The sequence below is a fragment of the Aliiroseovarius halocynthiae genome (assembly GCF_007004645.1).
In the GTDB taxonomy this organism is placed as follows: Bacteria; Pseudomonadota; Alphaproteobacteria; order Rhodobacterales; family Rhodobacteraceae; genus Aliiroseovarius; species Aliiroseovarius halocynthiae.
This window is the reverse complement of sequence record NZ_ML660024.1, coordinates 53,970-108,722: the sequence shown is the minus strand read 5'-3', so window position 1 is coordinate 108,722 and position 54,753 is coordinate 53,970. Positions and strand designations below refer to the sequence as shown.

56 protein-coding genes and 1 riboswitch (2 of these 57 running past the window's edge) are annotated in these 54,753 nt (G+C 59.0%); of the genes, 25 read left to right on the top strand and 31 right to left on the bottom strand.

The window, feature by feature from the left end; translation table 11 throughout:
* Positions 1-778, top strand: the 3' portion of a protein-coding gene (locus tag FIL88_RS13795) for an alpha/beta hydrolase (RefSeq protein WP_142854464.1). 767 nt of this gene lie to the left of the window's left edge; 778 of the gene's 1,545 nt are visible here — the last part of the coding sequence; its start codon lies off the left edge, out of view; its stop codon occupies positions 776-778.
* 101 nt (positions 779-879) lie between these two features.
* On the opposite strand, the gene FIL88_RS13790 is transcribed toward FIL88_RS13795, so the two are convergent.
* The 8 genes from FIL88_RS13790 to FIL88_RS13755 form a co-directional block, all read right to left on the bottom strand.
* Complete coding sequence (locus tag FIL88_RS13790) at positions 880-1,824, bottom strand: phosphotransferase enzyme family protein (protein WP_142854463.1); 945 nt, start codon at positions 1,822-1,824, stop codon at positions 880-882.
* The gene (locus tag FIL88_RS13785) at positions 1,821-3,098 is read right to left on the bottom strand and encodes an aspartate aminotransferase family protein (protein WP_142854462.1); all 1,278 of its coding nucleotides are present in this window, start codon (positions 3,096-3,098) and stop codon (positions 1,821-1,823) included. The genes FIL88_RS13790 and FIL88_RS13785 overlap by 4 nt, the downstream gene beginning before the upstream one ends.
* Positions 3,099-3,195: 97 nt before the next feature.
* Positions 3,196-3,615, bottom strand: a complete 420-nt coding sequence (arfB, locus tag FIL88_RS13780; protein WP_142854461.1) for an alternative ribosome rescue aminoacyl-tRNA hydrolase ArfB — start codon at positions 3,613-3,615, stop codon at positions 3,196-3,198.
* A 372-nt stretch (positions 3,616-3,987) separates the two neighbouring features.
* Positions 3,988-4,626, bottom strand: coding sequence for a queuosine precursor transporter (locus FIL88_RS13775; RefSeq protein ID WP_142854460.1), 639 nt, complete (start codon positions 4,624-4,626; stop codon positions 3,988-3,990).
* A gap of 117 nt (positions 4,627-4,743) precedes the next feature.
* A complete protein-coding gene (locus tag FIL88_RS13770; RefSeq protein WP_142854459.1) occupies positions 4,744-5,670 on the bottom strand; it encodes an esterase-like activity of phytase family protein in 927 nt (308 codons plus the stop codon).
* Positions 5,643-6,518, bottom strand: coding sequence for a penicillin-insensitive murein endopeptidase (mepA, locus tag FIL88_RS13765; RefSeq protein WP_142854458.1), 876 nt, complete (start codon positions 6,516-6,518; stop codon positions 5,643-5,645). The genes FIL88_RS13770 and mepA overlap by 28 nt, the downstream gene beginning before the upstream one ends.
* 9 nt (positions 6,519-6,527) lie before the next feature.
* On the bottom strand, positions 6,528-7,859 hold the full coding sequence (locus FIL88_RS13760; protein ID WP_142854457.1) for an MFS transporter: 1,332 nt from the start codon (positions 7,857-7,859) through the stop codon (positions 6,528-6,530).
* A 56-nt stretch (positions 7,860-7,915) separates the two neighbouring features.
* Positions 7,916-8,446, bottom strand: a complete 531-nt coding sequence (locus FIL88_RS13755) for a thioesterase family protein (protein WP_142854456.1) — start codon at positions 8,444-8,446, stop codon at positions 7,916-7,918.
* Between the two features lie 125 nt (positions 8,447-8,571).
* On the opposite strand from FIL88_RS13755, the gene FIL88_RS13750 reads away from it, so the two are divergent.
* Genes FIL88_RS13750 through yaaA form a run of 3 tightly spaced genes read left to right on the top strand, consistent with a single transcriptional unit; the run spans position 8,572 to position 11,728 of the window.
* Positions 8,572-8,862, top strand: coding sequence for a YggT family protein (locus tag FIL88_RS13750; protein WP_142854455.1), 291 nt, complete (start codon positions 8,572-8,574; stop codon positions 8,860-8,862).
* Positions 8,863-8,922: 60 nt separating this feature from the next.
* Positions 8,923-10,965: a DNA helicase RecQ gene (recQ, locus tag FIL88_RS13745; protein WP_142854454.1), complete on the top strand. Its 2,043-nt coding sequence runs from the start codon at positions 8,923-8,925 to the stop codon at positions 10,963-10,965.
* A gap of 1 nt (position 10,966) precedes the next feature.
* Positions 10,967-11,728 (top strand): peroxide stress protein YaaA, encoded by a 762-nt coding sequence (gene yaaA, locus FIL88_RS13740; protein WP_142854453.1) that lies wholly within the window; start codon positions 10,967-10,969, stop codon positions 11,726-11,728.
* Here yaaA and FIL88_RS13735 read toward each other — a convergent pair whose 3' ends face one another.
* Positions 11,729-13,933 (bottom strand): ATP-binding protein, encoded by a 2,205-nt coding sequence (locus FIL88_RS13735; protein WP_142854452.1) that lies wholly within the window; start codon positions 13,931-13,933, stop codon positions 11,729-11,731.
* A 138-nt stretch (positions 13,934-14,071) separates the two neighbouring features.
* Positions 14,072-14,806 carry a DUF1013 domain-containing protein gene (locus FIL88_RS13730; RefSeq protein WP_142854451.1) on the bottom strand — a complete coding sequence of 245 codons (735 nt, stop codon included), beginning with the start codon at positions 14,804-14,806 and terminating at the stop codon, positions 14,072-14,074.
* A gap of 147 nt (positions 14,807-14,953) precedes the next feature.
* Here FIL88_RS13730 and FIL88_RS13725 point away from each other — a divergent pair, with 147 nt between their 5' ends.
* Positions 14,954-15,595, top strand: coding sequence for a ribonuclease T2 family protein (locus FIL88_RS13725; RefSeq protein WP_142854450.1), 642 nt, complete (start codon positions 14,954-14,956; stop codon positions 15,593-15,595).
* A 331-nt stretch (positions 15,596-15,926) separates the two neighbouring features.
* Here FIL88_RS13725 and FIL88_RS13720 read toward each other — a convergent pair whose 3' ends face one another.
* From FIL88_RS13720 to FIL88_RS13710, 3 genes are read right to left on the bottom strand one after another with little or no spacing between them, the layout of a single operon-like run.
* On the bottom strand, positions 15,927-16,550 hold the full coding sequence (locus FIL88_RS13720) for a hypothetical protein (protein ID WP_142854449.1): 624 nt from the start codon (positions 16,548-16,550) through the stop codon (positions 15,927-15,929).
* A 5-nt stretch (positions 16,551-16,555) separates the two neighbouring features.
* A complete protein-coding gene (locus FIL88_RS13715) occupies positions 16,556-17,536 on the bottom strand; it encodes an NAD(P)H-quinone oxidoreductase (RefSeq protein WP_142854448.1) in 981 nt (326 codons plus the stop codon).
* Positions 17,533-18,216 carry a COQ9 family protein gene (locus FIL88_RS13710; protein ID WP_142854447.1) on the bottom strand — a complete coding sequence of 228 codons (684 nt, stop codon included), beginning with the start codon at positions 18,214-18,216 and terminating at the stop codon, positions 17,533-17,535. The genes FIL88_RS13715 and FIL88_RS13710 overlap by 4 nt, the downstream gene beginning before the upstream one ends.
* A 110-nt stretch (positions 18,217-18,326) precedes the next feature.
* On the opposite strand from FIL88_RS13710, the gene rpsU reads away from it, so the two are divergent.
* A complete protein-coding gene (gene rpsU / locus FIL88_RS13705) occupies positions 18,327-18,533 on the top strand; it encodes a 30S ribosomal protein S21 (protein ID WP_007255353.1) in 207 nt (68 codons plus the stop codon).
* A gap of 88 nt (positions 18,534-18,621) precedes the next feature.
* Here rpsU and FIL88_RS13700 read toward each other — a convergent pair whose 3' ends face one another.
* Genes FIL88_RS13700 through FIL88_RS13690 form a run of 3 tightly spaced genes read right to left on the bottom strand, consistent with a single transcriptional unit; the run spans position 18,622 to position 20,610 of the window.
* The gene (locus FIL88_RS13700; protein WP_142854446.1) at positions 18,622-19,536 is read right to left on the bottom strand and encodes an ornithine cyclodeaminase family protein; all 915 of its coding nucleotides are present in this window, start codon (positions 19,534-19,536) and stop codon (positions 18,622-18,624) included.
* Positions 19,533-20,162 carry an HAD family hydrolase gene (locus tag FIL88_RS13695; protein ID WP_142854445.1) on the bottom strand — a complete coding sequence of 210 codons (630 nt, stop codon included), beginning with the start codon at positions 20,160-20,162 and terminating at the stop codon, positions 19,533-19,535. Before FIL88_RS13695 ends, FIL88_RS13700 begins: the two co-directional genes overlap by 4 nt.
* Before the next feature lie 55 nt (positions 20,163-20,217).
* Positions 20,218-20,610, bottom strand: coding sequence for a response regulator (locus tag FIL88_RS13690; protein ID WP_142854444.1), 393 nt, complete (start codon positions 20,608-20,610; stop codon positions 20,218-20,220).
* Positions 20,611-20,765: 155 nt separating this feature from the next.
* Here FIL88_RS13690 and FIL88_RS13685 point away from each other — a divergent pair, with 155 nt between their 5' ends.
* The 4 genes from FIL88_RS13685 to FIL88_RS13670 are packed head-to-tail and all read left to right on the top strand — an operon-like array spanning position 20,766 to position 24,219.
* A complete protein-coding gene (locus FIL88_RS13685) occupies positions 20,766-21,137 on the top strand; it encodes a DUF1636 family protein (protein WP_142854443.1) in 372 nt (123 codons plus the stop codon).
* On the top strand, positions 21,134-22,075 hold the full coding sequence (locus tag FIL88_RS13680) for a threonine-phosphate decarboxylase (RefSeq protein WP_142854442.1): 942 nt from the start codon (positions 21,134-21,136) through the stop codon (positions 22,073-22,075). Before FIL88_RS13685 ends, FIL88_RS13680 begins: the two co-directional genes overlap by 4 nt.
* Positions 22,072-22,989 carry an adenosylcobinamide-phosphate synthase CbiB gene (gene cbiB / locus FIL88_RS13675; RefSeq protein WP_142854441.1) on the top strand — a complete coding sequence of 306 codons (918 nt, stop codon included), beginning with the start codon at positions 22,072-22,074 and terminating at the stop codon, positions 22,987-22,989. The genes FIL88_RS13680 and cbiB overlap by 4 nt, the downstream gene beginning before the upstream one ends.
* Before the next feature lie 48 nt (positions 22,990-23,037).
* Positions 23,038-24,219, top strand: a complete 1,182-nt coding sequence (locus FIL88_RS13670) for a lytic murein transglycosylase (protein WP_142854440.1) — start codon at positions 23,038-23,040, stop codon at positions 24,217-24,219.
* 39 nt (positions 24,220-24,258) lie between these two features.
* Here the strand turns inward: FIL88_RS13670 and FIL88_RS13665 are convergent, their stop codons facing one another.
* Both FIL88_RS13665 and smc read right to left on the bottom strand, forming a co-directional pair.
* Positions 24,259-24,726, bottom strand: coding sequence for a YbjN domain-containing protein (locus FIL88_RS13665; protein WP_142854439.1), 468 nt, complete (start codon positions 24,724-24,726; stop codon positions 24,259-24,261).
* Between the two features lie 70 nt (positions 24,727-24,796).
* Positions 24,797-28,252, bottom strand: a complete 3,456-nt coding sequence (smc, locus tag FIL88_RS13660) for a chromosome segregation protein SMC (RefSeq protein WP_142854438.1) — start codon at positions 28,250-28,252, stop codon at positions 24,797-24,799.
* A gap of 202 nt (positions 28,253-28,454) precedes the next feature.
* Positions 28,455-28,654, top strand: a riboswitch (cobalamin riboswitch).
* Between the two features lie 32 nt (positions 28,655-28,686).
* On the opposite strand from smc, the gene cobW reads away from it, so the two are divergent.
* Entirely contained in the window at positions 28,687-29,799 is a 1,113-nt protein-coding gene (gene cobW / locus FIL88_RS13655) for a cobalamin biosynthesis protein CobW (protein ID WP_142854437.1), read from the top strand.
* Positions 29,796-30,248, top strand: a complete 453-nt coding sequence (locus FIL88_RS13650; protein WP_142854436.1) for a GNAT family N-acetyltransferase — start codon at positions 29,796-29,798, stop codon at positions 30,246-30,248. The genes cobW and FIL88_RS13650 overlap by 4 nt, the downstream gene beginning before the upstream one ends.
* A 7-nt stretch (positions 30,249-30,255) precedes the next feature.
* On the opposite strand, the gene FIL88_RS16735 is transcribed toward FIL88_RS13650, so the two are convergent.
* The gene (locus tag FIL88_RS16735) at positions 30,256-30,420 is read right to left on the bottom strand and encodes a hypothetical protein (protein WP_185960949.1); all 165 of its coding nucleotides are present in this window, start codon (positions 30,418-30,420) and stop codon (positions 30,256-30,258) included.
* A 63-nt stretch (positions 30,421-30,483) separates the two neighbouring features.
* On the opposite strand from FIL88_RS16735, the gene cobN reads away from it, so the two are divergent.
* Together cobN and FIL88_RS13640 are read left to right on the top strand one after the other, a co-directional pair.
* Positions 30,484-34,176, top strand: a complete 3,693-nt coding sequence (gene cobN / locus FIL88_RS13645; protein WP_142854435.1) for a cobaltochelatase subunit CobN — start codon at positions 30,484-30,486, stop codon at positions 34,174-34,176.
* Complete coding sequence (locus FIL88_RS13640) at positions 34,173-34,778, top strand: nucleotidyltransferase family protein (RefSeq protein WP_142854434.1); 606 nt, start codon at positions 34,173-34,175, stop codon at positions 34,776-34,778. Before cobN ends, FIL88_RS13640 begins: the two co-directional genes overlap by 4 nt.
* On the opposite strand, the gene FIL88_RS13635 is transcribed toward FIL88_RS13640, so the two are convergent.
* A complete protein-coding gene (locus FIL88_RS13635; RefSeq protein WP_185960948.1) occupies positions 34,775-35,014 on the bottom strand; it encodes a hypothetical protein in 240 nt (79 codons plus the stop codon). The genes FIL88_RS13640 and FIL88_RS13635 overlap by 4 nt on opposite strands.
* Positions 35,015-35,250: 236 nt before the next feature.
* Between FIL88_RS13635 and FIL88_RS13630 the strand changes: the two genes are divergently transcribed.
* The 3 genes from FIL88_RS13630 (at position 35,251) to FIL88_RS13620 (ending at position 37,513) form a co-directional block, all read left to right on the top strand.
* Entirely contained in the window at positions 35,251-36,456 is a 1,206-nt protein-coding gene (locus FIL88_RS13630) for a TsoY family (seleno)protein (RefSeq protein WP_142854432.1), read from the top strand.
* Between the two features lie 113 nt (positions 36,457-36,569).
* On the top strand, positions 36,570-37,178 hold the full coding sequence (gene cobO, locus FIL88_RS13625; RefSeq protein ID WP_142854431.1) for a cob(I)yrinic acid a,c-diamide adenosyltransferase: 609 nt from the start codon (positions 36,570-36,572) through the stop codon (positions 37,176-37,178).
* 23 nt (positions 37,179-37,201) lie between these two features.
* Entirely contained in the window at positions 37,202-37,513 is a 312-nt protein-coding gene (locus FIL88_RS13620) for a YciI family protein (protein ID WP_142854430.1), read from the top strand.
* 182 nt (positions 37,514-37,695) lie between these two features.
* Here FIL88_RS13620 and FIL88_RS13615 read toward each other — a convergent pair whose 3' ends face one another.
* The gene (locus tag FIL88_RS13615) at positions 37,696-39,351 is read right to left on the bottom strand and encodes a thiamine pyrophosphate-binding protein (protein WP_142854504.1); all 1,656 of its coding nucleotides are present in this window, start codon (positions 39,349-39,351) and stop codon (positions 37,696-37,698) included.
* Positions 39,352-39,426: 75 nt separating this feature from the next.
* Between FIL88_RS13615 and FIL88_RS13610 the strand changes: the two genes are divergently transcribed.
* Entirely contained in the window at positions 39,427-39,963 is a 537-nt protein-coding gene (locus FIL88_RS13610) for an NADPH-dependent FMN reductase (protein ID WP_142854429.1), read from the top strand.
* Positions 39,964-40,067: 104 nt separating this feature from the next.
* On the opposite strand, the gene FIL88_RS13605 is transcribed toward FIL88_RS13610, so the two are convergent.
* Entirely contained in the window at positions 40,068-41,108 is a 1,041-nt protein-coding gene (locus FIL88_RS13605; RefSeq protein ID WP_142854428.1) for an NAD(P)/FAD-dependent oxidoreductase, read from the bottom strand.
* Between the two features lie 55 nt (positions 41,109-41,163).
* Here FIL88_RS13605 and mnmD point away from each other — a divergent pair, with 55 nt between their 5' ends.
* Both mnmD and FIL88_RS13595 read left to right on the top strand, forming a co-directional pair.
* Positions 41,164-41,841 (top strand): tRNA (5-methylaminomethyl-2-thiouridine)(34)-methyltransferase MnmC2, encoded by a 678-nt coding sequence (gene mnmD / locus FIL88_RS13600; protein ID WP_142854427.1) that lies wholly within the window; start codon positions 41,164-41,166, stop codon positions 41,839-41,841.
* A gap of 8 nt (positions 41,842-41,849) precedes the next feature.
* Complete coding sequence (locus tag FIL88_RS13595; RefSeq protein ID WP_142854426.1) at positions 41,850-42,713, top strand: DMT family transporter; 864 nt, start codon at positions 41,850-41,852, stop codon at positions 42,711-42,713.
* Here the strand turns inward: FIL88_RS13595 and FIL88_RS13590 are convergent.
* A complete protein-coding gene (locus FIL88_RS13590) occupies positions 42,703-44,664 on the bottom strand; it encodes a lytic transglycosylase domain-containing protein (RefSeq protein ID WP_142854425.1) in 1,962 nt (653 codons plus the stop codon). The genes FIL88_RS13595 and FIL88_RS13590 overlap by 11 nt on opposite strands.
* A gap of 146 nt (positions 44,665-44,810) precedes the next feature.
* Between FIL88_RS13590 and dapA the strand changes: the two genes are divergently transcribed.
* Positions 44,811-45,686 (top strand): 4-hydroxy-tetrahydrodipicolinate synthase, encoded by an 876-nt coding sequence (dapA, locus tag FIL88_RS13585; protein WP_142854424.1) that lies wholly within the window; start codon positions 44,811-44,813, stop codon positions 45,684-45,686.
* Positions 45,687-45,795: 109 nt separating this feature from the next.
* Positions 45,796-46,272 (top strand): SsrA-binding protein SmpB, encoded by a 477-nt coding sequence (gene smpB, locus FIL88_RS13580; protein WP_142854503.1) that lies wholly within the window; start codon positions 45,796-45,798, stop codon positions 46,270-46,272.
* A gap of 2 nt (positions 46,273-46,274) precedes the next feature.
* On the opposite strand, the gene FIL88_RS13575 is transcribed toward smpB, so the two are convergent.
* The 3 genes from FIL88_RS13575 to FIL88_RS13565 are packed head-to-tail and all read right to left on the bottom strand — an operon-like array spanning position 46,275 to position 49,539.
* Positions 46,275-48,035: a bifunctional molybdopterin-guanine dinucleotide biosynthesis adaptor protein MobB/molybdopterin molybdotransferase MoeA gene (locus FIL88_RS13575; protein ID WP_142854423.1), complete on the bottom strand. Its 1,761-nt coding sequence runs from the start codon at positions 48,033-48,035 to the stop codon at positions 46,275-46,277.
* Positions 48,032-48,652 (bottom strand): molybdenum cofactor guanylyltransferase MobA, encoded by a 621-nt coding sequence (mobA, locus tag FIL88_RS13570; protein WP_142854422.1) that lies wholly within the window; start codon positions 48,650-48,652, stop codon positions 48,032-48,034. Before mobA ends, FIL88_RS13575 begins: the two co-directional genes overlap by 4 nt.
* Positions 48,649-49,539: a formate dehydrogenase accessory sulfurtransferase FdhD gene (locus FIL88_RS13565; protein WP_407642369.1), complete on the bottom strand. Its 891-nt coding sequence runs from the start codon at positions 49,537-49,539 to the stop codon at positions 48,649-48,651. Before FIL88_RS13565 ends, mobA begins: the two co-directional genes overlap by 4 nt.
* A gap of 47 nt (positions 49,540-49,586) precedes the next feature.
* On the opposite strand from FIL88_RS13565, the gene FIL88_RS13560 reads away from it, so the two are divergent.
* Together FIL88_RS13560 and FIL88_RS13555 are read left to right on the top strand one after the other, a co-directional pair.
* Positions 49,587-50,297 (top strand): AzlC family ABC transporter permease, encoded by a 711-nt coding sequence (locus FIL88_RS13560; protein WP_142854420.1) that lies wholly within the window; start codon positions 49,587-49,589, stop codon positions 50,295-50,297.
* The gene (locus tag FIL88_RS13555) at positions 50,297-50,629 is read left to right on the top strand and encodes an AzlD domain-containing protein (protein WP_142854419.1); all 333 of its coding nucleotides are present in this window, start codon (positions 50,297-50,299) and stop codon (positions 50,627-50,629) included. Before FIL88_RS13560 ends, FIL88_RS13555 begins: the two co-directional genes overlap by 1 nt.
* Positions 50,630-50,637: 8 nt before the next feature.
* Here FIL88_RS13555 and FIL88_RS13550 read toward each other — a convergent pair whose 3' ends face one another.
* From FIL88_RS13550 to FIL88_RS13540, 3 genes are all read right to left on the bottom strand, one after another.
* Positions 50,638-51,234, bottom strand: coding sequence for a hypothetical protein (locus tag FIL88_RS13550; RefSeq protein ID WP_142854418.1), 597 nt, complete (start codon positions 51,232-51,234; stop codon positions 50,638-50,640).
* A gap of 37 nt (positions 51,235-51,271) precedes the next feature.
* Positions 51,272-51,406, bottom strand: coding sequence for an aa3-type cytochrome c oxidase subunit IV (locus tag FIL88_RS13545; RefSeq protein WP_142854417.1), 135 nt, complete (start codon positions 51,404-51,406; stop codon positions 51,272-51,274).
* A 94-nt stretch (positions 51,407-51,500) separates the two neighbouring features.
* A complete protein-coding gene (locus tag FIL88_RS13540; RefSeq protein WP_221931158.1) occupies positions 51,501-51,950 on the bottom strand; it encodes a DUF6173 family protein in 450 nt (149 codons plus the stop codon).
* Positions 51,951-52,113: 163 nt separating this feature from the next.
* Between FIL88_RS13540 and FIL88_RS13535 the strand changes: the two genes are divergently transcribed.
* Positions 52,114-53,061, top strand: a complete 948-nt coding sequence (locus FIL88_RS13535) for an NAD(P)-dependent oxidoreductase (RefSeq protein WP_142854416.1) — start codon at positions 52,114-52,116, stop codon at positions 53,059-53,061.
* A gap of 65 nt (positions 53,062-53,126) precedes the next feature.
* Here the strand turns inward: FIL88_RS13535 and FIL88_RS13530 are convergent, their stop codons facing one another.
* The gene (locus FIL88_RS13530; RefSeq protein WP_142854415.1) at positions 53,127-54,200 is read right to left on the bottom strand and encodes an MBL fold metallo-hydrolase; all 1,074 of its coding nucleotides are present in this window, start codon (positions 54,198-54,200) and stop codon (positions 53,127-53,129) included.
* Positions 54,197-54,753 carry the final stretch of an acyl-CoA dehydrogenase gene (locus FIL88_RS13525; RefSeq protein WP_142854414.1) on the bottom strand. The gene runs 1,165 nt beyond the window's last position, so only the last 557 of its 1,722 coding nucleotides appear in the window; its start codon lies off the right edge, out of view; its stop codon occupies positions 54,197-54,199. Before FIL88_RS13525 ends, FIL88_RS13530 begins: the two co-directional genes overlap by 4 nt.

The following is a 54,753-nucleotide window of genomic DNA, read 5'->3' as shown; positions in this document are numbered from 1 at the left end:
CTTAAGAATTGAAAACTACATTGAGCTAAACGATGCATTGTTCTGGTCGCATCTTGTCAGAACTGCTGAAAAAATGAAGGAAAAAGCACGACCTACGATCTTTGTGCATGGCTACAATACCACTTTCGAGGAAGGGGTGTTGCGAGCGGCACAGATCGGTCTCCATCTAGGAATCGGCCAAGGCATAGGCTTGTTTTCGTGGCCCTCCAAGGGCAAGCTTCTAGGATACCCCGCAGATGAAGCTTCGGTTGAACATAGCAAATATGCGCTTGCCGATTTCATCGAAAGCCATGTTCTTCATGTTGGCGACATTGGTGTCAATGTAATTGCTCACAGTATGGGGTGCCGATGCTTGCTTGGTGCGCTAGAGCAATTGGTTGCGAGGAAATCGACTGCACTCGAAAGTATTAGTCAAATCATTCTAGCGGCGGCAGATGTAGACACGAACTTAATGCCTCACCTTGCCCCGCACCTGGTGAAGCATGCCGATAGAACTACGTCTTATGTTTCCGACAAAGACAAAGCGTTGCAGCTTTCAACGTGGTTACATGAGTTTCCAAGGGTTGGAATTGCTCCACCCACATACGTGTTCATGGGTATGGATACTGTGGTCGTAAGCGATCTAGAGTTAGATGATTTTATCTCGCATGCTTATGTCTCAGACAATCGGATAGTTCTCACAGACATGTTCAATATTCTCAAGCATGGTCACGCCCCTGTTGACCGTCATGGGCTAGTTTCAGTTTCCGGCGACTACCATTGGAAAATTCGAGGATAAAGTTCACTTTGAATAGACCACCTTCAAAACCTTCAAAACCTTCAAAACCCGGCCCCGTCCCACGTTAGAAGGTTTAAACATGTCCGCTCGTCACGCGGCCCTCATCCCCCAAGGAAATTCCGGGCGGCGGTGACGGCTTTTTGGGTATAGCTGGCGACCTCGGGGCCGGTCGGGTCGTATCGCGGAACCGCCCAGCCCATCGAGGCAAAGCGGCGCATCATCAGGAACATGGGCAGCAGGTCTTCCGCCTCTTGGCTCAGCGCTCGATGCTCCCGATACCCTGCCAGCGCCGCCGTTTTGATCGCCTCATATGCGGGCTCGTCAACGTTCTGGGTCATCATCACTGCAAGGTCATACAGACGAAAGCCAAACCCTGCATCGTCAAAGTCGATCAGGGTTAGGGTGTCGTTGTCTGTGAATACATTCTCGCGCAGAGCATCCGCGTGGATCAACCCAAAATCCGCCCCATTTTCAAGGAAGACCGAGGCCAAATCATGCGCCACAGCCCGCGCCCGCAGAACCATGTTCCGGTCGTCCTCGTTCAGTGCCGGACACTCCCAAAACCGCCCCCAAAACGGGTCTTCCCCCAGCAGTCCCGGGATGTCCCAACGGTGCCGGGTGAAGCCCTCGGGCAGGGTGATCCCGTCCGTCAGATTGTGCAGTTTCGCAAGCTCTGTCCCGACCTTTCGGTACAGCGCGGCCTGCTCCTCTGCCGAGCCTTCCATCGGCACGCCACCTTCCCCAATTGGCGCGCCATCGACCCACGTCACCATCGTCGCCAACTGGTCGGCGCCCACAGAAAAGACGAGCTCTCCACCCGTCGTCGGGATGGGCGAGGGCACCTGCATCCCCTTCGCAGCCAGCGCGTCCATCCAATCGAGTTCTGACTGAATGGCGGCCGCAGATTGATACCTCGGACGGTGCAACCGCAGCGCCGCAGGCTTGCCTGCGACCCGCACTTCATGCACCGCATTCTCGCGATCCTTGATCATCCGCACATGCTGCGCGCCCCAAGCTTTAAGTGCTTGCTTCAAAACGGTATTCATACAGGCAAGGCCTTCAGTGAAGCGTCCAGTTTTTCGACCAACAGCTCCGCTTGGCTTCTGTCAAAGCACATCGGCGGGCGGATTTTGATCCCGTGGTAATAGCGGCCGACAAGGTGCAACAGCACGCCCCGATTGCGCATGTCCTCGACCAGATCTTTACAGAACCCAGCCGCCCCTTGCGGGTCACCATCCCGCGTGAACTCGATCCCCATGAACATCCCCGCGCCGCGCGTGTCCGCGATCATCGGATGCTTTAGTTCCTTAAGTAATTCGAGGGCGTAGTCGCCGGTGTCCCGTGCGTTCTCGACCAGCTTCTCTTCTTCCAGAACTTCCAGAACCGCCATTGCCGCCGCCGCTGAAACCGGGTTCCCGCCGAACGTATTGAAGTATCCAAAGCGCGTGCGGAACTCGGCCATGATTTCGGGTCGGGTGACCACTGCTGCGACAGGATGCCCGTTACCCATCGGTTTGCCCATCGTCACGATGTCGGGCGCCAGCCCAATCCGATCATGTCCCCAAAAGTTACGCCCTGTGCGTCCAAAACCCGGCTGCACCTCATCTGCGATGATAATCCCGCCAGCACGCCGCACGACCTCGACCGTTGGATCTAGGAACCCTTTCGGCAGCTCCGGAAACCCTTCATTGGCAAAGAATGGGTCAAGGATCAGCGTTCCGAACCCGTGCCCTTCTGCGTCCAGCTCGCTAATCGCGTGCTGGACGCTGTCTGCGAAGGCTTGTGCCTGCGACTCGGTACTGCCTCCAAGTGGGTTGAGCGTGTCGGGTGAGGGCACCTTTCTCACCCAATCCACCGCACCGCCGATTGGAGTCCTTTTGGCGGACATGTGGCTGACCAGATCGGTATTGCCGTGATAGGTGTTGTCGGTGCAGATGATCCCTACTTTGCCAGTCATCGCGCGGCCCATGCGTAGCGCAATGTCGTTTGCTTCGGACCCGGTGCAGACCATGATCATCGTATCAAGCCTATGATCCATCGTGTTGGTCAGACGCTCGGCGTAATCCAGAATGCCTTCGTGCAGATATCGTGTGTGGGTGTTCAGGGTCGCGGCCTGTTGGGTGATCGCCTCGACCACTTTCGGATGCGCGTGGCCGACATGCGGGACGTTGTTGTAGCAGTCCAGATAGCGGTTCCCGCCGGCATCCCACAGCCACGCGCCTTCACCCCGTATGATGTGAACGGGGTCGCGATAGAACGTTGTCATGTTCGGGCCAAGAAGCCGCGCGCGTTTGTCTAGGATCGAAGAAGTTTCAGCCATGTCATGCCCCACTGTGTTTGGATGGTGCGGTCCGTTGGTAGCAGACCCTGCCATGCGCGGATGCTACGCCAAAATAATTGCGTTGTTAAGTAAATAGTCAGTCATCTGTTACCCGCCCACGCAAAGCCTTAACTTGCCCGCGCTTGGTCTTGGTATCCATGCGCCGGCGCTGCGACCCCTTGGTGGGCTTGGTTGGGATGCGTCGCTTAGGCGCGACCAGCGCTTTCCGGATCATCTCGGCCAGGCGTTCGGCGGCGATCTCGCGGTTTCGGGCTTGGCTGCGGGTATCCTCGACCCGGATGGTAATCGCGCCGTCTTGCGCCCATTTGCGGCCCGCAATGCGCTTTAGCCGTGCCTTCACAGCTGGCGTCAGATGAGGGGAGCGGGCGGCTTCGAACCGCAGCTCGACCGCTGTTGATACCTTGTTCACATTCTGCCCGCCGGGGCCGGATGAGCGCGAAAAGCTTTCGCTGAGCTCCCAATCTTGCAGGGTGATATCGTCTGTCACGTGGATCATGCAGGCATCTTAAAGTGTTTCCACACGACAGTTAATCGAAGAAGTGTTCAAAATCCTGTTCGAGCGTAGCGAGAGGCAGGGAATTTGAACGCAGTTGAATGTGGAAACTCTCTTGCGAATTGAGGAGTGGACGGAAACGGGGGTAACGAAAAAGGGCCGCCCAGTGGGACGACCCTTTCGAGAATGTAGGAGGTGGGGCCGGTTAGACATATGTCAATTCGGCCCGCGTTCCGATCCGGGGGCTGCCCCGAAAAGTCGCGACCTAGACTGTCCCGGCACCTCGCTCCGTTGTATCTCTTGACATGGACACCTCCTTTCTCGCTGTTTCTATATCTAGGAGCGTGCCATATATTTTGCGTTTGTCAAAACTTTTCACGCAGGATTTGGTGAAAGTTTCGTGACGAGGACGCGGAACGGCACCAGCGCGATCAAGGCAAGCGCCAGTTTCACCGACCAATCAGCGATGGCCAACGACACCCATAGGGGGGCCTCGGGGCCCATGCCCAGGAGGGGAATGGCGTCCCACGCCCAGCTGATTGCATCATTCGCAGAGGCGCTGAAAAACGTCACTGATGCCGAGAACGCGATTGTGAAGAACAGTGCGGTATCGACGACGGATCCCACCAAAGTCGAAGCAAGTGGCGCTTTCCACCACTGACTTTGGCGCAGTTTGTTGAAGATTGCGATGTCCAGAAGTTGGGCCGACAGGAAGGCAATGCCGGATGCCACGGCGACGCGCAGCGGAACGGCGGCATATTCATATCCATCGCCCTGCAGCATAATTTGACTGCCGATAAGCGAGCAGACAACACCGGTGACGAAGCCCGCAAAGACAACTTTGCGCGCGGCCGAAACGCCATAGACGCGGTTCATCACGTCGGTCACAAGGAAGGCAAGCGGATAGGTGAAGGCGCCCCATGTCAGCCATTGGCCGAACAAAAATTGCACCAGAATGTTTGAGGCCACGACAATGGCGGCCATGGCGATAACGCCAGGAAGAAGACGGGTCATTTTATTGGTCCGTTTTATCAAGGTTGCGGAGACTTGGCCCCCGACTGTCAGGGACGGAGGTGCTCTTACATGGGGAAAACGGACAGATCAACCCTTGTAAACAAGGGGGATGCGGCGTCAATTTGATGGTGCATCGGTGTCCGGCGAGGGCGTAAGGACCACATATTCAACGAATTCCGTCACTTGGAAGAACTTGAAGTTGTCGTCAGACACCATGGTCAGGCGGATATTGTCATCGTTGTCGCGCCAGACAGCAAGCCCTTCCAGATTGTCATGCAGGCCGACCGGGGTGCGCAAAAGCTCGACCTCGTTGGTAAAGCCAGTTGGCGTGATGTCAAACCGGCGAACGCGGCTTGTAAAACCCAAAATTCCGCTAAGATGACGCTCTAGCAGATAGAACTTTCCGTCCGGTCCAATGTCTGCGCCAACGGGCAAGTATGGGGCAAAGCGCGGGATCGAGAACGGCTTGTCCCATTGTGGGCGGCCTGCACGCAAGCGATAGACCGGAAAGGGGGAACCCTCGATGCCGGTGCGTTCTGGAATTGTGTAAAGCGTGCCGTTTCCGTCAATGGCCAATGCTTCAAGCGACGAGTTGTTTTGCAATTTTTTGAAGTCAGGGTGCTTTTTCAGCGCCTTCCCGTTTCGTTTGGGTCCGCCGTAACGTGTAACACGGTGCTTTGCCTCGAAACTGACGAATAACGGGCCATCCATATTCGACGCCAACCCTTCGCTGTCGGACCAAAAGCGCGAGTACGGGGTGCCTTGGGCACTTTTCAGCGGTCCCATTGTAGCGAAATCCACGCCCGAGATCACCTGCTTCTCACGGCTGAAACTGCCTTGTGTGACATAGCCGCGGTCGGTGATGGCGATGAAATTCTTGCCGTCCTCGCTGACCTCCAATCCCGAGAACCCGCCAAAATGTTCGCCCTTTCCGTGCCAGCTATACGCTGACACAAGCTGGGCGTTCGACACCGGCTGGGCACCTAGATCCAGCGCCAGAAGCGCTGCAAGTGCGGTTATCGTGATGACAAAACGGGTCCGCATTGGCTTGGAAGATCCTTCAGGGTTAGGGGGCCGCGCGGTTTGCGAGGTGTTGCTGGCTTGGTTGGTTTGGGGGCGGGTTTGGGATGTAGAATGTCCTGTACCCACTTTTCGGCGTCTTTGCAGCCGTCACCTGCAGGCGGCGGGGCTTGGTTCACGCAGCCTTTCACGCCCTTCGGGCAGGATAGCCGCACGTGGAAGTGATAATGATGCCCCCACCAAGGGCGGATTTTGCGCAGCCAGCGGCGGTCGCCTTTGGCGTCTTTGCACATCTGCACCTTTGCGCCCGGGAAGACGAAGATCCGGGCGACCCGTTTGTCTTTCGCAGCCGCCTTCAGGATGTTGTGATGGGCGCGGGTCCAATTCTTGTTCACATACGCGCCCTTAGAGCGGCGGGTCGAGATCGACGAAAGGGCCTCGCGTTCGGAGGTGCTTAGGTTCAGGCGCTTGGGTGGCAGCATCCAGATGTCAGCATCCAGCCCAATCTGGTGCGACCGGTGCCCGGTCAGCATCGGTCCGCCACGCGGCTGGCTAAGGTCGCCCACATAAAGCCCCTTCCAACCGGGTTGCTTGGCGGCGGTGCGCGACAGTTTCTCGACGAAATCAATAAGTTCGGGGTGGCCCCAATTACGGTTGCGCGACAGGCGCATGGCTTGCCAAGTCGGTCCGGTTTGGGCGAGTTGCTTGGCCCCGGCCAGACATCCTTTGGCGTAGGACCCAAATGAAGCCGACCGGGTTGCCGTGCCTTTACGCGCCGCGCCAAACAGCTCTTTCGCGGGTTGCTGGGCTGCCGCCGGAATTCCAGTCAAAGCCAGACCCGCGATCAAAAGGATCTTATGAAACAGTTTCATTGTGAAAACCTATGCGTGGTTGCCATTGGGTTTAACCCAAATCAATAGGACAAGTCCCAATAGAAAGAGCCCTATAAGCGGGGAGACGCCGAGTTGCTGGCTGCCAGTCGTCGCTGTGACGATGCCAATCAGGAACGGCGCAAGGAAACTGGTGGCCTTTCCCGCAAGGGCGTACAGGCCGAAAGCTTCGGTCATGCGGTCGGGGTTTGCTTGGCGTACCATCATGGTGCGGCTGGCGGACTGCAACGCGCCGCCCGCTGCTCCGATCAAAGCGCCAAGAATATAAAAACTAATATCGGGCAGGTTGCTGTCAGCGGCGACCGGCATGCCAAACACGCTGTCGCGCGAAATGAAGACGATGCAAATCGCCACGAAGGTCAGAACCAGAATGCAAGTGGTGATCACAGGCTTCGGGCCAAAGCGCCGGTCCGCCCGTCCACCGATCCATGCAAAAATCGCGCCGGTAATGATGGCCAGAATGCCAAAGATCCCGACATCAACAACGGACCATTCCAGAACCCCCGCCGCATAGATGCCGCCAAATGTGTACATCCCGTTCAACGCATCGCGATAGAACATCGAGCTGCTGAGATAGGCAAACAAGCTGGGCGACCGGGGAAGCGAGCGGATCGTTTTCCATAAGCTGGCCAGCGCATGACGCACCAGCAACGGATCGCCGCTGACAGGTTTGGGGTCACGCACCCACAGAAAGAATGGGATCATGAACACGGCAAACCAAACCGCAGTCAGCGGGCCGACAAAACGTGTGCCCTCTTTCAATGTGGGGTCCAGCCCGAAGGGGGGCGTCATGCCGATCAGTGTCTTGCCATCAGGCTGTTCAACGAACAGAGCCAGCATGATGATCAGGGTCAGCAGACCGCCGATATACCCAAATGCCCAGCCATTGCCGGAAATGCGGCCGATCTCCTCTCGTGATCCAAGGTCGGGTAGCATTGCATTGGTGAAAATCGTGGCGAACTCCATCCCGATCAGGCCAATACCAAAGAAAATCAACAGAAGTGTCATGTTGAAGTTTTCAGGGGACGAATACCAAAGTCCGAAGCTTCCGATCACATACATGATGGAAAACAGCCAGATCCATCGAAGCCGATTGCCTGAATTGTCTGCAAAGGCCCCCAGGATGGGCGCTAAAAGTGCGATGATCAGTCCGCAGGTGCCGACAGCGAATCCCCAGCTGGCCTGCGCCTGCGCGCCGTCGCCGACCACGGTTTTGAAATATGGGGCAAAGACGAACGTCAGCACCAATGTGTTGTAAGGCTGACTGGCCCAATCGAAAAAGAACCAGCCCCAAATGCGCTTGCGTGCCGAGATGTTAGCCATAACTGCTCCCTGTTTTTTGCGATCAAACAGGGAAAAGCCCGCGCGGGCAAGAGAACTTACATCTCTGGCGGCCAAGGTCGCGTAGCGTCAGCGGCAATCCAGGCCTGTACCCAGTCAGGCAAGGCGGGCGGTGTGCCTGTGTGACCGATGGCAATTCGCACCTTGTCCGTTGGGACAATACCGTTGCGATCCGTCACAGCAGACCGATAGACGATCTGGTTCGCGCAATCCTTGCCCAGCCACATGGTTTGCTCGACATAGAAAAACCGATCGTCCCAGCCTACCAAACGGCTGCGCATCTCGAAACGGGCAAAGGTGCGAATGCGTTTGCGATAACGTACGCTGGCCCCGGCCATGGTCAGGCCCCAGCGGTTCTTCAGCAAAGCGCGGCTAAGCCCCGTGCGGCTGGCCAGCGGAATGCGGCCCAGATCGTACATGGTCAGGGTGCGCCCGTTATTCAGCTCGCGCCACAGATCAATATCCCATGGCCAGCACCGGTGGTGGCTGACATGGATGCCATCGACAGGCAGAGGCTCGGCTTTGGCGAACTTCACCATTTCTTTGATCATGCGAATGAACGGGTACATGGCGGCTCCTTCTCTGTGCCCGACTTGCCGCGCTGATCCGCTAAGGTCAATCGCAACCGCGCGTCACCCTTGCCCTTAGGGCGCAGGCGACCTAGATGACAGGGAACCAAATTCAAGGAGCCGACATGGTTAGCATTCTCAAAATTCTTCTGATGCTTACAGAAGTGGCTTGGTTCATTGTAATCGTGCATGTCGTTATGTCCTGGCTGATCAACTTTCAGGTTCTGAACCTGCGTCAGCCGATCGTCGCGCAAATCTGGTTTGGCCTGAACAAACTGCTGGAGCCCGTGTATTCGCGCATCCGCGCGTTCTTGCCCAATTTGGGCAATCTGGATCTGGCACCGCTTGTCGCCTTGCTCGCACTCATGGCTCTCCAGATTGTACTGAGCGACGCAAGGAACGCGATCGCCTACTAATCCCTTGCTGCCTGCGCGTGGGCATGGGATTGTGTATCTCAAACACCGAGCAGCACATACATGCCCCGCGACCTTGACCTTCTGAAATCCGTTTTCGGCTTCGATGACTATCGGCCCGGTCAGGCCGAGATCGTTCAAGCCGTGTGCGATGGTCAGAATACCTTGGCCATCATGCCGACCGGTGGCGGAAAATCCCTTTGCTTTCAACTTCCTGCATTGGTGCGCGACGGCGTTACTGTGGTCATTTCCCCCCTGATTGCGTTGATGCGTGATCAGGTGCGTGGGCTTCAGGCAGCGGGCGTGACAGCGGGGGCGTTGACCTCGGGCAACACGCAAGAAGAAACAGATGCAGTATTCGAAGCACTTGAGCGCGGCGAACTGAAGCTTCTGTACATGGCGCCCGAGCGGTTGGCCTCGGGCGGGACGTTAAGCCTTCTGCGACGGATCGGGACCAGCCTGATCGCCGTGGACGAGGCGCATTGCGTCAGCCAATGGGGCCATGATTTCCGCCCGGATTATCTGCGGATCGGAGAGCTGCGCCGCACGTTGGGCGTGCCCCTTGCCGCATTCACCGCAACGGCCGACGAAGAAACCCGCGCCGAGATTGTCGAAAAGCTGTTTGATGGTGTCGCACCTCAGGTGTTCCTGCACGGCTTTGATCGCCCCAACATCCATCTGGCTTTTGCGGCGAAGAATTCACCTCGGCAACAAATCCTGTCCTTCGCGGCCGCCCGTAAAGGGCAGTCGGGGATCGTCTATTCAGGCACCCGCGCCCGGACCGAAACGTTGGCAAGCGCCTTGCGTGATGCCGGCCACGCAGCAGTGCATTACCACGGAGGCATGGAGCCCGACGATCGCCGCGAGGTCGAGCGCCGCTTTCAACAAGAAGACGGGCTGATCGTCGTCGCAACCGTGGCCTTTGGCATGGGCGTGGACAAGCCCGACATCCGCTGGGTCGCCCATTCCGATCTGCCCAAATCCATTGAAGCCTATTATCAGGAAATCGGACGGGCCGGGCGCGATGGTGCGCCGGCCGAAACATTGACCCTGTTCGGGGCCGATGACATCCGTTTCCGCCGGACCCAGATCGACGAGGGTCTGGCGCCGCCAGAGCGTCGTTCGGCGGATCACGGGCGGCTGAATGCTCTGCTGGGTTTGGCCGAAGCGCATGGCTGCCGCCGCCAACAGCTGCTTGCCTATTTCGGCGAAAAAGCCGAGCCATGTGGGAATTGCGATTTGTGCGCGACACCACCGGACCTGTTCGATGGTACGGTCGACGTGATGAAGGCTTTGTCTGCCATTCTGCGCACCGACGAACGCTTTGGTTCGGGGCATCTGATCGATGTTCTGCGCGGCACCATAACGGATCGGGTGCAGGAACGCGGCCATGATAGCCTGCCGACCTTCGGGGTGGGGCAGGACCATGCGAAACCCATGTGGCAAGCGATCTTCCGGCAGATGCTCGGGCTGGATCTGGTGCGGCCCGACCCAGAGCGCCACGGGGCACTTCGGATTACGCAAAAAGCGCATCCGGTGCTGCGTGGTGAAGCTCAGGTTACGCTTCGGCGTGACACATTGAAAGCCGCCCGCCGCCCCGCTGCAAAGATGATGGTGTCCGAGGAAGACGCCCCGCTTCTGTCCGCCCTAAAGGCCAAACGCCGCGCGTTGGCCGAATCCGCCCGCGTGCCCGCCTATGTGGTCTTCACCGACAAAACGCTGATCGAGATGGCCGAAACCCGCCCTGCCACGTTGGACGACATGGCGCGGATCGGGGGCGTTGGGTCGAAGAAATTGGAAAGCTATGGCGCCGATTTCCTTCAGGTCATTGCAGGCGAGGTCGCACATATGCACCCCGCCCGTCGCAAGCTGGCGGGGCGTGAAGCTGGCAGTCTGTTTGATCGATTGCAGGATACCGCCACAGCACTGTTGCGCGGTGAAGATGGCACCGGGAAATACTTGACCATCGCGCCGGGCACGTTGCGAAAAATTGCTGAACGCAAACCGATGAGCATTGGGGATCTGGGCCGCATGCCCGGAATGAACGACGCCAAGGCCGAGCGGTTTGGTCCCGCGTTTCTTGAAATACTCAGCGAAGGGAATTGATATGCTGGTTGTGGTTTCACCCGCCAAAAAACTGGACGAAAAGCCGGCGTTGAACGGCGCTGGCACGCGGCCTCGGTTTTTGGATCAGGCCGGAATTCTGGCCGAAGCCGCGCGAGGCGTTGGGGCTGAAGGGCTTGAAAAGCTTATGCATATCTCGCCCAAACTGGGTGCGTTGAACGCAGATCGCTTCGCTGTTTTTGGCAGCGGCAATGGGGAAAAGCCCGCGATCGAGATGTTTGCCGGGGATACCTATGCGGGCCTGGACGCCGCCAGCCTTGACGATGATGCGTTGCGCTATGCGGATGATCATTTGTGCCTTCTGTCGGGGCTATACGGGCTTTTGCGGCCGCGCGATCAAATTGCGCCGCATCGGTTGGAAATGGGCACGCGGATGCAGAACCCGCGCGGCAAGAACTTGTATGAATTTTGGGGGCCACGCATCGCAGACGCGCTGAACGATGCGGGTGAGCAGACACAAAGTGAAATCTTGGTGAATTGCGCCTCGGTTGAATATTTCTCTGCTGTACAGAAAGATCATCTGGCCTTGCGCGTGATCACCCCGCAGTTCCTTGAAATGAAGAATGGCACCCCCAAAGTTGTCAGCTTCTTTGCAAAGAAAGCACGCGGATCGATGGCGCGCTATGTGGTACAAAACCGGTTGCGAGATCCAAAGGCCTTGTTGGAATTTGACCTGGGCGGTTACCAATACCAGCCAGAGATGAGCAAGCCAGACCAGCCAGTTTTCCTGCGCGATGCGGTTTAATCAGGTGTTGATGTCGGGGGGTGTTGCCTGATCGGGGCAATGGCTTAAGATTTCATCGAAGATGGCGGGCTTGCGTAGGGGTTTGGTCAAATATCTGTCCAATCCGTGGCTCATGATCTCTTCCGCGTCACCGGCCATCGCATGGGCGGTTAGGGCAACAATGCGCGTGCGCGTCAGCCTTTGGTCCCGTTCTAACAGGCGGATGCGGCGTGTGGCCTCTTTTCCGTCAACCTCAGGCATGGATATGTCCATGAAAACAAGGTCGGGTTTAAAGTCCAGAAAGTCCTCGACAGCCTCCAGCCCGTTATTGGAAAAGCGCAGATCAATGTTGAGAGACTTCACCAGCTTCGAAAACACCAACTGATTTGTCTTGTTGTCCTCGGCGGCCAACACGCGCATCAGGCGCGTTTGATTTAGCACGCGAGGCGCGGTGGAGGATGGTGTGTCCTGTCGTGCTTCCGGGGCGGCAGTCGGAACCGCTGGGGATAGGCAGACTTGGGTCAGCGTGTCGAACAAAACATCGCGCAGAACTGGCGTATGAAGGACATGGTTTGCAACGGCTTCGCAATTGCAATCGGCATCGCGTTTATGCGGAGATGTCAAAAGAATTAGATTGAGGTCTGGGCAGGTTGATTTTAGCGCGTGCAACCGGCCGTGATCGCGTTCATGGGATAAGCACAGCGCCTCGTCCACGAATGCCACTTTCGCGCCAGCGCAGGCCTGTTCAAGATCTGCAAGGTTCGTGGGGGTATCGACGGTAAACCCAAGCGCTTTCAGCCGTTTCTCGAGAATGCACCTATTCAACCCCTCATCCAGCGCCAGAACCGCCTTTCCGGGCGAGTCTGGCAACATCGTCTCATCCACATGCTCCAGTGCTGGCAGCGAGATGTTGAAGCCGAAGCAGGATCCTTTGCCCTCTTCGCTTTCCAGCCAGATCTCTCCGCCCATCAGCTCGATTAACTGGCGGGCGATGGCCAAGCCCAGCCCGGTCCCTTCAAAACGGCGGTTGCGCTCGTCCTCGACCTGATTGAATTCGCCAAAAATATGCGCCTGCATATCCTTTGGAATGCCAATGCCGCTGTCTTCAACCGAGATATGGACACGATAGTTTTTGTCATCTTCCGATGGCAGCCCAATGGCGCGCACAAGTACATGCCCCTCTGACGTGAACTTGACCGCATTCCCGATCAGGTTGGTCAGAATCTGGCGCAGACGAACCGCATCGCCCATGAAACGGGTTGGCATGAACAAATCGAAATCAATCGACAGCTGGATCCCTTTTTCTTGCACGGTGGGCTGCAACAGCGTCACCACGTCCAGAATGGTTTTCTCAAGATCGAAGGGTTCTGGATGCAGCGCAAGCTTTGCGGCCTCGATTTTCGAGTAATCCAGCACGTCATTGATGATGGTTAACAGCGCCTCGCCCGACTTGCGGATCGTGTCGACATAAAGGCGCTGTTCATCGTTCAGCTCTCCTTCGGCCATCAGCTCGGCCATCGAGACAACCCCGTTCATTGGGGTGCGGATCTCGTGGCTCATATTTGCGAGGAAGGCAGATTTAGCGCGGTTCGCAGCCTCAGCACGGAAGCGGGCTTCTTTCAGCTTGGTTTGATAGGTGATGGTTTCGGTGATGTTCAGCCCCAAGCATACCATATCCCCATCGCGCGAGCGGCGGTCTACCAGCTGAATATGGGTGCCATCCCACAGTCGCAGCTTCAGCGGTTCGGCTTTGGGTGCATGCCAACGAGCTAGCATCATATCACGCCACGCCAGTGGGCGCAGGTCACCAATGTCAACGATGCCTTCTTCCGTGGCGATGGTCAGGATGTCGACATAGCGAATGCCGGGGGCCACACAAGTCAGCCCGTCAAAAGGCAGCAGATATGCGCTGTTGGCAGCAATCATGCGATCGGTCTGATCAAATACGGCAAACCCATCTTCGATGGTTTCAAGCGAATCCCACAGCCGCCGCTTGGCGATTACAACCTCTTTGTTGGCCTTCTCAAGGTCTGCACGGACTTGGGTGTTCTCCCCTTTGATTTCCTCGACAACCTCGCGGGTTTCGGTAATCTCGTCCGACAGAGACAATGCATGCTGAGACAGTATGCGATTTGCGTCCGAAAGCTCGGCCTGCTTTTGCGCCAAAAGCCGTTCTGCGGCCATTCTGGCCCGCCGTTCTTGCGCAAGGATATTTTCGATTTTCATCCCCGGTTCTCCGGTCTTCCAACACTGTCCACGGCAGCATCGCCCAACACGGTGAACAGGAGCTTAACGGGGGTGGGAAAATTTGAACCAGGCGGGTTCGCCAAAGAAAACCCCGGCGCCGGGCCGGGGTTTGGGTTCTTATTCGTCTTCGTCTTTTGCATCCGGAAGATTGAAGAAGCTGTCTGCATCGGGCAGCTCTTCTTCTTTCTCTTCCGGTGCATCGGACAACGAGAAAGTCTCGAGCCCTTCGATCGCGCTTGGGATCTTCGGCTCGGTATCCATGGCCAAGCTCTGCTCGGTCGACACCAGTTTGCGACGCTCGTCATCAGACATGACACCGCCTTCTTTGGCCTTCTTGGCAGCGGCTTTTTGAACAGCTTGGTCCAGCTCGCTTTGCTTACACAGACCCAAAGCAACCGGGTCGATCGGTTCCATGTTCTGGATGTTCCAGTGGGTGCGTTCGCGGATCGACTGAATGGTCGGCTTGGTGGTGCCTACCAGCTTGGCGATCTGTGCGTCTGCCAGTTCCGGGTGGAATTTCACCAGCCACAGGATCGAGTTCGGACGGTCCTGACGCTTGGACAATGGCGTATAGCGTGGGCCGCGGCGTTTGTCTTCGCCCGCCGCAGCGGCATAGAATTTCTGCTTCAGCTTGTGCAGCGGGTTGGCTTCGGCTTTTTCAATTTCGCCCGCATCCAGCTGGTTGTTTGCCACAGGGTCGAAACCCTTGACGCCAACTGCAACGTCGCCATCGGCGATACCTTGCACTTCCAGCTCGTGTAGGCCGCAAAAATCTGCGATCTGCTTGAAGCTCATCGTTGTGTTGTCCACCAGCCAGACGGCGGTGGCTTTTGCCATGATCAGTTTGCTCATCTGAACACTCCTTACAATATCGGCCCGAATACAACTTTCCCGCGCCCTGGCTGGGCTGTCTGGCGTCTTCTGACCTTCCAGACGGGTTTCCGTTGTCGGGGAACTTGAGGTCTATATAAGGAAAGACAGTGAAAGAGGGAAGGGCAAATGCGTCAACTATTCTTGGGCGGCTTGATCTGGCTGAGTGCCGCATGGGCCTGTGTGGCCGATGGCGAGCGGGCAGGTGATTTTGATTATTACGTCCTGTCGCTTAGCTGGTCCCCCAACTGGTGCGCGACGACCGGCGACCAGCGCGGGTCCGAGCAATGCGACCCTGCGCGCGCTCTTGGCTGGGTCGTGCATGGGCTTTGGCCCCAGTATGAACGCGGCTGGCCGAGTTACTGCAAAACGGCCATGCGCCCACCGTCCCGGTCGATGACCGCCGCGCAGGCGGATCTGTTCGGTACGGGTGGGGCCGCATGGTACCAGTGGAAGAAACACGGCACCTGTGCGGGGCTGGAGGCGGCGACCTATTACGATCTGGTCCGGCAGGCCTTTGGCGCGGTGAACCGCCCCGAGGTGCTGCGAAAACTGACCCAACCCGTGCGCCTGCCCGCTTCAGTCGTCGAAGAGGCTTTCCTTCAGGCCAATCCCAGCTGGGAGCCGGATATGTTGACCATCACCTGCAAAAGCGACCGCATCCAAGAAGCGCGCCTTTGCCTGTCGAAAGAGTTGGAACCACGTATCTGCGCACGAGATGTGGTGCGTGATTGCACAGCCCAAAAGGCGTTGCTGGACCCCGTGCGGTGAAATTTACGATTGAAAATGTAATTTGGTGAGAGTTAGATTCCGCTAGTCGGCGCATCGTCGATTCAGTACGGGTTTACCCGTTTGTTACTTGCTATTAAGCTGACGCTATTAGCAAAAAGGATAAGGCGAATGACTGATAAGAAGTCTACTGGAAAACGGGTTTCCTTTGGAGAATCCGTTTCGCCGCGAGGAGCTGGAAATGCAAAGCGGACAACAGTTGAGCGTTCTGCCCAGCCTTCGGGGCTAGGTAGCGCTCAAGGCTCAACTCAGCCAACTGGATCGGGTGGAAACAATACTTCATCTGGCGGGAAGAACCCTGGGAAGAAGTAAACTACTTACGAGCGCGCCTTAGGTCGACTTCTACGATTTGCTCTGCTGGAATAAATGTTATTCGATGGCCGTCTTCATCTGATATGGTAGATATTTCCCGGCGTATATCATTTTCGGTTATGGCATTTACGTATAGTGCAACTGACCCATCAAGACCAAGCGTAACGGCGCCGTTTGGGAGGTCGCTATAAGGTTCCATTTGGTAACTCTCAAGACAACGGCCATCCTTTAGTGTGACTAGGACTTGGGAGTATTCCAATCCTGTCTCTTGAGTGATGGTTTGCCATGCCGTTGCATGGCCGTCATCTTGATCGGCACTTATCCATTTCAATATTTCTTGAAAGCACTTTCTAAGTTTAGCACGCCAGATACTTGCGGCTGCTACTGACGCAACAATGCAGGCGGACGACGCAATTGCATTTCTGGACGAATAGCCGGCGGGGATGTGTAACAATGATTGTTCAAACACAAACAGCGCAATTACGCCAAAGCACAAGGTGATTGCGGCAGTGTCAATGCTTCTATGGTGTCTTGTTTGGCCGGAAAACCCAACAATATACCCCAGATACCCTGCGACCAAGATGACCTGAAATTGCCAAGTAAGTTCCAGTAAGTCTGAATACATCTAACTCAAACCTCCAACACAATCTTTCCGATATGCTGGCTGGTTTCCATGCGGGCGTGGGCTTTGTGGGCATCCTCAAGCGCAAATACCTGATCCATGACAGGCGCAACGCGGCCAGCATCCAGAAGCGGCCAGACCTTTTCGGCCAATTCTTCAGCGATGCGTGCCTTGGCTAGATCCGATTGCGGGCGCAGGGTCGATCCCGTGACGGTCAGGCGTTTGGCCATGATCTGGGCGAAGTTGATTTCGGCCTTGGGGCCAGACAGGAAGGCGATGTGGACCATGCGGCCTTCGACGGCCAGACATTTGATGTTACGGGCGATATAGCCGCCGCCGACCATGTCGAGGATCAGGTTCGCGCCGCCTTCGGACTTCATCACCTCGACAAAGTCTTCGTCTTTGTAATTGATCGCGCGCTCGGCTCCTAAATCGGCGCAGACTGCGCATTTTTCGTCGGAGCCAGCGGTTGTGAAAACCCGTGCGCCGAAGGCATTTGCCAGCTGGATTGCTGTGGTGCCGATGCCCGAGCTGCCGCCATGGACTAAGAACCGCTCGCCTGCTTGCAACCCGCCACGCATGAACACGTTGGACCAAACGGTGAAGAAGGTCTCGGGCAGGCAGGCGGCCTCTTTCATCCCCATGCCGTCGGGGAGGCGCAGGGCGTGAGTTGCCGGGGTTGTGACGTATTCTGCATAACCGCCGCCGGGCAGCAGGGCGCAAACCTTGTCGCCCACGACCCATTGCGTAACACCTTCGCCCAACGCCACAACTTCGCCCGAGGCTTCAAGGCCGGGCAGGGGGCTGGCGGTCGGTGGCGGGGCATAGCTGCCCGCGCGTTGCAGCGCGTCCGGGCGGTTCACGCCCGCAAAGGCCACTTTGATCAGAATTTCGCCCGGACGCGGGGTCGGAATGGGCTGATCGCTGATCTGCAAAACCTCGGGACCACCGGGTTCGGTGATCTGAATTGCGCGCATGGTGTCGGTCATTTCTCGTCCTCGTCTGGGTGCCAGCGGCCGGGATAGTTCGGGTTCGGGGCGCCGGGAGCCTTGATCGTGTCCAGGATCTTGCCGGGCCCCGACATGAAGGCCTTATAAAGCCCAGATCCACGCGCCTGCCCTTTGATCTTTTCGATCTGCATCACGTCGTCGATGCGGCGGTCAAGGAAGGCCCACGTGGCCTCGTCCCCGTCGCTTTCATCGCCCAGCCAGAACAGCACGACCGATGAGTAAACCGCCGACAACGTGGCGCGTTTCGTGTACCAGTTCAGATCGGTCGAGCTGTCGCCCAATGTCTCCCAGATCAGGCCGCAGGTGGTCCACAGCGCGGCGGCCCCGTCGCTTGCGTTCTGAGGCATTGAAAAGAAGGTCATGCCCTTGCGGACCAGTTCCTTATCCGCAACCTCTAGCCGGAACCGCACGCCCGCCGCGATTTTGTCGCGAAAGCGCATTTCCGACAGGTCCGCCGCGTTCAGGCGCTCGACCATTTTCGCGTCACCAGACCGATGATAGGCCAGCGCCAGATCCAGTGCTCCACGTGGGTAAATGGCACGCGCGTCGGTTTCGGTCATTTCGCAGTCTTCGGCCGCAGCCAGAAGGGTTGCATCAGACCACCCGTCGAACGGGACGTGATGGGTGGCTGCTTCCAACAGGTTATCTTTCAAGGTCATGGGCTTTCCTCGCATCTGAGGGCGAACTGGACAAGAGGCTTCGTCACTGCTAGAAGCCAGCTTCCTGCAACTTTTTGCAAACTCTAACTTAGAAAGGTGGTGACAACCACATGCAGGTTTCGGTTCGTGATAACAACGTCGATCAAGCGCTTCGTGCGCTGAAGAAAAAACTTCAGCGTGAAGGTGTCTTCCGTGAGATGAAGCTTAAGCAACATTTCGAGAAGCCCTCCGAGAAAAAAGCGCGCGAGAAGGCAGAAGCGATTCGCCGTCAGCGTAAGCTGGCTCGGAAAAAAGCACAGCGTGAAGGTCTTCTTTAAGATCTGAACAGTGTTCGATGGGCAGGTTGTCAACTGTCCGTCAAAACGACCCCCGTAAGCGCCGCTTCCGGGGGTTTGTTTTTTGGTGCTACCGGTTGCGCCACGCATCCAGAATGTAACGGCTGGTCATCAGATCCAGATGTGCGCCACCACCGTTTTTATAAAGCGTGATGTCATCAGGCTGGCGGGTGAAGACGCCGTCCTTGTGGTCGTAAAGATCGCCGACGACATCCTCGCGGCGGATCACTCCGCGGGCCAGAGGGTCTTTGAATTCGCCAATGTGATCCAGCACCGTGTCGCGGCTGTCCATGAACAGACAGGCGCGGGTCAGGGTGGTGTCGTCGGCCTCGCGCATATCGGGGCGATAGGCGCCGATCAGGTCCAGATGCTGGCCGGGGCGCAGCCAATCACCCTTGATAATCGGGTCTGTTGTCATGGTGGCCGAGGTTATGATGTCTGCCTGCGCGAACCCCTCTTCAAGTGAGGCAACGGCTTTGGTCTTGTCGAACTCGCCCGCGAACTTGGCGGCCCCTTCCGGGCTGCGGTTCCAGATCAGAAAGCGGGCATTGGGGAACATAGCTTCATAAGCCATGCGCAAGTTGCGCCCGACCGTGCCCGCGCCAACGATCAGAACCACCTTACTGTCGGGCCGCGCCAGAAGCCGCGCACCCAACGCGCTGTCGCCTGCGGTCTTCCACTTGGTGACCAGATGGAAGTCCACGATGGCTTCCAACAACCCGGTGGTGTCGTCATACAGGTTCACCGCCCCATGGATCATCGGCTCGCCGCGACCCGGATTGCGGGGCATGATGTTGGCGGTCTTTACAGCGCTTCCCAACCCGTCGATCCAAGCCGATCGGGTCAGCATCGTATCCTCGCCGCGATAGAGGAACGTGTCACCGATCTGTGCTTTCGGCTTGGTGTGGCCGTCCAAAAACGCATCTGCCAGCGCGTTCCAGTCCAGCAGATCGTCGGCCTTAAATGGAATCAGCTCTGGGGTCATAGGTCGGTCTCTTTGATCAGGTTGCGCGCGATAAGCGCGTCTGCCCAACCGCGGGGCGAGGTAAAGTGATGTACCTGCCAGCCACGCGCTTCTGCAGCGGCAATGTTTTCGGGCCGATCATCGGTGAACAAAAGGCCGCCCGGTGCGTGGCCGCAATCATCCTCGAGCATTTGGTAGATCTGCGCGCTGGGCTTGGTCACACCCATTTGGCCCGAGATATACCGACGATCAAACGCGGACAGGAAGTCATATTCTGCCTCGGCAATGTCGAAGGTCTGGATCCCGAAATTGGACAACGCGAAAACGGGCACGCCTCGGGCCTTCAGCGCGCGCAGCGTGGCGACGGACAGGTCAATGGCGGGTTGCGCCAGCTGAAGCCAGCGATCATGCCACCACAGGATTTCCGTGCGAAATTCGGGATGCTTTTCGGCGGCGTCATAGACCATGTCGCGGAAGTCTTGCCCCTGATCGACCAGTTCGTTCATGCCGTGCAGGTCAACAGCGGCGAACATCTGTTCCCGGCGGGGCTGGCCGATCCATTGGTCGTAAAGCTCTTCCGGCTGCCACCGGATCAAGACGTTTCCAATATCAAATACGACGGCGGTAACAGGAGTATTCTGTGTCATACCGCGACATTAGAAGGTTTGCGTGGAAACGGAAGCCATAACCTGATTTTACGCGTTATCCGTCGAAATGATCGGATTGCCGTTGGGCCGCGCGTGCGTGGTGATCCACCAGGCTAACGATATCCGACGGGTCGGAATCAGTCGGGACACAGGCATGGACGTTCGATGTCAGCGCGAAGATCGAACCATCGGAAAAGAAGCTGTTGCTGGTTACGAAGATGATCCGGGCCTTGGGCAGCCGATATGCGATGAAATCGGCAAGTGCAAAGGGGCGCCCACCGTCAATGTCGGCGTCCAGGATAACTGCGTCAAAGCTTTGATCAGCCAAAAGCGCGTTGGCCTGCGATTTGGATAAGGCCTGCGCAACCTCCATCCCCTGACGCATCAGATGTGCCGACCAAATTTGGGCCAGGCTGGGATTTTCTTCAATAATCAAAATACGCATCATAAACTCCGCCGCAGCGGTATGGCACGTTCTGGGCGTTCTGCCAAATGAATCGTTTTTGGTGGGCTGGTCGCTCCGTTCGGATAGCACGCCGCAATTTACATTGTCTTTCACGGCATTTTCCGCTTGAACCAGATCCAGCAATGAAGGAGCGCGCGATGACAACCTGGATCACCATCTGTGACACTTGCAAACACGCGGATTGGGCTGAACGAGGAATGAAGCAGACCGATGGCGAAGCCTTGGCCGCGTTGATTGAGGCGCAGGCCGACGGTACGCCTGTCCGCACCCGCCGCGTGTCTTGCATGATGGGCTGCGACAACAGCTGCAATGTCACCGTTCAGGCGCATGGCAAGCTTTGCTACACATTGGGACGGTTCGAGGTGTCCGAGGATGCCGCGCAGGGAATCGTCGACTATGCGGTGGCCCATGCGGATAGCGAGACAGGGCAGGTGCCTTATCGTGAATGGCCGCAGGCTGTGAAAGGTCATTTCGTAACCCGCCACGCCCCCTTGCCGGAGGACACATGACCGAAGTGGAAGAACGCGATCACGGGGGCGGGCTGGACGCAGCCATCGCGCGGTTCGGCGGCACACGTGCGGGCTGGTTGGACCTGTCCACGGGCATCAACCCGCTGCCCTATCCTGTGGGAAAGTTCTCGGCGGATGCATGGACCGCGCTGCCCGACAAGGGCGCATTTGCACGGCTCGAGGCTGCGGCGCGCCGCTTTTGGAATGTCCCCGATGGCGCTGCCGTTCTGGCGGCTCCGGGTGCATCTGCCCTGATTGCGCGCATCCCATCGCTTCTGCCCGCCGCTCAGGTGCAGATCGAAGGCCCAACCTATAACGAACACGCCGCCGGGTTTCAGGCGCAAGGGTGGCAGGTTGTGGAGCACTCAGCCCCCGCCTGCGTCATGGTGCATCCCAACAATCCCGATGGTCGTGTTTGGCCCGGCTTGGACACGGACCGCGACCTGACCGTGATCGACGAAAGCTTTTGCGACGTGATGCCCGATCAAAGCCTGATCAAAACTGCAACAAAACCCGGCGTGCTGATCTTGAAAAGTTTCGGCAAGTTCTGGGGGCTTGCAGGGCTGCGCCTTGGCTTTGTGATCGGAGATCCTGTGCTGGTTGCCAAGCTGCGTGACACGATTGGTCCGTGGCAAGTCTCGGGTCCGGCGTTGGAACTTGGCGCGCAAGCGCTTCAGGATCATGACTGGGCAAATGAAACCCGCACGCGTCTGGCAGACGACTCAGCACGACTGGATGCGCTGATGACGGCCAACGGCGCAGTCGCGCTGGGCGGCACGACGCTGTTTCGGCTTTACGATGTGGGCGACGCACAGGCGTGGCAGGACCGCTTGGCCGAACACCATTTGTGGTCACGCATTTTCCCCTATTCCACTCGGTGGCTGCGCCTTGGCCTGCCGCATCCCGATCGCTGGTCGCAGCTGGAGACCGCCCTATGAGTTACGCCTCGGCGCTTGTTCTGGCTTTGATACTGGACGCCTTTATTGGCGAGCCTGACTGGGCATGGAAACGCGTACCACATCCGGCAGTCTTGATGGGCCGTGCAATCGAAATGCTAGAGCGCGGTTTGAATGAAGGTGACAACCGCTTTTTTAACGGCGCTTTGGGGATTTTCGTTCTGGCCGCAATTGCAGTGATAGTTGGCCAATTTGTTCAGCACCTGCCCTTTGGTGGGCTGCTCGAGATCATCGTCGCCGCGATCCTTCTGGCGCAGAAATCTTTGGCTCAACATGTGCAAGCCGTGGCCGACGCGCTGCGCCAATCAACCGAGGAAGGGCGCAAAGCAGTCGCCATGATTGTTGGGCGTGACACACAGGGCATGACAGATGACGCCATTGCCCGTGGTGCGATCGAAAGCGCGGCCGAGAACTTCTCGGATGGGGTGGTGGCACCAGCCTTCTGGTTCCTGATTGCGGGGCTTCCGGGGTTGATGGCCTATAAGCTGGTGAATACGGCCGACAGCATGATCGGCTATCGCAACGAACGCTATGAAGAGTTCGGAAAATTCGCGGCCCGTCTGGATGACGTACTGAACTGGGTGCCCGCACGCCTAACTGCTGTGATCTTGGCCTTGGCCAGTCGTAAATGGTCTGCGTGGCATGTGATCCGCCGTGATGCGCCCCTTCACCGCTCGCCCAATGCGGGTTGGCCCGAGGCCGCAATGGCCCGCACCTTGAATGTCGCTCTGTCCGGCCCCCGTGCCTATCATGGTGAAATGCGGGACTTCCCGTGGGTGAATGACGAAGGTGCGCGCGATATCGGCGCGAAAGAGGTAGATCAGGCCGTCGATGCGCTGTGGTCGGCATGGTTGGTCTTTATCGGGATCGTGTTCCTTCTGTCGGTTGCCACTTGATGCGAATCCGGTAATCTGCCGGTCGAGCAGAGAACCAAAGGTATTCAGATGCAAAAAATTCTTTCGGCGGCGGTTGTCGCATTCGCGATGACCCTGCCCGCACAGGCGCAAACCGTGGCGTGTGGCGGCAGCTTCAAGGGCTTTGTCAGCGCCATGAAAGACGCGGCCATCGCCAAGGGGCATTCTAAGGCAAGCGTGGACAAATTCTTCGCGTCGGTTCGACAGGATTCAGCCACGCTGAACGCGGACCGTTCGCAAGGGATCTTTCAACGGCCATTCGTCGATTTCTCGCGTCGTTTAATCAGCAAAGACCGGATCGACCGTGGCCGTGCAATGTTGCGCAAACATGCGGCTGTCTTTGATCGGATGGAGTCCGAATACGGTGTTAGCCGTGGGGTTCTAACCGCCTTCTGGGCGTTCGAGACTGACTATGGCGCCTTCCAGGGGGACTTTAATACGCTGAACTCTCTGGTCACGCTGTCCCATGATTGCCGCCGCCCCGAGCTGTTCCAGCCGCAGGTGTTCGCAGCGCTTGAACTGTTTGAAACAGGCGCGTTCAACCCGTCCACGTCGACCGGTGCATGGGCAGGTGAAATCGGCATGGTTCAGATGCTGCCCGGCGACATCATCGAGGCCGGAGTGGACGGCAATGGCGATGGAAAAATTGACCTACGCAAAACGCCAGCCGATGCGCTTTTGTCTGGGGCCAATATGCTTCGGGGCCTTGGCTGGCGTGCAGGCGAGCCGTGGTTGCAAGAGGTGACCGTCCCCTCTGATCTGAACTGGGCCGAGACCGGGTTGGACACAACAAAAAACGTGTCCGACTGGGCGGCGCTGGGCGTCTCGCCGCGGGCGGGAAAACTGGGTGCAGGGGACCTGCCTGCGTCGATCATCCTGCCGCAGGGACGCAAGGGGCCAGCTTTCATCGCCTATCCAAATTTCCGTGTGTATTTCGAGTGGAACCAAAGCTTCGTCTATGTGACCACCGCCGCCTATTTTGCCACCCGGCTGGAAGGTGCACCGGTGTTCAATGCGGGAAATCCCGACCCGGCCTTCACAGGTCAGCAGATGAAAGCGCTGCAAAAGAAACTGTCGGCGCGCGGGCATGACGTGGGCAAGATTGACGGTATTCTGGGGGCAAAGACCCGCGCCGCCATCCAGAAAGAACAAGTCCGGCTGGGCCTGCCTGCAGACGCGTGGCCGACGGTAAAACTTTTGAATGCACTCTAAGAAAAATGCCCCCAGCTATCAGGTTGGGGGCATTTTGATTTAGGAAAGCGCGTCTTCGAAGCTTTTGATAGCTTCGGTCCAGATGTCAAAAACCTCGTCAAAATCGGTCATGCTGACCCCGTCCTGACCGGTATAGATGTCATATTCCAGCATCTTGCGACCATCTTCGGCGCGATAGGCCCGGCCATAGCGCTGCTCGGCGTTCCATTCGTTCAGGCCGTCCAAAGAAATCTCGCTTTCTTTGGTATATGCGGCGAAAAACTGAAGCGAATTGCAGTTCTTATTATCGCGACAGCCATAGAAGAAAACGACCATACTGGTTCCGTAATACTGAACCTCGACCGAGGGGTCGCCGACGCTGTCTTCAACCAGTTTTGCAGGGGCGCCAAGCTCTTCGAAATACGCCAGAACGCTTTCAGGTTCAGAAGCTTTGACCTGCTGAGCCGATGCAACGTGACCGGCCAGCAGGGACAAGGCCAGAGCGCCGGAAAAAAGGATGGATTTCATAGGTTTCTCCAAATCAGAATTCAGAGAGAACTTAGGCCCTTGATCACAAACGGGCAAGGGCGAAGCCGGGTCAGGCCACCATCTGTTCGGCCTTTTTCAGGTCCACGCTGACCAGCTGGCTGACACCCTGTTCAGCCATGGTGACACCGAACAAACGATCCATCCGTGACATCGTCACTGCGTGGTGGGTGATGATCAGGAAACGTGTGTTGGTGCGGCGCGTCATCTCGTCCAGAAGGTCGCAGAAACGGGTCACGTTGGCATCGTCCAGCGGCGCGTCGACCTCGTCCAGCACACAGATGGGCGCGGGGTTGGCCAGGAAGACGGCAAAGATCAGCGCCAGTGCCGTTAGTGTCTGTTCCCCACCCGACAACAGGCTGAGCGTCGACAGTTTCTTGCCGGGGGGCTGGCACATGATTTCAAGCCCTGCATCCAGCGGGTCATCGCTTTCGACCAGAACCAACTTTGCCTCGCCGCCGCCAAACAGGTGCTGGAACAAAGTTCCGAAGCTTTCGTTCACCTGCTCGAACGCGGTCAAAAGACGCTCGCGGCCTTCCTTGTTCAGACTGGATATGCCTGAGCGCAACGTCTTGATCGCTTCTTCCAGGTCGGTCTTCTCGCTCAGCAGATGGTCGTGCTCTTCCTGCACTTCCTTGGCGTCTTCCTCGGCGCGCAAGTTGACGGCGCCCAAAGAATCCCGCTGGCGTTTCAGGCGGTTCACATCATGTTCGATCTGCTCGGACGATGGCATCTTTTCGGGGTCCGCATCCAGCGTTTCCAGCAGAGCGCCCGGCGTGGTTTCCATCTCTTCCTGAATGCGCTCAGCGGCAAGGGTCACGGTTTCGCGGGCAGCATCGGCGCGGGCTTCGGCGCGGGCGCGGGCCTCGCGGGCTTCACCGGCGGCGCGTTCAGCGTCACGTTCGGCATTGGCCGCTTCGCGCTCGGCGGTTTCGCCTTCGGCCAGCTTGTCCCCTGCCGCTTTGCGGCGTGTCTCGGCCTCGCCAATCGCGTCGGCCAGCTCGTCACGTTTTGCAGCCAGTTCGTCCGGCGCGGCTTGGGCGTCTTTCAGCTCTGCCTCATTTTCCGTCTTGCGCTCGTCCAGCTCAGCAATTCGCTTGCCGGCGGTTTCCAGACGATGTTTCCAACCCGAGATCTCTTTGGTGATTTCCTGACTACGACGTGTCCGTGCTTCGCCCTCGCGGCGCAGCTCGTCATGGGCCGAACGTTTGGACATCATGGTCATCCGTGCGGCTTCGACGGCCATCTTGACCTCTTCCACCTGCGTGCGTGCGGCGTCCAGATCGCCCAGATCGGCAACACCTTTTTCCGCCTCAGTCAAACGCTGACGTGCACCCATGGCTTCTTCTTCGTGACGTTTCAACGCCAACCCAAGGTTTTCCAGCTTGCCTTCCGCGATGTTGCGATCGGCTTCGGCGCGGGACAGGGCGCGGTTGGCTTCGGTCACGGCGCGATCAGCATCGCGGCGGGCATCGCGGGCGCGTTTATCTGCTTCGGTCGTCTCGATTAGACGGGTTTTCAGCACGTCATGGGCTGCGCGTGCACCGTCTGCGCGGGCCGTGGCCTCTTCCAGATCCTGCTTCAGTTCTTGCAGGCGGTTGAGCTGCTCAAGCCGCAACGCTGCGGTCGAGGGCTGATCTTCTGCGCCCGCCCGGAACCCGTCCCAGCGCCACAGATCACCCTCGATCGAGACCAGACGCTGGCCGGGTTTTAGGTCCGCTTGCAAACGTGCGGCATCTTCTGTGTTGACCAAGCCGATCTGGCTCATTCGACGGGCCAGGACTTCGGGCACCGAGACATAGTTGGACAGGGCGTTTACACCCTCGGGCAGCGATTGCGCTTGTGAATATCCCGGCAGAAGCGCCCAGCCCGAGGGCGCCTCGCCGTCAATTTCTGGCGCGCGCAGATCGTCGGCCAGCGCCGCCCCCAAGGCTTTCTCGTACCCTGATTTCACGCGCAGGCTGTCCAGTACCTGCGACCCTTCGGACGCATCACGTTCGACCAGACGGGACAGCGCCTGAACCTCGGCATGCAGCGCGTTCACTTCGCCTTCGGCAGAAGACCGCGCGGCACGCGCATCTGCCTCGCGGGCCTGTGCGTCTGAACGGGCTTCATCGGCGGCAACCAATGCGGCTTCCGCCTGTTCCGAGGCTTTGGACGCCGCCGAGTGTGCCACACCGGCCGCATCAAAATCTGTCGCTGCCTTGTCCACCGCGCCCTTGGCGTCATCCATCGCGGCGCGGGCGCGGGTCGCTTCGCCCTCGCTTTTCTCAAGCGTTTTGCGGCTGTCATCCAGCAAACGATGGGCTGATTGGTGGCGCGCGGCCAGCCGTGCGACGTCTTCCGTCAGTTGGGTCAGGTCGCCTTCACGTTCCTGCAGGATCGCGGCACTGTCACGGGCATCTGCATTTGATGCCTCAAGCGCGTCATCGTGACCTTCAGAGGCTTTGGTGATCTGCGCCTGTTCCCATTCCAGCCGCTCGATCGTTTCGCCTGCATCCTTGTTCAGCCCGCTTTCGCGGTCGATATCGCGGGCCAATTGCGCGATGCGGCTGGTCAGGGTTTCGATGCGCGCGCGGGCTTGGCTTTCCTGATCCGACAGCTGATCGCGCTGGACTTGCAAGCGTTGCAGGATGGCGGCGGCGATGGCCTCTTCCTCGCGCAGGGGCGGCAGACGGTCCTCGGCCTCTTGTCGGGCTTTGGTCGCCTGACGCGAGGCACCTTCGGCGGCGGCAGCAGCCTTCACACGTTCGGTCAACTGTGCTTGCGCTTCGGCGCGTGCTGCGTCGGCTTCTCTCCAGCGGCGATAAAGAAGCAGTCCTTCGGCGCGACGCAGGTCGTCCCCGATGGTGCGATAGCGTGCGGCTTGCCGCGCCTGCCGGGCAAGTTGCCCAAGCTGCGATGCCAACTGCTCGATCACGTCTTCGATACGCGCCAGATTGGTCTCGGTGCCTTTCAGCTTCAGTTCGGCCTCGTGGCGGCGCTGATACAGGCCCGAGATGCCCGCGGCTTCTTCAAGAATGCGGCGACGGGCCTTGGGTTTGGCGTTGATCAGCTCGGAAATCTGACCCTGCCGCACCAGCGCAGGCGAATGTGCCCCGGTCGAGGCATCGGCGAACAGCATGCTGACGTCACGCGCACGCACATCTTTGGTGTTTACCTTATAGGCAGATCCAGCGTCGCGGGTGATCCGGCGTATGATTTCCAGATTGTCACTTTCGTTGAACCCGGACGGGGCAAGCCGTTCGCTGTTGTCCAACAGCAGCGAGACCTCGGCAAAGTTACGGGCCGGGCGCGAGGCTGCACCGGCAAAGATCACATCCTCCATTCCGCCGCCACGCATGGCGGTCGGGCGGTTTTCACCCATGACCCAGCGCAGCGCTTCCAGCAGGTTGGATTTGCCGCAACCGTTTGGTCCAACCACACCCGTCAGCCCGTCCGCGATCACCAGATCGGTCGGGTCTACAAAGCTTTTAAAGCCATTCAGACGGAGTTTTGAAAACCGCAAGCGGTCTGCCTCATCATTGATTCTTACAGTTCAATGATTGTTCGAAGGGATTGTGCAGGAGTCAACGGCGGGGACCGATATGTGGTCGAAATGGGCGACTTATCCACAAGATATTGCATTTTGGGCCTTCAGGGCGTGGATTTGTTGCCGCCAAACCTGCCCGCAAGGTCGGTTTCGATCTTGACCCTTTGCCCCCTTGCGCGGCAAAGACGTTCTGCATGGTTCCCGATGGGACAAAAGGGAATGCACCGGGGACGACCCAATCCGGGGTCTGATGGTGCAGCCGCCCCCGCGACTGTAAGCGGAGAGCGCCCGCCAGTGCCACTGACCCAAAGGGTCGGGAAGGCGGCGGCGCGCTTCGACCCGCAAAGCCAGGAGACCTGCCATGCACATATGCAACCCACCCGTCGGGGAGACGGGCGAAGGAGGATAAGATGCAAGCGAAGATACCTGCAACCGTGGTCACCGGTTTTCTGGGCGCGGGCAAGACGACCCTGATCCGCCACATGCTGGACAACGCCAAGGGCAAGCGCATCGCGCTGATCATCAACGAGTTTGGCGATTTGGGCGTGGATGGCGACATCCTGAAAGGCTGCGGGGACGAAACCTGCACCGAGGATGATATCATGGAGCTGTCGAACGGTTGCATCTGCTGCACCGTCGCTGAAGATTTCATCCCGACGCTGGAAAAGCTGCTGGATCGCGACACCCCACCCGATCACATCGTGATTGAAACCTCGGGTCTGGCCCTGCCGCAGCCCTTGGTGCGTGCGTTCCAATGGCCCGAGATTTCGACCCGCGTGACTGTGGATGGTGTTGTCACCGTTGTGGACGGGAAAGCCGTGTTTGACGGTCAGTTCGCGTCGAATCTGGATGCCGTGGAAGCACAGCGAAAGCTGGACGAAAATCTGGATCACGAGACGCCTCTGTCCGAGCTGTTCAAGGATCAGGTGGCATGTGCGGACATGATTGTCGTGAACAAGTCCGACCTGCTGGCGGAAGGCGAGGCAGATCAACTGGTCTCACAACTGACGGGCGACAGCCGTGACGGGGTGCAGGTCGTGCGCTCGACCATGGGTGCGCTGCCGGTCGAGGTTCTGTTGGGTCAGGGCATGGGCGCCGAGGATGATATGGATGCCCGTCTGTCGCTTCACGAGAAGGGGCATCATCATCACGATGATCACCACCACGACCATGACGACGACCACCATCACAATGATCACGATGACGACCATCACCATCACCACCACCACGATCACGACCATGATGCGTTCGAAAGCTTCGTGGTCACGCTGGGCGAGGTTGCCGATCCAGAAGCCTTTGCCGAGAAAGTTGCTGACGTCATCCGCGCCAACAACATTCTGCGCCTGAAAGGCTTCGCAGCCGTAGAAGGCAAGCCGATGCGTCTGACGCTTCAAGCGGTTGGCCCGCGTGTGGATACGTATTTCGACCAACCCTTTGGTACCCAGACCCGCGAGACACGTCTTGTGGTCATCGGGCAGTCGGGGCTGGATCGGGCTGCGATTGAACAGGCGCTGTCCGCATGACGATCGAAGTTGTCCCAGGCGATCCGCGTGATCCTCAGGCCACGGCCTTGCTACAGCAAAGCCACGCCCTGATGGAGAGCTTGTTTCCCCCCGAGGATAATTTCTTTCTGAACATCGATGACCTGTGCGTGCCTGAAGTTTCGTTCTTCGTGGCACGCGAGGGCGACGTGGTGCTGGGGACCGGCGCACTGGCCGACAAGGGTGATTATGGCGAGGTGAAATCAATGTTCGTCTCGCCCGATGCGCGCGGGAAAGGCGTGGGCGAGGCTCTGCTGCGCCAGATCGAAGCCACCTCTCGGGCGCAGGGACATGAGGCGATGAAGCTGGAAACAGGCAACGTGCTTTATGCAGCGCACCGCCTGTATGAACGGGCCGGGTTCTCCAAATGCGGTCCGTTTGGCGACTATCCTGAAGCCAACAGCTCGATTTTCATGGAGAAGGCGCTGTGATCGGCGCTTACGCCTTTTTGCACTTGTCGGCAGCAGCTTTCATCCGCGCCAGAAGCGCTGATTTGTCGTCTTTCCGGTTCAGCGGGTTCTTCTCGGTCCCGCGGGCGTTATGTTCGGAATGGCGGGGCTTGCCCTTCGCAGGTTTCGGCGCGCCAGCAGCTTTATAATCCATAGGGTTCACCTTGATCGGGTCATGTTTGGCCGGTCCATAACATCTTAACGCAAGGGACGCGACATGCATCTTCTGGCAGCCACTCCGGGCAGCATTGATGACGGGAAAGAACCGGTTGATCTGGGGCAGACGCCATCGGATCTGGTGTTCATTTCGGCCGCAGACACGGAACTTGTAGGGCTGGCCCAAGCGCGGGCCGAGATGGCGGGCGCACCGGGACTGCGTCTGGCCAACATGATGCATCTGGCGCACCCAATGTCGGTTGATTTGCATATCGACAATTGCGCGACGAAATCTCGGCTGGTCGTGGCGCGGGTGCTTGGCGGCGTTGGCTACTGGAAATACGGGGCCGAGCAATATGCGGCCCATCTGCGTGACGCGGGCGTGCCTTTGGCGCTGCTGCCCGGAGATGACAAGCCAGATGCCGAACTGCGGGCGCTGTCGACGGTGTCGGACGAAGACTACGATGCGCTTTGGGCCTATTTGGTCGAGGGCGGGCCAGAGAACTCTGTTGGGTTTCTGAATTACGCTAAGGTGATGATGTTGGGCGGCGAGCGCCCCGAAGCCGCGCGGCCGCTGTTGCGCGCAGGTGTTTATTGGCCGGGCGCAGGCGTGGCCGAATTGTCTGCCGCACAAGAGGCGTGGAGCGACGACGCCCCTATTGTGCCCGTCGTCTTTTATCGCGCGCTGGTGCAGGGCGCGGGGCTGAATCCGATCAATCGTCTGGTGAGGTCGCTTCTGCGGCAGGGACTGAACCCACTGCCCGTGTTCGTAGCGTCTTTGAAGGATCCGGTGTCCGTCGCCACGCTGGAAAGCTTGTTCACCGAGGTCGCGCCCGAGGTCATCCTGAACTGTACCTCGTTCGCCGTTGGCTCGCCGCATCAAGGGGAGGCGTCCAAAGGGGCATCGAACCCCTTTGAAGCGCCGTGGTGCAATGCGGCACCGGTGTTTCAGGTGGTGCTGGCGGGATCAAGCGAAGAGGCTTGGGCCGAAGGGCTGACCGGTCTGTCTGCGCGCGACATCGCGATGAATGTAGCCCTGCCCGAAGTGGACGGCCGCATCCTGTCGCGTGCGATTTCATTCAAGGGCGAGGCGTTCTTTGACGAGGCCACCGAATGCCCCATCGCGACCTACAAGGCGCTGGGCGACCGGGTGCAGTTTGTGGCCGAGCTTGCCGCAAACTGGGCGCGATTACGTCGCGCTGGAGCAGCCAATCGCAAAGTCGCGTTGATCATGGCCAACTATCCCAACAAGGATGGGCGGCTTGCCAATGGCGTGGGCCTGGATACGCCTGCAGCGGTGGTTCATGCGCTGGGGTTACTGTCTGATCAGGGATACGCGATTGCGGATGTCCCTGCGGACAGCGATGCCTTGATGCAGGCCGTGATGACGGGGCCGACGAACTGGCTGACCGACCGGGCGGATCGTGTGGGCGGCGAGCGCCTGACGCTGGAAGATTATCGTCGCTTCTATGATGCCCTGCCGTGGGAGATGCGCGAGGCGATGGAAAGCCGCTGGGGTGCACCCGAAGCGGATCCGTTTTTCGTGGACGGGGCGTTTGCCCTGTCGATCCTGACTTATGGCAACGCGGTTGTCGGGGTGCAGCCCGCGCGGGGCTATAATATTGACCCGACCGAGACCTATCACTCGCCCGACCTTGTCCCGCCACACAACTATCTGGCCTTCTATTTCTGGCTGCGCCACACGTTCGGCGCGCACGCGCTGGTCCACATGGGCAAGCACGGGAACCTTGAATGGCTGCCGGGTAAAGCCGTTGCTTTGTCCGAAACGTGCTGGCCCGAGGCTGTGATGGGCCCGATGCCCCATATATATCCGTTCATCGTGAACGATCCCGGCGAGGGCACGCAGGCCAAGCGCCGTGCGCAAGCGGTGATCATCGACCACCTGACGCCGCCGCTGGCGCGGGCCGAGACCTATGGTCCGCTGCGCGATCTGGAAGCGTTGGTGGATGAATACTATGAAGCCGCTGGTGTCGATCCCCGTCGGATCGTGCATTTGCGGCGCGAGATCCTGACCCTGACCCAAGCCACTGGGCTGGATGCCGATGTAGGTATGTCGGGCGAGGATGAAGACAGCGATTTGGCCAAGCTGGATGCCTATCTGTGCGAGTTGAAAGAGGCGCAAATCCGTGACGGGTTGCACGTGTTCGGGCAGTCTCCGATTGGGGATCTGGAACGTGATCTTGGCATTGCGCTGGTCCGTGTCCCGCGCGGGCAGGGCGAGGGCGGCGATGCGTCCCTGATCCGGGCGCTCGCCACGGATTGCGGCGTGGAGATTGATCCGTTGGATTGCGAGATGGCGACCAAATATGACGGCCCACGTCATGCGCTGTTGGAGGCGATCGAGGCCGGAAACTGGCGCAGCAATGGCGACACGGTTGAACGGCTGGAGCTGCTGGCGCAGGCTGCGGTAACATGGGATGAGGTGCCGGAAGAGTTCGCCGCAACCCGCCCGGTTCTGGATGCCTATCATGCGCAGGTATTGCCGTCTGTGCGGGCTTGCGGACCAGAGGAGGGGAAGGGGCTTCTCACCGCCCTTGGCGGGCAATTCGTCGCCCCTGCGCCATCCGGCGCGCCCACCCGCGGGCGTTTGGATGTGTTGCCGACGGGACGGAACTTCTTCTCGGTCGACAGCCGTGCGGTGCCGACCCCGACCGCATGGTCGCTGGGCTGGAAATCGGCGAGCTTGTTGATCGACAAGCATCTTCAAACTCATGGGGACTGGCCGCGTACGATGCTGCTGACGGCATGGGGCACCGCCAATATGCGCACAGGCGGCGATGATATCGCGCAAGCCTTGGCGCTGATGGGTGTGAAGCCCAAATGGGACAGCGCCAACCGCCGTGTGACCGGTTTCGAAGTGATCCCATCGTCTGCCTTGGGCCGACCCCGCGTGGACGTCACCTTGCGTGTGTCGGGGTTCTTCCGCGATGCCTTCCCGCAGTTGATCGCCTTGATGGATAGCGCCGCGCGTGCAGTGCAGGCGATGGACGAACCGGACGATGTAAACCCCGCCGCCGCGCGTGTACGTGCGGGCGGGGGTGCGTCGCGGGTCTATGGGTCGAAACCCGGCGCCTATGGTGCGGGACTTCAGGCGATGATTGATGAGCGGCTTTGGGCCGATAAAGCCGATCTGGCCGAGGCCTATCTGGAATGGGGCGGCTATGCCTATGGCGCGGGCAGCGAAGGCACTCGCGACCGCGAAGGGTTCGAGGCGCGGCTTGGGCAGGTCGAAGCCATTGTGCAGAATCAGGACAACCGCGAACACGACCTGTTGGATAGCGACGATTACTATCAGTTTGAAGGGGGTGCAGCGGCGGCTGTGTCGACGCTTCAGGGGCGGGATCGACCGATCTATCACAACGACCACTCGCGCCCTGAACGTCCGGTGATCCGTACGCTGGAAGACGAAATCGGGCGCGTGGTCCGTTCGCGTGTTGTGAACCCGAAATGGATCGATGGGGTGAAGCGCCACGGCTATAAAGGCGCGTTCGAGATTGCAGCGACGGTTGACTATATGTTTGCCTTCGCGGCCACGACGGGCGCGGTGCGCAGCCATCACTTTGATCTGGTCTATGGTGCGTTCATTGAAGACGACGACACGCGCGATTTCATCGAAGAACATAACGATCCAGCCCTGAAAGAGATCGCGGAACGTCTGCGCGAAGCGATCGAACGAGGGCTTTGGACACCGCGGTCAAACTCGGCCCGCGCGATGCTGGATCAGATCCGATGACTCATCTGCGGTTTGCCGGGCTGGACGATGCCACACAGCGGAACACGCTGGAGCAGATCATTCGCGGCGCGCCGCATTTGATGCAGGTGCTACAGATCGCGCGGGACATGGATTTGCCGGATTGGTGGCTGGTGTCCGGTGCGATCTATAACACGGTGTGGAACAGCCTGACCGGGCGCGATTTGCGTCATGGGATCAAGGATGCGGATCTGTTTTATTTCGATCCCGACACCAGTTACGAGTCCGAGGACCGGGTGATCAAACGCGGTGACGCGCTGTTCCCGCAGGATCCGCTGGTCGAAATCCGCAATCAGGCGCGGGTGCATCTGTGGTACGAACACCATTTCGGCGAGGCGTATTCCCCGCTGCGTGATGCGCGCGAAGGGATCGACCGTTTTGCCTGCCGTACCCATTGCGTGGGAGTGCGGCTTCAGCGCGATGACAGCCTAAAAACCTATGCGCCCTATGGGTTGGATGACATCTTCGCGTTTCGGGTGACGCCAAACCCGATCCGAAACAACCGCGCCACACACGAGGCGAAAGCCGCGCGCCAAAAGGCGCAATGGCCGGAACTGACGGTCATACCTTGGCCAAATAGTTAAGCCGTATCGCAGTCAATTTCCGCGCGCTGAATGGCTTGGTCGCCGCTCAGGGACCCCTCGACAACCGTGCATCCGGTGGCCTGCTCAATCGCTGTTTTAGAGCGCGCCAGAATCACCGGAAGTCGGGGCAGGACCTCGAATCCGATGCGATAGACCTCGACCCAGTTCTCGCGCTGATGTACGGAAAATGTGGATCCTTCGACCTCGATCCGTGTGGTCGCGGTGTCGCGATGCATGAATTGCGGGCTGGGGCTATCACAGGCAGCGAGGGCTGATAGGCCTAGTAAAACAAGGGAATGGGCAAGGCGCATGGTCGGTGTCTCCTTCCCCTGCACTTTGCGGTGCCTTGGTTAACAATCGGTAAATCCATGCATTTTCGCCCCGCGACAACTTGTGCAGCCTGATGACTTGCAAACTGTTGCATTTGCAATTATAAGATATTCAAGAAAACGAATATGAATGGAGCAATCCGATGCAAACCTCTCGTCCCGCGGATAAATATTCGCCGCTTTACTTTCTGGCCTCGGTCGGGGCCGGTGGCCTGTCGGTCACCTTCTTCATGTACCTAATGTTCTGGGTGAAACATCCAGGCAAACCGGTCCCGGTTTTTGAAGATATCATGGCCGCATTCACCACCGGGGCGATGGGGCTGCAAACCGCCATCATCGTCGCGTGGGTCGGTATCGCCGCGATGGTCTTCTTGAACCTGAAATACCTGATCTGGAACCTGAAAAGCTTCTCGGCCTTCCGTAAAACCGAAGGCTATTCAGCACTGAAGAACTCGAACGCCGAAACCACCATCCTTGCCATGCCGCTGGCGCTGGCGATGAGCGTGAACGGCATGTTCGTTGCCGGACTGGTTTTCGTGCCCGGCCTGTGGTCGATCGTGGAATACCTGTTCCCCTTCGCCATGGCCGCCTTCCTGGCCATCGGCATTCTGGCGCTGAGCTATATCGGTGACTTCCTGGGCCGCGTCTTGTCCCAAGGCGGCGTGTTCGACGTGACCGCACACAACAGCTTTGCCCAGATGCTGCCGTCCTTTGCGCTGGCCATGACTGCTGTGGGCTTTGCTGCCCCCGCGGCCATGAGCTCTAACACCATCGTGGTGGGTGTATCACTGGTGGGTTCGACTTTCTTTGGGACGGCTGCCATCGTCTATGCCGCTTTGGCCCTGTTCACTGCATTCAACTCGATGCTGCATCACGGGACCGCCAAAGAAGCCGCGCCGACGCTGATGATCGTTATCCCGCTGATGACAATTCTGGGCATCATGTTCATGCGTCAAAACCACGGCCTGCATGCCACGTTTGATGTCCACGGTTCGGCTGCCGAAACCATGGTGTTCCTTGCCCGTCTGATCGCTGTCCAAGTTCTGTTTGGTCTGCTGGGTCTGGTGGTGCTGTCGCGCGTTGGGTACTGGAAAAGCTTTGTCTTCGGCAACGAAACTTCGCCCGGTTCCTATGCGCTGGTCTGCCCAGGTGTCGCCCTGTCAGTTCTGCTGCACTTCTTCTTGAACTCGGGTCTGGTCAAAGCCGGTGTGATTGACAAGTTCTCGGTCATGTACTGGGTGATTTCCGCCATTGCCATAGCTTTCCAGTTCGCCATGATTGCCTTGGTTGTTCGTCTGAACAAACAGCATTTTGGCCGCGACGAAAGCTCGGCGGTACCAGCCGAGTAATACGCCACTCACGGTGGCCAAAATAGGCGGGCGTCCTGATTTTCGGGGCGCCCGCTCTTGCATCTGGGGGCGTGTGCTTTCACAGTGGACGGACAGTCAGAAGTGAGGCCAGAATGACCGTAGATCCCGATCGCCACGCCACGAAGATGGCAAAGAAGAAAGCTGCCCGTGACAAGATCATGGCGACGAAGACCGACAAGAAGGGTCTGATCATCGTACATACGGGCAAGGGCAAGGGCAAAAGCTCGGCCGCGTTCGGGATGATCTTCCGCTGTATTGCGGCAGATATGAAATGTGCCGTTGTGCAGTTCATCAAGGGCGGCATGGATTGCGGCGAGCGTGATCTGATCAACGCCAAATTCAGCGATATCTGTGAATTCTACACGATGGGCGAGGGCTTTACCTGGGAGACGCAGGACCGCACGCGTGATATCGAAATGGCGCAGGCCGCATGGGAAAAATCGAAAGAGCTGATCCGCGACCCGGCCAACAAGATGGTGCTGCTGGACGAAATCAACATCGCCATTCGCTATGACTATGTCGACATCAACGAGGTTGTGAAGTTTCTGGTCGAAGAAAAGCCTGACATGACCCATGTGGTTTTGACTGGGCGCAATGCTTCGGACGATTTGATTGAGATCGCTGATCTGGTGACCGAAATGGAATTGGTGAAGCACCCGTTCCGGTCGGGCATCAAAGCGCAGATTGGGGTCGAATACTGATCCTATAAACGGGAGGAGAAACGATGCCGAGATTTTACATGGCCTATCACGAGCCGACGGATGTGCCAGACGACAAGAAGGCCGAGATGCAAGCCGCGTATAAGGCTTGGATTGCGAAATACGCGGATGTGTTCGAGATGCCCGAGACGCCTTTCAAAGCACAATGGACCGTGGATGGCGATGGCCACCGCGAAGGGTTCAAGCAGCCGATGATGGGCTTTTGCGTGATAAACGCGTCTGATGCGGAAAGCGCCTTGGCGATTGCCAGTGAGAACAGCTTTATCCAGATGGGAACGATCCATCTGGCTGAACTGATGGAGATGCCCAAGGGCTAAGATCATCGCTGATCCAAGGCGAAGGGTGCCTCGGCTCACGCCTCTGCACGCTGTCGGTGGCCGCGCTGCGCGCGGCTGGCGCACCTGTTTCAGGTGGTGTGCAACCGCGCCGAGCGAAGCGAGGCGCCCCCACCCCGACAGAAGGGTAAGGACAAAAGTCCGCAGGCCCTTCGGTCGGAACCCTATCCTTCCTCTCCTTGCGCGCGCAGTTGGTCCAAAGTCAGGCCCGGCGTGGCGACCTGCTGATCCACGACCAGCTCGATCACAGCCAGTTTCCCTGAAGCCTCTGCGCGCCGGAAAGCCGCTTCGAAATCCTCGTCCTTGGTGACGGTTTCGCCGTGGCCCCCGTAAGCGCGGGCCAGATCGGCGAAGTCAGGGTTTGTCATTTCCGTGCCCGACACACGCGCCGGATAGGTGCGTTCCTGATGCATCCGGATAGTTCCGTAGCGTCCATTGTTCACGATGATCGCGATGGGTTTGGCACCGTGCTGCACGGCGGTCGACATTTCGTTCAGGGTCATTTGAAATTCACCGTCCCCAAGCCATGCGATGACCGTGCGATCCGGGTGCTGAAGGCTGGCCGCGACCGCCGCGGGGAAGCCATAGCCCATGGATCCTGACGTGGGCGCCAGTTGCGTTCCGTATTCTTTGAACCTGAAGTAACGGTGCAGCCATGTGGCGTAGTTTCCAGCTCCGTTGGTCATAATCGTGTTGTTCGGCAGGGTGTCCGACAGCCAGTGCATGATACGCTCAAGCTTGACCGGGCCGGGCGTCTCGACCGGGGTTTGGAACGCGTCATAGGCGGCGCGGCCCTGTTGTGCCCAGTCCGCCCATGGCGTGGCAGACAGCGCGGGGTGTTCTGTGAGTGCTGAAGTCGCCGCTGGCCCCGTGGCCAGCACGGTTTGATCTGCGTGATAGACGCGGCCCAGTTCTTCGGCGCAAGGATAGACATGGATGATGCGTTTCCCTGTCTGCATTGGGTCCAACATCTCGTAGCTGCCTGTCACGATGTCACCCAAGCGGCTGCCCAGAACGATTAGCGTGTCGGCTTGGTCGAACATGGCTTTCAGGCCCGGATTGATACCAAGTCCGAGGTCTCCGACATAGTTTGGGTGGCGATTATCGACATAGTCCTGGCGGCGAAAGGCGGTGGCGACGGGCAGGGCGTTTTGGGCGGCGAACGCCATAAGGTCCGCGCCCGTATGGGCATCCCAACCCGGTCCACCCGCGATCAAAAGCGGACGCGCCGAGGTCTCGATCGCTGCCAGCATCGCACCCGCGTCCGCGCTGGAGACACGGCCCTGTGTGGCCGGCACTGCCGGGCGATCCGGCACGTCGGCCACGTCGCTGAGCATATCTTCAGGCAGGGCGATCACGATAGGGCCGGGACGCCCCGTGCGGGCCACGTGGAAGGCACGGGCAAGGTATTCGGGCAGGCGCTCGGTCTGGTCGACCTCGCAGGACCACTTGGCAAGCGGGCCGAAGAAGGCGCGATAGTCCACTTCCTGAAACGCGCCGCGATCTCGGTGCGCGCGCGCGATTTGACCCACAAAGACTACCATCGGCGTTGCGTCCTGCATCGCGACGTGAATACCAGCGGACGCATTCGTCGCCCCCGGCCCCCGCGTTACGAATAGAACGCCCGGCGCACCGGTTAGCTTGCCATGCGCTTCGGCCATCATCGCAGCGCCACCTTCTTGACGGCAGACGATGTTCTGGATCCCGCTATCATACAGCCCATCCAGCGCCGCCAGAAAGCTTTCTCCGGGAACCGAAAACACACGCGTGACGCCTTCGGTTTTCAGATGATCGACCAGAATTTGTCCGCCGTGACGCATTTCGCTTTCCTGCCTTGTCTTGACCTCGGCATCAATGCGCCCCAATTGACTGGGGATGTGATGAAGGAGGTTCATGTGTCCAAACACCAATTGCTTGGCATGTCCGGGTCCCTGCGTAAAGACGCAACCAACCGGTTCTTGCTGCGAAATGCTGCGCGGCTTTATGGCGACGTGGATTATACCGAGGCAGATCTGAAACTGCCGCTCTATGACGGCGATCTTGAGGCGGCAGAGGGCATTCCGGACAGCGTCGCAAAGCTGGTGGCTCAGATCAAAGCGGCGGATGCTGTGATCATCTCAACCCCGGAATACAACAAGATGCTGACGGGTGTTCTGAAGAACGCTTTGGATTGGGTGAGCCGGGTGAAGCCGCAGCCATGGGAGGACAAGCCAGTGGCCGTAATGTCCGCCGCTGCGGGGCGTGCAGGCGGAGAGCGGGCGCAGGTGTGTCTGGTGGCAGCAATGACACCATTTCAGCCGAACCTTGTGATCGGGCCTGAGGTCGCCGTCGCGGGCAGTTCGAGCGAATTCGATGAGCATGGTGTGCTGAAGAACGAGCGGTACGAGGCCAATCTGATCAAGCTGATGGCCAAGCTGCGCGCGTCGGTTTAGAGTTTCCGGCCTGTGAAAGGGGGCGCTGCCCCCTCGAGCCTGCGGCTCTCACCCCCGGGATATTTTTGGCAAGAAAAAGAGCGAAGCCTTGGTCTGGGGATTACTTAAAGGCTTGCTTCGACCCGGAAATCCGCGGGGATCTTGTCGCGGCCTTCCAGCACCAGATCGGCCATTAGTTCGCCCACTCGTGGTCCCATCCCAAAACCGATCTTAAAGCCGCCATTGGCGATGAATACGCCGGGGCGACAGGGGTATTCGCCCAGCATGGGCGCACGGGATTTGGCGCGGGGGCGGACACCGGCCCAGCGTTCGATCACGGGCGCATCTTTCAGGGCAGGGCAGACGGCACGGGCGCGATCTATTACCTCGTCGAGCGCATCATCACAGCTGGACGGATCGTCAAAGCCCCGTTCGCTGGTGGACCCGATGGCGACCGTGCCGTCCGCGTGCGGGATGATGTGCACGGCATCTGCAAACAGTTGTGGCATGTCCCGCGCGTCGTAATCCAGAAGCGCGCTTTGGCCTTTGACGCCGTTGCCGACGGGTTTCCCAAGTTCCACGGACAACTTGACCATTCCTTGCCAGCCGGTCGCCCAGACCTCGGTTCCTTCTGACGGGCCATCGGTCACGATCTCACCGCCCTTTGCTTGGATCGCGGCGACAAGAGAGGCCCCGGCACGACGGGGGCTCATCCGGGCGGTTAGCGTGTCGTAGATCAGGAACCCGGTGGGGCTGATTGGTGCCCAGTCCGGAAAGTCCGATGCCGGACGCACTTGCCACACGGCCTCGCCTTGCCAAAGGGTTTCGGCCTCAATCGCGCGGGTTTTGGCAAGCTCCAGCAGGCGATCGTCCGCGATGGGCTGCAAGCGGCCCGACCGTGCATAGCCGGGGGATTTACCCGACACGGCCTCGACCTCGGCCCAATAGGTTTCGGCCATGATCAGGCTGTCGAATTGAAAGGCTTTCTTGGCGTTCCAGCGTTCTGGCACATGCGGGGCAAGTGCGCCGACCAAGCCCCCGGATGATCCCGCGCCCGGCCCGTTTGGATCAATCACGCGCACCTTCGCGCCGCGCTTGGCGCAGCTCCACGCAACCGACAGGCCAAAAATCCCCGCGCCGTAAACTGTCACATCAGCGATTGCCATCGGGCCGTTCCTTCTTCATGGTCGCGCGGGTTTCATCAGCGTTCTAGGGCAGATCATGACAAAGCGCCAGACAGCCAAGATTACATGGAAAGACAGCGGCGTGCCGGTGGCCGAGCAGTTTGACGACCCCTATTTCTCGCTGGAAGACGGGCTGGCCGAGACGCGGCATGTCTTTATTGAGGGCAATGACCTTGCGACCCGGTATTGCCCCGGCTTCCAGATTGCCGAGCTGGGATTTGGCACGGGTTTGAATATGCTGGCCGCGTTCATCGCATGGCGTGCGGCGGGGTCGCCAGAAGGGGCTGGGTTCACCTCGCTCGAGGCCTTCCCCATGGAGGCTGCCGACATCGAGCGCGCCCTGCAATCTTTCCCAGAGGCGTATGCGGTCGCCGGCCCTTTCCTAACGATATGGGAGCAGGGTGCACGGCGGTTTGATTTAGACGGGTTTACGGTCGAGGTGATCGAAGGCGACGCCCGCGAAACCATTGCCGCGTGGGACGGCAAGGCGGATGCGTGGTTCCTTGACGGGTTCTCGCCCGCCAAGAACCCCGAGCTGTGGGGCGAGGGCCTGATGCGTGACGTCGGCAGACATACAGCGCCAAATGGCACGTTTGCGACATATACTGCCGCTGGTTTTGTCCGTCGCGCCCTAGACGCAGCGGGTTTCGACGTGGAACGTGTTGCCGGATACGGGCGCAAACGGCATATGAGCCGCGGCATATTGCGGCCCTAGGGGACGCAATGGAGCGCAACAATCAAATCGGCATCTGGCTGATGGTGGCCACGACCTTCGTCTTTGCGATGCAGGACGGGATCTCGCGCCATTTGGGCGGGGAATACAACGTCTGGATGGTGGTGATGATCCGCTATTGGTTCTTCGCGGCGTTTGTCATCTGGATCACGCACCGCAATGATGGGCTGGCCCAAGCACTGCGTCCCGCACGGCCTTGGCTGCAAATCACCCGCGGTGCGTTGCTGGCACTCGAAATTTGCGTGACCGTGCTGTCCTTCACATTGCTGGGATTGGTGGAAAGCCATGCGATTTTCGCTGTCTATCCGCTGATGGTGGCCGCCCTGTCCGGTCGGGTGCTGGGCGAGCATGTGGGGTGGCGTCGTTGGGCGGCCATTGGCATCGGGTTCATCGGGATCTTGATCATCCTGCGACCGGGATCCGGCGTGTTTTCGCCCTATGCCATTATCCCGTTGCTGGGCGCTGCGATGTTCGCCGTCTATGGGTTGATGACGCGGCTGGCAGCAAAAACGGACAGTACGCAGACCAGCTTTTTCTGGACCGGTGTCATCGGTGCGGTCGTGATGACTGCAAGTGGCGTCTGGTTCTGGCAGCCCATGTCGCCGGGCGACTGGGCGTGGATGGCGCTTCTGTGCTGCACTGGCGTGCTGGGCCATTGGCTGTTGATCAAATGCTACGAGTTTGCCGAGGCAAGTACTGTCCAGCCCTTTGCCTATCTGCAACTGGTCTTCGTCAGCTTCATCGGCGTCTTGGTCTTTAACGAGACCTTGCACACCAATGTTGTGATTGGCGCAGTGATCGTTGTATCGGCGGGCATCTTCACCCTGATCCGCAGTCGCCGCTCTACTTCTTAAGCTCTTTCGACAGGTTCAGCGGTTCGGTTTTCCCCGTCAGCCGTGCGCGATAGACCGGCAGGCTTTCGGTTACGCGCATCACATAGTTGCGGGTCTCGCGAAACGGGATGTGTTCGATCCAGTCGATGATGTCGACAGACGAAGACCGCACATTCCCGAACCGTTCTGTCCAGCTTCGTGATCTGCCGGGGCCTGCGTTGTAACCCACGGAAATCAGAACGGGGTTGCCGTTGAAGTCTTCAATCAGCTTGGCCAAATATTCCGACCCTAACCGTGTGTTATAGGCTGGGTCTTCGGTTAGCTGCGCCTTGGAATAAGGCATGTCCAACCGCTTTGCCATGTCGGATGCGGTGCCGGGCATTAACTGCATCAAGCCCCGCGCGCCCACGCCCGAGACAACTGAGGGGTCAAATTCGCTTTCGCGCCGTGCAATGGCCAGTTCCAGCGCACGCGGGACGGTGCGGTTGCCGCGTCCGATGTCGGGTGTCGGGAAATAGGGTCGCGCGATGGTGTGGCCTTGGCGTGCGGCTTGCTTGGCAATCATTACCTGCAAATGCGGCTCGTCCACACTTTCCGCCCATGCGGCCAGTTGGCCTATCTCTTCTCGGGTCAGGCTTTCCGCCAGATGAACCGAGAACCGCTCGGCCCAGTAAAGCTCGCCCGCCGCTTGCAGAAGGCGGGCGGCCTCCATCACGGATCCGCCCCAGAAACGGGCCAGTGTGTGACTTGGGAAAGGTTCCGATCCGGTCAAACGTGGGTCCATCGGAAGGCCCGCCTTTTCTGCGGCCAGAAGGCCATAGAAGCTGGTCTGGAACTCTGCCCCGAATTCATACGCGGCCTGCGCCATGATCGTGTCGCCAAGCGCCTCATAGGCACGTCCGTTCCAATACCCGGCACGCCCAAGGCTGATCGGGGTTTCCACACCCGCTTGGAAGGCTTTAAAATGTGCGCTTGCGGTTTTCGGGTCATTTAGTTTGCGTAAGGCCACATAGCCCGCAAGCCATTCCAGATCATTACGGCTCGACCCGCTGGAAATGTGGTGCGAGGACGCAAGGCGGTACGCTTGCTTGTTCTTTCCATCCCGCATCGACCAACGCGCCAACACGCGCCGCCAACTGCCCCAGCGCTCGGGTTCACCCAGTGATTGGGCCGAGGTCGATCGCGCCAACAATAGATCTGCGGCATCCTGATTGCGCCCTTTTGATGCCCGCCAGAGGAACCGTTCATAGGCCAATCCCGGATCATCCGCCAGGCTGGCGGGAACGGCTTTGATCATCGCATCCACGCCATTTTGCTTTTTACGCAGTGCGATGCGGGCTTTGGTAAGCGCCTGTTGTCCGGATGAGAGCAGTGGCATCATGCGCGTGGCTTCTTTGGACGCTCCGCGCCACAACAGCATATCCGCGCGGGTCCAGTGATGGGGCTTCAGTGTATCAGTATAGCGCGAGACAAAGGCGCTGTGCTCGTCTTCGTCCAAGCTGAGTGTCTGCCACGCCTGAATGATCTGTGCATTCGCTTGGTCGCGCTTGCCACTGGCCTTTAGCGCCTCTGCCAGTCGCAGCGCGCCGCGACCAGTTTGGGGGGGCTGGATTTCGAAGAAAGCCAGCACTTCGGACGGGGTATGATTGTGAGGGATGGATTTCTCGGACCGCTTGCGCAGAAGTTTCAATCCGGGCCAGTCGGGATGGCGCTTCAGAAAGGCGCGGGTGTCGGCAAAGCTGCCCTTGCTTTGGCGCAAGCGATCCCATTCCAAAATATCAGCCGCCAACGCTCCACCTTGGGCGGCTTGGCTGCGTGCCGTGTCCCAATCGCCGTTGCGTGCGGATTGAATGGCTGTTTCAAAGGCAGAAACAGCCCGTGCATCCTGAGCTGTTGCAGGGAAAAGCGGGGCAAAACCCAGACCCGTGACCAGAGTCAGGGCCGGGATAAGACGTGATTTGATCCTGTTCATGCGCGAAACCTAACTTTGTGGCGCTAACACGCAACACACAAACTTGGCATTTCTGTCGAACCCGGCTAGTTTCCGCCGCGTTTGAGGGGCGATTCAGTAAATGCCCGCAAGCGCGATTGGAAACACAGACAAAAATGGAGCGTGTCATGTTCAAAGGATCTCTTCCTGCCCTGGTTACGCCGTTCAAGAACGGTGCCGTGGATTTCGACGCGCTCAAACACTTGGTAAACTGGCAGATTGACGAAGGTTCGAACGGGTTGGTGCCTGTGGGGACGACCGGCGAAAGCCCGACCCTGACGCATGAAGAGCACGAAGCTGTCATCGAGGTCGTGGTCGACGCTGCCGCTGGGCGTGTGCCGGTCATCGCGGGTGCTGGGTCGAACAACACCGCCGAATCGCTGCGCTTTATGGAGCACGCAAAGTGTGTTGGAGCCGCCGCCGGTCTGGTTGTGACGCCGTATTACAACAAGCCGACCCAACGCGGTCTGATCGCGCATTTTCAGACGCTGGCCGATGCTGTCGATCTGCCCATCGTGATCTACAACATTCCGGGCCGCTCAGTCGTCGACATGACGCCCGAGACGATGGGCACGCTGTCCAAGCACAAGAACATCGTGGGTGTGAAAGACGCGACGGGCGATCTGGCCCGTGTGTCGATGCAGCGTATGACCTGCGGCGCGGATTTCATCCAGTTGTCCGGTGAAGACGCCACCGCGCATGGATTCAACGCGCAAGGTGGTGTTGGGTGCATCTCGGTCACAGCGAACGTGGCCCCGCGCCTTTGCGCAGAATTGCAGGCTGCCACGCTAAGTGGCGACTTTGGCCGCGCGCTGGAAATTGCGGATAAGCTGATGCCGCTGCACAAAGCCATCTTTATGGAGCCGGGAACCTGTGGGGCAAAATACGCACTGTCCAAACTGGATCGCTGCTCGGAAGAGGTGCGTTCGCCGTTGGTTGGTCTGGCGGATGAAACCAAAGCCGCGTTGGACGCAGCCATGCGTCATGCCGGGCTGATCAACTGATCTGACAACAGTCATAACCGAATTCTCAGGGGGCCGCGCAATGTCGTGGCCCTTTGTCTTTTTGGGGGTTGGTCTGGACAGTTCGGGGCGTACGCCCTACATCCAGCGCATGGCAAAGGCAAAAGAAGATCCCAACTATAAAGTGATCGCCGACAATCGGCGTGCGCGCTATGACTATGCGATCGAGGAAGACATCGAATGCGGCATCGTGTTGATGGGGTCCGAGGTGAAATCGCTGCGTCAGGGTGGGTCGAATATTGCCGAAAGCTATGTCGCCGTTGAAGATGGTGAATTGTACCTGACCAACGCCTATATCGCGCCCTATAAGCAGGCCATAACGTGGGGCCATCTTGAGCGTCGCAAGCGCAAGCTGTTGGCGTCGAAGCGCGAGATCTCGAAGATGTGGAATGCCACCAGCCGGAAGGGGATGACCCTTGTGCCGCTGGTGATCTATTTCAATCACAAGGGACTTGTGAAAGTGAAGGTCGGCATTGCTAAGGGTAAGAAAGCCCATGACAAGCGTGCGACCGAAGCCAAGCGGGATTGGGGCCGTCAGAAGCAGCGTTTGCTGCGTCATGGCGACTAGTCTCAGGTGATCCCAAGGCTCTCGTAGGACAGGAAGCGGACCGGTGTGCCGGGCGTGATGTCCATGGCGTCGTCCGGCAGTTCGACCAGCCCCGTGGCCCACGACAGTCCCGAAATGCGCCCCGACCCTTCGGATTTAAATGCTTCCACGTCGCCATTTTCGTTCAGACGTGCACGCAGATATTCGCGGCGGCCTGCTTTCTTGGATTTGGTGAAAGCGGCGGGCACCATGGTGCCGGGCGCGGTTCGCCACGGGCCACCCGCAAGCACCGAGAAGGCCGGGCGCGCGAAGATCAGCGTGGTGACCAGCGCTGCGACCGGGTTGCCGGGCAGACCGAAGACGGGTGTGCCGTTCCATTGCGCCAACGCCAGCGGGCGGCCGGGTTTGATGGCGATGCGCCAGTGGTGCAGCGATCCGGTTTCCTTGAGTAACGCCGAGACATGGTCTTCGTCACCTGCCGAAGCGCCGCCAGACGTTAAGATGACGTCGGCCTGTGTTGCCGCTTTGTCGAAAGCTGCACGCAGGGCGTCGCGGTCATCCGCCACATGGCCCAGATCTACGGGGGTATAGCCCCAACCCTCGGCCAGTGACAGAAGCATGGGGCGGTTGGCGTCATATGTGCGGGCAGTGTCGGTGGTGGTGCCGGGCTCGGCCAGTTCGTCGCCGGTGGACAAGACGCCGACGCGCAGTCGTTTGAAGGCTTGGATGTCCGGCAAACCCAGTGCCGAAAGCAGCGCAATATCGGGCGCGCGCATCTTGTGACCCGCAGGCAGGGCCAGCTTGCCAGCCTCGACGTCTTCCCCCGCGGCGCGCGCATTAGCGCCGGGTTTGACACCTGAAGGGAAGCGCAGAGTGCGTCCGTCGATCTGGACGTCCTCTTGCAGCACGACTGTGTCCACGCCTTCAGGCAGAAGTGCGCCAGTCAGGATACGAATGGCGTGGCCCATGGGAACGGTCCCAGTGAACGGGCCACCTGCTGCGGCGCGTTCTTCCATCAGGGGCAACTCGATCACGTCGCCTTCGGGCAGTCCGGCATAGGCGAAAGCGTATCCATCGACAGCAGAGTTCGCACCGGGCGGGTTGGAGCGTGCCGCCATGTGATCACTTGCAAGGATGCGACCACGGGATGTTGCTGTCGGTACGGTTTCGATCCCAACCACAGGCGACAGGCGGTCGCGGAGTGTCTGCAGCGCTTCGTCCACCGGGGTCCAGTGGACACCGGGCGGCAGCGCAAAGCAGTCGTTCTTCAAACCCTTGGGTTTACGGGGGGCAAGGCCGGTTAGGTCTGCGATGAACGCAGCGATGGCCGCAGTGTCGTTCAAGTCGAAAACCGGCAGGTCCAGTTCAGGCAGGGTTTCATTGCTGGCGACGGCGCGGATTGTGTCGTTTTCGGGGGCCAGCAGGTCTTCGCCCGTTTCCACGCGATGGGCTTCGATCTTGGGATGCGGCGCGCCTTTGAACCCTTCCACCAGCACAAGGTCGCAGGGTTTCAGGCCCGCGATCAGTTCGGCCAGACGCGGTTCGGGATCGCTGCGCAGCTCGTGCAAGGTTGTGATGCGGGCGGACGAGGCTAATACGACCTCTTGCGCGCCAGCGATGCGGTGGCGATGCGTGTCCGTTCCGGGTTTTTCCAGATCGACACCGTGATGGGTGTGTTTCAAGGTCGAAACGCGCAGGCCTTCGGCGGTGAAATGAGCAATCAAACGCTCCATCAACCCGGTCTTACCAGAGTTTTTCCAGCCGGTGACGCCGAAGATTTTCATGGGGCGGTCTCCAACAGCTGTTCAGCTTGGGCAAGGTCGTCAGGTGTATTCACGTTGAAAAACGGGTCGTGTGGCGCAGGCAGGAAGCTGGCGGTCGCGGCGTTGTGGGTGTCGGTCCACAGAACGACTTTGCGCAACCCGCTTTCAAGTGCTGCCCGCAGGTCGTCGCGCAAAGCGACGGGCCAAAGGCCAAAGGTCGGTTGCCGCATCGCGCCGCGCTGCGGGTCAAGCGTGGCGGCCAGTGCAATTCCGGTTCCGTCGCGCTGGGCGGCGATCAGCAGGCGCTCCACAAGATCACGCGGGAAGAACGGCGTGTCGGCAGCGGCGGATACGACATGAGTTGCGCCCTGTTCGGCGGCCCAATCCAGCCCGGCCAATACGCCTGCCAGCGGTCCCGCATAGCCGTCAATACTGTCGGCCAGAACGGGCAGGCCTGTGTCGGCAAAACGCGCGGGGTCTCCGTTCGCGTTCAGGGCCATCGCGTCCACCTGGGGTGCCAAACGTGCGGTGACATGGGTCAGAAGCGTGCCGTCACCCAAGGGCAAGCGCCCTTTGTCGCCGCCGCCCATGCGGGTGGCCAGACCGCCCGCTAGAATGACGCCAAGGGGCCGGGTCATGTGCTTGCCCCTTTGCGGCGGTGTTTACGGTCTTCATGCCCTGCATGGGCTGGGTCGACGTCACGGATCAGGCGATCTTCCCCGGCCAGACAGGTAAACCGCTGCCCGCGCATTCGCCCGATCAGCGTCAATCCGACCTCATTCGCGATTTCGACGCCCCATGCGGTGAAACCGGAGCGCGAGACCAGCACGGGAATACCCATCTGCGCAGTTTTGATCACCATCTCGGACGTCAAACGCCCGGTGGTATAAAGGATCTTGTCCGCGCCCGAGACGCCCTGATTCAACATCCAGCCCGCCACTTTGTCGACGGCGTTGTGGCGGCCCACATCCTCCATATAGACCAGCGGGCGATCCCCTTCGCACAGGACCGTGCCGTGGATCGCGCCTGCTTCCAGATACAGTGAGGGCGTGCGGTTGATTTTGTGCGACAGCGCATACAGCCACGAGGTTTTCACCGGGGTCGCAGGCAGGGTCAGCCCGTCCAGCCCTTCCATCATGTCACCGAACACGGTCCCCACCGCGCAGCCCGACGTGCGGGTCTTGCGGGCAAGCTTGTCTTCATAATCCGTCTCGGTCGCTGTGCGCACCACAACGGTGTCGATATCGTCATCATAATCGACGCCCGTGATCTGGTCATCCGTCGACAGCATCCCCTGATTGCGCAGAAACCCAAGCGCAAGGTATTCGGGATAGTCGCCAATAGTCATGGCGGTCACGATTTCGCGCCGGTTCAGGAAGATGGTTAGGGGGCGCTCTTCGACCACGTTGATGGTCACCGGCGCGCCAGTTTCATCATGGCCCGCCACCGCACGGGTCAGCCGTGCAGCGCTGGGGTCAGGCGCGATCAGATATTCAGAAAGGTAGGGTTCGGTGGACAATTGCAACTCCTGCAAGGACGCCGTAAGCGTTATCCGTAACTTAGGAATTCCGCATGACCACGTCCAACCCGAAACGACATTTCCTGCGCGGAACGCGCGATGCGCTTCCATTTCTTCTGGTGATCATCCCGTTTGCCGCACTGTTCGGCGTCGTCGCAACCGAAGCTGGCCTGAATGTGGCCGAGGTTATGGGCTTTTCCATTTTGGTTATCGCGGGCGCGGCACAGTTTACCGCGGTCCAGCTGATGACCGAAAACGCGCCCACTGTGATCGTGATCCTGACAGCGCTGGCGGTCAACCTGCGTATGGCAATGTATAGCGCGTCGCTGACCCCCTATCTGGGCAGTGCCCCCATCTGGCAGCGCGGGTTGGTGGCGTATTTGATGGTGGATCAGGCCTATGCCCTGTCGCAAATCAAGTTCGAGATGGAGCGCGAGCTGACCGTGTCCGAGCGGTTTGCGTATTATCTGGGTACGGTCGCGCCGCTTGCACCGTTCTGGTATGGGGCAAGCTATCTGGGGGCGGTCGCCGGCGCACAGGTTCCGCCTGAATTCGCGTTGGATTTTGCGTTGCCGATCACATTCCTTGCGATGATTGCCCCAGCGCTGCGTACATTTGCACATGTGGCATCGGCGACCACCTCGGTTGTGCTGGCGTTGTTGATGGCATGGATGCCCTATGGCTCGGGTCTTCTGGTGGCGGCAATCGGGGCGATGATCGTCGGCGCTCAGATAGAGCTGTATTTGGAACGGAGGGCGTCATAATGGACGAGATCAACCACACCACCGTTTGGCTCATCATCTTAGCGATGGCGGTTGGCAGCTTCCTGATCCGGTTCAGCTTTCTGGGGGTGATCGGGGATCGTCAGATGCCCGAATGGGTGCTGCGCCATTTGCGTTACACCCCTGTTGCCGTTCTGCCGGGGCTGGTGGCGCCGCTGGTGTTGTGGCCTTCAGCGACAGGTGGAAATTTGGATCCGGCGCGACTGGGTGCCGCGCTGGTTACTTTGGCAGTGGGGTATTTCAGCAAGAACGTTCTTGCGGCCATCCTGTCAGGGGCAGCCACGCTTTATGGTCTATTGTTCTTGCTAAGCTAAAGCGCTTCTCAAAGGCCTTGTGTAACGATTTTGCCGCCTTTGTGCGGGTCATTATCGCTAAAGGTCTGTGCGCGTACGCCAGGAAGTTCGCCAAAGGCGTCCATGATCTTTTTCGGGAAATAGGTCTGCGGGACGCTGCCGAAGCCGGGCAAACTGCGCAGGATGGCACTGACGGACTGGCCGCAATGCGCCTTGGGTACAGCACCATATTGCTGAACTGCTCTCAGTGCCTGTTCGGCCACCTGCGGGGATACCACGATATCCTGACGCACAACGTCATAGGTGATGCGGGCGTGGTAATCGATATAGAAGTCCACAGCCTTGTCAGTCATGCCGTATTTTACGTCATACCGTTCGGGCAGGTTGGGATGCTTGAACGTGCCGGCCGGGTCAAAAATCACGCGTTGTGATCCATTGACCATCAGCGCAGAATGCGCCCCTGACCCGCTGGATTTCGAGATCACAGTGAACAGGGTGAGGGTCGGCGGACCATCATGCCGATATACGGCGTTTGACACGGCCTGATCACTGGCCCAGATATTGTCCGCCCCGCCGCAGCCGACCAGTGAAATAATCAACGACAGCGCAGCAAGCAATCGAACCATGGGACCCTCGAACCTGAACTAGAAATTGGTGCCCGGCTTATGCGCCGACGATTGCCAGAAATACCAGGACGGCCAGAATGAAGATGACCGACCATTTGGTGACCGCGACAAAACCTGCATAGGTCTTTTCCTGAGCGCCTGTTTCCATGGTGCCGTGCACGTGTTCAGCCATTGTTCAAATCCTGTTTCAAGTTTGCGTTTTGCACCGAATAACGGATTTCCGGGCCTCTGTCACGGCCCGGATTTCATTTGCGGTGACCTGCGGCTTAATCTTCCTCAAGCTGTGCAGCCAAGCGAAAACCGATGCGGTTTGGTTCGGCGCTTTCCACCTGTTTTGGAAGCGCGCGCAGCATGACTGACAACTGACTGACATGCTGTACAAGTTGGGTTTTCGTACCTTCGCCATCAGACCCGTAATAGGTAATGATGTCTGGGTCGAAAAAGCCGATGCCTTCGATCCGCAAGACACCTGCATCGCCGCCAGCAAATCCCATGGCGATCTCGTGTTCGTTGTCCAGCTGCTCTTCGAAGTTCTTGATATAGAGAATCAGGCGCTCATAGGCCCATTGCGCAGGGCTTTTTTGTTCGACCGGCGTTTCAGCCACTTTCGCGGGCAACGGTTGATCTTCGACCACGACCGGGCCGGATTCGCTGCAATTGGCGGTATGTGCACGCGGTTGGCGCGTTTTGGGTTTTTGAGAGTCGCCGTCAGACATTAAGACACCGTTTATTAGGATTGCGTTTGGGGAAGAGTGGCACAGCCAGAAGCAGGCGTCACGTCACGAATTTATGAGTGATGCAAAACTGGCGGAATGTCGGAAACGGGACAGAAAGCTGCCAGATGGGGTGAAAACCTGACGAAAATTAGGGAGATCTGGCATGAAGATTGGATTTGTTGGGCTTGGCAACGTCGGGGGGAAATTGGCGGGAAGCCTGTTGCGCAATGGCAAAGACCTAACGGTGCTGGACCTGAATTCCGAGTTCGTCGACGGGTTTGTGTCGCGCGGGGCCAAGGCTGCAGACAGTCCAGCGGACCTGATGCGGGGCTGTGACGTGGTGATCACCTGCCTTCCGTCGCCCGCCGCCTGCAACGCGGTGGTCAGCGAGATGCTGGATGAGGTTCGTGAAGGCAAGATCTGGCTGGAAATGTCCACCACGGACGAGGCCGAAGTGAAGCGGCTGGGGGCCGAGGTTATCGCACGCGGAGGGGCGGCTGTGGACTGTCCGGTTTCGGGCGGGTGCCATCGGGCGGATACCGGCAATATCTCGATCTTTGCAGGCTGCGATCGGGCTACGTTTGAACGTGTTTTGCCCATCCTGACTGTGCTGGGGCGGCGTGTGTTGCATACCGGGGAACTGGGATCAGCTTCAGTGCTGAAGGTGATGACCAACTATCTGGCGACGGCGAACCTGCTGACCTGTTGCGAGGCGTTGGTGACGATGAAAGCCGCGGGATTGGATTTGGCCACGACTTATGAGGCGATCAAGATTTCGTCGGGCACGTCTTTTGTGCACGAAACGGAAAGTCAGGTGATTCTGAACGGTTCGCGCGACATCTCGTTCACGATGGATCTGGTGAAAAAGGACATTGGCCTGTTTCAGGACATTGCCGAACGTACCGGCGTGCCGCTGGAAATATCGCCCCTGATGATCGAGATCTTCAAGGACGGAATTGCGCGGTTCGGTGAACGGGCGCAATCGGATGACATCATTCGCCGGTTGGAGGAAGCGACCGGGCTGGACATCACCGCGCCGGGCTTTCCGGCAGAGATGGTAGACGACGAGCCGGAAGAGCCGGGATACGAGGTTGTGCCAGCGCGCGGGTGAGTTTTGGGTCAAGCGAAGGGCTCCCGCCCGATCGGTCCCTAATGGGCCTCTCGGTTGGGGGTGGCTCATCCTGCGGATGAGCCTTTGGGCGCTTTGGATACAGCTTGCCACATCCATGCGCCGTCTTCGCGTTTGGTGCGGTTGGCGCGGCCTTCGTGCAGAAGGTGGTTCAGGTGGCCGACGGCCTCGACCAATGCCAGCCCGTATTCGCCGCCCTTGATCTCGCGTTTGAACAGTGGCGGAAAGCATTCGCCAGCGGTGCGCGGTTCTGACAGGAACTCTTCCAGCCGTCGAAGGGCGCTGTGGTGATTGTCGATCAGCTGACGCATGCGTGTTGGCAGGCCAGTGAAGGGCAGTTTGTGACCGGGCAGGACGAGTTGGTCGGGTGTGGCGTATTGCTTCAGACGCTCGTTGGCTTCCAGCCAGTCGCCCACCGGGTCGGCATCCGGTTCCGTCGCATAGACGCCAAGGTTGGGGCTGATCGTGGCAAGCAGTTGATCGCCACCGATCACCAGTTCCCCGTCCGTGGACCAGAGTGTCGCGTGTTCCGGTGCGTGGCCATTGCCGATGCGCACGTCCCAATCGCGCCCGCCAAAATGTATGCGGCTGCCTTCCTGAATGCGTTTGAAGCCAAGGGGCATGTCAGCGACGATGTCGGCATAGTTGAAAGGGCGTTCGGTCAGGCGTTTCTCGTAAACCTCGCGGTCCATACCTGCGGCACGCCAATAGGCGAGTGTTTCGTCCACCGGCTCCATCTGCTCGTCCAGCAGAAGCATACGGGCGAAGAGCCATGCCGTGCGGGTCGTGACCAGTTCCGCGCCGTGATCGCGTTGGAACCAGCCCGCTAGCCCCACGTGGTCAGGGTGGTGATGGGTAACGATGACACGCACCACAGGTTTTCCACCCAGCGGACCTGCCAGCAGTTTTTCCCAAATGCGGCGGGTTTTCTTGGTGTCAAAGCCCGTATCGACGATGGTCCAGCCACCACCTTCTTCGGGGGGATCTTCAAACGCAAAGACGTTCACATGATCCAGCGCCATCGGCAGCGGTAAGCGCGCCCAAAGCACGCCTTTTGCGACCTTGATGGTTTCCCCTTCGGCCGGGATGTCCGGGAAGGGGAAGTTCAGTTTGCCGCTCATGATGCCAGATCTTCTGGGCTGAGTGCATAAAGACCAGCAGCGCCCGCACGCGCCTGTGCAAATTGCGCGGTATGCTCCGGCAACAGGCGGTTGATGTGGAAGCGGGCAAGTTCCGTGCGCGCACCTTTGCCGCCTTCTGCGATTGCAGATTTCAGATGGTAATGCGCCCCCAGAACGCGAGCGAAGCCCATCAGGAAGGGAAATGCTCCGGCGAAGCGGTCCTGCATGTCGTCTTGCTCGACCATCCATTCGACGGTTTCGCGCAGGTCTTCGGCGGCCGACCAAACGGCCTCGGACATGTTGGGGAACATGGCGCGGGCGCCCTCGGCCTGAGCTTCGATCTCATCCAGTAAGCGGAAGGCCGCCTCGCCGTCGTCCATCATCTTGCGGCCCACCAGATCCATCGCCTGAATGCCGTTGGTGCCTTCGTAGATCGCGGTGACGCGGACATCGCGGCAATATTGTGCCGCGCCTGTTTCTTCGATGAAGCCCATGCCCCCATGAACTTGCACGCCCAAATGGCTGACCAGAATGCCGGTCTCGGTCCCGTATG

Excerpts from the sequence above, each read along its gene's own strand:
- arfB (WP_142854461.1), bottom strand. The coding sequence starts at position 3,615 with ATGATCCACGTGACAGACGATATCACCCTGCAAGATTGGGAGCTCAGC.
- FIL88_RS13540 (WP_221931158.1), bottom strand. The coding sequence starts at position 51,950 with ATGTCTGACGGCGACTCTCAAAAACCCAAAACGCGCCAACCGCGTGCA.
- FIL88_RS13575 (WP_142854423.1), bottom strand. The coding sequence starts at position 48,035 with ATGAAAATCTTCGGCGTCACCGGCTGGAAAAACTCTGGTAAGACCGGG.
- FIL88_RS13545 (WP_142854417.1), bottom strand. The coding sequence starts at position 51,406 with ATGGCTGAACACGTGCACGGCACCATGGAAACAGGCGCTCAGGAAAAG.
- yaaA (WP_142854453.1), top strand. The coding sequence starts at position 10,967 with ATGCTGGTTGTGGTTTCACCCGCCAAAAAACTGGACGAAAAGCCGGCG.
- FIL88_RS13725 (WP_142854450.1), top strand. The coding sequence starts at position 14,954 with ATGCGTCAACTATTCTTGGGCGGCTTGATCTGGCTGAGTGCCGCATGG.
- FIL88_RS13630 (WP_142854432.1), top strand. The coding sequence starts at position 35,251 with ATGCAAACCTCTCGTCCCGCGGATAAATATTCGCCGCTTTACTTTCTG.
- FIL88_RS13770 (WP_142854459.1), bottom strand. The coding sequence starts at position 5,670 with ATGCGGACCCGTTTTGTCATCACGATAACCGCACTTGCAGCGCTTCTG.
- mobA (WP_142854422.1), bottom strand. The coding sequence starts at position 48,652 with ATGACCCGGCCCCTTGGCGTCATTCTAGCGGGCGGTCTGGCCACCCGC.
- FIL88_RS13595 (WP_142854426.1), top strand. The coding sequence starts at position 41,850 with ATGGAGCGCAACAATCAAATCGGCATCTGGCTGATGGTGGCCACGACC.
- FIL88_RS13635 (WP_185960948.1), bottom strand. The coding sequence starts at position 35,014 with ATGCATCGCGACACCGCGACCACACGGATCGAGGTCGAAGGATCCACA.
- mnmD (WP_142854427.1), top strand. The coding sequence starts at position 41,164 with ATGACAAAGCGCCAGACAGCCAAGATTACATGGAAAGACAGCGGCGTG.
- FIL88_RS13700 (WP_142854446.1), bottom strand. The coding sequence starts at position 19,536 with ATGACCCCAGAGCTGATTCCATTTAAGGCCGACGATCTGCTGGACTGG.
- rpsU (WP_007255353.1), top strand. The coding sequence starts at position 18,327 with ATGCAGGTTTCGGTTCGTGATAACAACGTCGATCAAGCGCTTCGTGCG.
- FIL88_RS13735 (WP_142854452.1), bottom strand. The coding sequence starts at position 13,933 with ATGAAAATCGAAAATATCCTTGCGCAAGAACGGCGGGCCAGAATGGCC.
- cobW (WP_142854437.1), top strand. The coding sequence starts at position 28,687 with ATGCAAGCGAAGATACCTGCAACCGTGGTCACCGGTTTTCTGGGCGCG.
- FIL88_RS13670 (WP_142854440.1), top strand. The coding sequence starts at position 23,038 with ATGCAAAAAATTCTTTCGGCGGCGGTTGTCGCATTCGCGATGACCCTG.
- FIL88_RS13685 (WP_142854443.1), top strand. The coding sequence starts at position 20,766 with ATGACAACCTGGATCACCATCTGTGACACTTGCAAACACGCGGATTGG.
- mepA (WP_142854458.1), bottom strand. The coding sequence starts at position 6,518 with ATGAAACTGTTTCATAAGATCCTTTTGATCGCGGGTCTGGCTTTGACT.
- FIL88_RS13785 (WP_142854462.1), bottom strand. The coding sequence starts at position 3,098 with ATGGCTGAAACTTCTTCGATCCTAGACAAACGCGCGCGGCTTCTTGGC.
- smpB (WP_142854503.1), top strand. The coding sequence starts at position 45,796 with ATGGCAAAGGCAAAAGAAGATCCCAACTATAAAGTGATCGCCGACAAT.
- FIL88_RS13665 (WP_142854439.1), bottom strand. The coding sequence starts at position 24,726 with ATGAAATCCATCCTTTTTTCCGGCGCTCTGGCCTTGTCCCTGCTGGCC.
- FIL88_RS13760 (WP_142854457.1), bottom strand. The coding sequence starts at position 7,859 with ATGGCTAACATCTCGGCACGCAAGCGCATTTGGGGCTGGTTCTTTTTC.
- FIL88_RS13640 (WP_142854434.1), top strand. The coding sequence starts at position 34,173 with ATGACTCATCTGCGGTTTGCCGGGCTGGACGATGCCACACAGCGGAAC.
- FIL88_RS13555 (WP_142854419.1), top strand. The coding sequence starts at position 50,297 with ATGGACGAGATCAACCACACCACCGTTTGGCTCATCATCTTAGCGATG.
- FIL88_RS13750 (WP_142854455.1), top strand. The coding sequence starts at position 8,572 with ATGGTTAGCATTCTCAAAATTCTTCTGATGCTTACAGAAGTGGCTTGG.
- FIL88_RS16735 (WP_185960949.1), bottom strand. The coding sequence starts at position 30,420 with ATGGATTATAAAGCTGCTGGCGCGCCGAAACCTGCGAAGGGCAAGCCC.
- FIL88_RS13715 (WP_142854448.1), bottom strand. The coding sequence starts at position 17,536 with ATGACCGACACCATGCGCGCAATTCAGATCACCGAACCCGGTGGTCCC.
- dapA (WP_142854424.1), top strand. The coding sequence starts at position 44,811 with ATGTTCAAAGGATCTCTTCCTGCCCTGGTTACGCCGTTCAAGAACGGT.
- FIL88_RS13615 (WP_142854504.1), bottom strand. The coding sequence starts at position 39,351 with ATGCGTCACGGCGGACAAATTCTGGTCGATCATCTGAAAACCGAAGGC.
- FIL88_RS13530 (WP_142854415.1), bottom strand. The coding sequence starts at position 54,200 with ATGAGCGGCAAACTGAACTTCCCCTTCCCGGACATCCCGGCCGAAGGG.
- FIL88_RS13695 (WP_142854445.1), bottom strand. The coding sequence starts at position 20,162 with ATGACACAGAATACTCCTGTTACCGCCGTCGTATTTGATATTGGAAAC.
- cbiB (WP_142854441.1), top strand. The coding sequence starts at position 22,072 with ATGAGTTACGCCTCGGCGCTTGTTCTGGCTTTGATACTGGACGCCTTT.
- FIL88_RS13605 (WP_142854428.1), bottom strand. The coding sequence starts at position 41,108 with ATGGCAATCGCTGATGTGACAGTTTACGGCGCGGGGATTTTTGGCCTG.
- FIL88_RS13720 (WP_142854449.1), bottom strand. The coding sequence starts at position 16,550 with ATGTATTCAGACTTACTGGAACTTACTTGGCAATTTCAGGTCATCTTG.
- FIL88_RS13790 (WP_142854463.1), bottom strand. The coding sequence starts at position 1,824 with ATGAATACCGTTTTGAAGCAAGCACTTAAAGCTTGGGGCGCGCAGCAT.
- FIL88_RS13535 (WP_142854416.1), top strand. The coding sequence starts at position 52,114 with ATGAAGATTGGATTTGTTGGGCTTGGCAACGTCGGGGGGAAATTGGCG.
- FIL88_RS13730 (WP_142854451.1), bottom strand. The coding sequence starts at position 14,806 with ATGAGCAAACTGATCATGGCAAAAGCCACCGCCGTCTGGCTGGTGGAC.
- cobO (WP_142854431.1), top strand. The coding sequence starts at position 36,570 with ATGACCGTAGATCCCGATCGCCACGCCACGAAGATGGCAAAGAAGAAA.
- FIL88_RS13775 (WP_142854460.1), bottom strand. The coding sequence starts at position 4,626 with ATGACCCGTCTTCTTCCTGGCGTTATCGCCATGGCCGCCATTGTCGTG.
- cobN (WP_142854435.1), top strand. The coding sequence starts at position 30,484 with ATGCATCTTCTGGCAGCCACTCCGGGCAGCATTGATGACGGGAAAGAA.
- FIL88_RS13690 (WP_142854444.1), bottom strand. The coding sequence starts at position 20,610 with ATGATGCGTATTTTGATTATTGAAGAAAATCCCAGCCTGGCCCAAATT.
- FIL88_RS13550 (WP_142854418.1), bottom strand. The coding sequence starts at position 51,234 with ATGGTTCGATTGCTTGCTGCGCTGTCGTTGATTATTTCACTGGTCGGC.
- FIL88_RS13650 (WP_142854436.1), top strand. The coding sequence starts at position 29,796 with ATGACGATCGAAGTTGTCCCAGGCGATCCGCGTGATCCTCAGGCCACG.
- recQ (WP_142854454.1), top strand. The coding sequence starts at position 8,923 with ATGCCCCGCGACCTTGACCTTCTGAAATCCGTTTTCGGCTTCGATGAC.
- FIL88_RS13755 (WP_142854456.1), bottom strand. The coding sequence starts at position 8,446 with ATGTACCCGTTCATTCGCATGATCAAAGAAATGGTGAAGTTCGCCAAA.
- FIL88_RS13680 (WP_142854442.1), top strand. The coding sequence starts at position 21,134 with ATGACCGAAGTGGAAGAACGCGATCACGGGGGCGGGCTGGACGCAGCC.
- FIL88_RS13590 (WP_142854425.1), bottom strand. The coding sequence starts at position 44,664 with ATGAACAGGATCAAATCACGTCTTATCCCGGCCCTGACTCTGGTCACG.
- FIL88_RS13560 (WP_142854420.1), top strand. The coding sequence starts at position 49,587 with ATGACCACGTCCAACCCGAAACGACATTTCCTGCGCGGAACGCGCGAT.
- FIL88_RS13620 (WP_142854430.1), top strand. The coding sequence starts at position 37,202 with ATGCCGAGATTTTACATGGCCTATCACGAGCCGACGGATGTGCCAGAC.
- FIL88_RS13710 (WP_142854447.1), bottom strand. The coding sequence starts at position 18,216 with ATGACCTTGAAAGATAACCTGTTGGAAGCAGCCACCCATCACGTCCCG.